Consider the following 57,671-nt stretch of genomic DNA (forward strand, 5'->3'; position numbering starts at 1 on the left):
TAAAACACCATAAACCACCCATGGTTGACGCCCTAATTCAGTGGTAAACCAGCCTGCCAATAAAGCGATGTAGCCCGTTGGTCCCATGATTAGAGCGAATTTATGAAACCATTTTTTCTCATAAATTTGATCTTTTCTACGTAGGATTAACCCGACAAGCGCCAATAAAACCATCAGTGTGCCGAGACCCACCATGATACGGAAACTCCAAAACACCAAGGTTGAGTTTGGTCGATCTTCAGGTGCAAACTCTTTTAAACCTTTGACTTCGCCATCGAGACTATGTGTAAGAATCAAGCTGCCCAAATAGGGGATACCCACTGCATATTTGGTGGTCTCTGCTTGCATATCAGGGATACCAAAAAGATAAAGCGGCATAGGTTCATTGACATTGGTTTCCCAGTGTCCTTCCATCGCAGCGAGTTTTGCAGGTTGATATTTCAAAGTATTTAAACCGTGATGATCACCAATCACCACTTGTGCTGGTGCAGCAAATAAGATCATCCACATCGCCATTGAAAACGATTTTTTGACCAATGCATCACGGCGACCGCGAAGTAAGTGCCAAGCAGCCGTAGCAGCCACAACTAATGCAGAAACAAGAAATGCAGCCACTGCCATGTGCGCAAAACGGTATGGGAATGATGGATTAAAGACAATCGCAAACCAATCTGTTGGAACGATGATGCCATTTTCAATCGCAAAGCCTTGCGGTGTTTGCATCCAGCTATTGGAGGATAATATCCAGAACATTGAGATACATGTACCGATGGCTACCATCAGCGTCGCAAAGAAATGCGCTTTTTCACTGACTCGCCCCCAGCCAAATAACATGATGCCGAGGAATCCAGCTTCGAGGAAAAAAGCCGAAAGCACTTCATAGGTCAGTAATGGCCCTGTGATACTTCCTGAAATACGGGAGAACTCACTCCAGTTGGTGCCGAACTGATAGCTCATCACCACACCTGAAACCACGCCCATACCAAAAGTGACGGCGAAGATTTTAAGCCAGTACTTATATAAATCTTTGTAAATTGGATCGTGGCTTTTTAACCATTTCCATTCTAAAACCGCCAGGAAACAAGCCAGTCCAATAGAGGTAGCAGGAAAAATAATATGAAATGAAACAGTAAAAGCGAACTGGATACGGGCCAGTTCTAATGCAGTTAAACCTAAGTCCATAGCGAATTCTCCAGTACAGAGGGAGTCTGTTGAATATCATCTAAACACTGTATTTTTTTAGCGATGTATATCGCTGGCTCTTGCTGAACGATAGCAAAAGAAACTCGATAAAGCATATATAACTCACTTTCTCAATAAATAATTTTAGACAAACTAAATCACTGAAAAAGCAAGTGGTGGAGCACGACCTTGGGGCGTAAGAAATAGTCGTTGTAAAGAAAAGAAGAAGCTGATGAACACTTGTTGTAGATGCAAATAACGCACCTGTAAGCGAACCAAAACTTCTTTAACACCTAACGTTGGAGGAACAACCAATTGTCCGTAGAAAAAACAGAATGGACATTGATGGTTAAAATCATGTTGATGTCCATGATTGGTTGAATTTGAAACGACCTGATCTGAGGCAATACTATGATGATGTTCAGCATGTGAGTGATGTGCATGCAGATCTTGCTGAGGTCTAAATTGGGATGACAAATGCAACACAGTCTCACATGCAGGAGAAATTTGATATTTCTCTGGCAATAGTGGCTGTAGAAAAACAGCAATCTGTAATGCAATTGTTGCAAATGCAAACAATATCCCAAATCGATGTATCAAAACACTTCTCTACATTGGTCAGTTCAGAACTGCGAGAATCTAATTTAGTGGAATGTTCACACTAATTGTAGATCATTCAGTTATCTCTGATCATACAACCAAACGATAAAAAAAGCTTTATTCCGCCGTAAATTAATTCTTATACATTCACTCGGATTTCGAAAAAGCAAGCATCTCTAAAGGGTCTGCACATTGAATAGAGAACCGACCCAACTAGAAAATAACATAGCGAGAATTCCCCACAGTGTAATGCGTAGGCTACTCTTGAGTATTGAGGTGTTGGCTATATATCCTGACATTGCACCCAATAACGCGAGAGATAAAATTCCAGTGAACATCACCGTCTGCGAAATATAGGTTTCAGCACTAAGCAATATCGCGAACATTGGAAGTGCTGCACCACAAGAAAAAGCGGCAGCAGAGGAGAGCGCTGCTTGAATCGGATTGGCTGCTGTATTTTCATGAATGCCGATTTCATCTCTAGCGTGCGCGCCCAGAGCATCATGCGCGGTCAATTGTGTTGCAACTTCTAGAGCCAATGCTGGTGCTAATCCTCGTGTGATATAAATCTGTGTTAACTCATTTAATTCGGCTTCAGGATTCCTTTTTAATTCCTTAGCTTCAAATTTTAAGTCAGCTTTTTCAATATCTTCTTGTGATTTTACTGACACATATTCACCTGCCGCCATTGAGGTTGCACCAGCAATCAGTCCAGCGATACAGGTGACTAACAGCGTCTGAGCGTGCGCGCCACTGGCTGCCATGCCCATGACCAAACTGGTGACAGATATAATCCCATCATTTGCGCCAAGCACTGCGGCACGAAGCCAGCCAGAACGTTGTATCGCATGAGGTTCAGCATGGTGTGAAAAAGTCATAATTTTCTCTATTTAATCTTCATTTAATTTTGTGTATAAAACAAAGCATCAGTTAATTTTTGAGTTATATAGATTGATTTTTATCAATGATTCATCAACTTAACTTGCTTATAAAATAACTTATTTTAACCATTTCATAATGATGATTTAGTTATAATATGTGAATAACATAATATTATAACTTGAGTTAAGTCTGTCTTTCCTAACATTTTAAATCGGTATTCTGAGTTGAGATCTGCGATGAAAAAATCAAAAAATAAGCTGCTGAGTCATACCTTGTTTATGTTGGGTCTTTTATTCCCAATACAGCAGGTGATGAGTGCCGAGTCTGATTTTGTCAAAGAGGGAGATGCAGCCTATAAGCCGGGCAATCCAATCTATGATCGTTGGGACAGTTTTTATAAAATTGAACAAAGTCAGCCTGAGCAGGCAGAAAAAATCTTACTGGAGCTTGCACAACTGACGCCACAAGATGTCAAAGTTTGGAAAAGTCTGACTTATTTACAAATTCGACTGAATAAGCAACCTGAAGCCTTACAAAGTGTTCGTCAGGCGTCACAGCTTGCGCCTCAGGACGATCAGCTTAAATTACAAGAAGCATATTTGTTAAATCAACAAAAGAGAGATAAAGAAGCTTTACCAATATTCAAAATGTTGACCCAGTCAAATGATGTAGAAATCGCGACCAAAGCACAACAAGCGGTGCAAAACTTAAGTGGTGGGGTAGTCAAACCTGTATTCAAAGATATTTATTTTGCACCTTCCTATGAGTCCCGTTATGACGACTTCATTTTTCCTCTAAAAATGCGTTATGGGCGTAACTTGGATAATGGTCGTGCACAAGTCTATGGTTTTGTGAATCTTAACCGTGACACAAAATCTAAAGGTGGTGTCCGTCCAGAAATCATTGATGAAAATGCAGCGACTGTTGGTATCGGTGCCAATTATCAGCCTTGGCTATCAGTACCTATTCGAGCTTATTTAGAAGTTGGTGGTAGTTATGATTTGATTGACCGCAATCGGGATAGGTTTCGTGAAAGTGTGGTGGGTGGTTTAACGGGTTATCAGGAATGGTATTTCGATCAAAGCCTAGCGCAACGCAGTATTTGGAATGATTATTTTACCGATCTGTATGGCAATGTCGCAAGTTACTCGCGTGAGGATTATAACGTGATCGCAGATTTGAGATTGCGTTCTGGTTTTAATGTTTATCGTGGTGATACTGGTACAGTACAAGCTTATGCCAAACTGCATGCATTAGCTGATTCTGAGGGTGAAAATTATAATAATTTATTTGAGTATGGTGCAGGTGTGGCTTGGCAGCCTTTCAATTATGTGCCAGTAAAATTACGAGTTGAACGGCTATATGGGCATTATCTCAAAGATGCCTTAGCCAATGGTCAAGATCGTTATAACAACACCCGTACCGAGCTTGTATTTTATAAGGATTTCTAATCATGAAAAAATTGATTTCAATTGTATTTGGTACTCGTCCTGAGTTGATCAAGCTTGCACCAGTCATCTTGCTGGCTCAACAAGATGAGCGTTTTCAAGTCGAAGTGATTTTTACAGGACAGCATGATGAATTGGTACGTGATGCGATTGAGTTCTTTCAAATCAGAATAGATCACCGATTAAAAATGATGAACGCAGGTCAAAGTCTAAACCAATTGTTGATTCAAGGTTTGAGTCAATTAGAAGGGATTTTTAATGATGGGCAACATCGTGATGCAATTGTGATTCAAGGCGATACCACTACAGTTTTATCGGCTGGATTGGTCGCATTTTCTATGAAAATACCTGTGGCACATGTGGAAGCTGGGTTACGTTCTTATGATTTGGATCATCCATTTCCTGAGGAAGGAAATCGCCAATTGGTCTCTAGAATCAGCAAATGGCATTTCGCGCCAACAGAACAGTCCAAACAGAATTTATTACAGGAACATATTTCAGCAGAGAGCATTACCGTAACAGGCAATACTGTTGTTGATGCAGTTTATCTAGGGCGCGCGCTGATTCATCAACAAGTCACGCAACACGATCATTTACAGCAGCATGGTTTGGTCTTTCCAGAAAATGCGAGGATTGTATTGATCACTGCACATCGCCGTGAAAATTTTGGCGAGGGCATTGAAAATATTTGTCATGCGGTTGAATATTTAGCGCAACATTACCCTGATGTTCATTTTGTTTGGCCAGTGCATTTAAATCCAGCCGTACATGATGTAGTCCATGGTAAATTTTCTCACCATGCACAGGTTCATCTCGTCAAACCATTGGATTATCCAAGTCTACTTGCGGTGATTGATCGTGCCGCGTTTATTTTGACAGATTCAGGTGGTTTACAAGAAGAAAGCCCGTCGTTTAATAAACCAGTACTTATTTTGCGAGAAACTACCGAGCGTCCTGAAGTGGTTCAAGTGGGGGCAGGCATTTTAGTCGGCACTGATCAAGCGAAAATCATCGCGGAAGCTGAAAGGTTGCTTTCAGATCAAGCACATTATGCAAGTATGGCGAATGTGCCGAATCCGTTTGGTGATGGAAAAGCATCGCAGCGAATTTTGGATCAAATCGCTCAAGATTAATGTGATTAATTCACTCTTGTATTTGAAGCATATTTGAGTTTATACCACAACGCTACGACATAGACACTCATGCGGTTCATATAATGTGGGCCGTCAAAAATATACACTTTTTGTCCTTCGTAGGCTTTCAGCTGCTCAATGATTTCCCACGGGTAGGCTGAACGAAACTTACCATTCTTAGTGGCTCGAAAAGCTTCTAACACAACAATAATATTTTCAGACCCAAACTCTTGTTGTAAGTCATCTAAGATTAATCTGGCTTGTTGAGGGGAGCGCGTACCGACGCCAACACCGTCTTGGAAGAAAACCTGAGTCTGCTTCGGTAGCCAACTTTTCAACCATACATCTAAGTGTTCAGGCATGGGTTCAGCGCTATAGATACTGACCCAAAGTGGTTTTGGGAGAGTACTCAAGGCTTGCCCTAAAATTCCCACACCGAGCCAAGTTGGGTCAGCTTCGACTGGAAAGTAATATCCTTTTAATGGGACGGATTGGGTTTTATCAATAATTTGTTGAGAGTTTTCTGCAAGTTGAACAACTTGAGAACGCGCTAGTTTTTCGTCATATTCTCCAGCTAAGCCCAATATAATGTTTTCTGCCCATGGGTTTTGATTGAGCTGTTTAAGGTTGATGTTTTTATCCCATTTGGTGAACCCAATATCATGATCAAACCAAGATTTGTTTTGCACAACAGACCATTGGGGGACAAAGGTTGAAACTCCTAATAAATCCCAGTTTCCTTTGGGTGGGGTTGTTTTTAAATCAGGTTGCCAAAACACACCTTCGATTTGTGGAGGCTGCATTTCTGATTGAAAAAAATGCATGCAACCTCCCAAAAATATGAGGACTGATACAGCTAAAGCAATGATACGTTTTAAATTATTCGGCCTTATTGTTCGCATTTGGTTTTTTTCGCCAGTACCAGAGCAAGATGATGAGAATCATAATAGCAGAGATAATAGAAACCAAAATAAAGAAAGAGGATTGTTGAACGAGAGGTACTTTCTGATTGCCTACAATAATTTTCTGTAAGGTAAACACTTGACCATTTTCAGTCACCAAGATTTTACTGGCATTGTTTGGAATATCTCGCTGAATTTTTTCCCAATGTTGAGTGAAATTCTGAGCGCCATTAATTGAATCAGTCAGGATATCAAAGCGCTGCTCATTGACAGTCACTAAGAACCCATGCGTTGCAGCAGGTGGATAAACCGTATCTTTATGCATAAGGACTTGTTGACGATAGATATTCGGATTGACGTGAACATTTATCAGTTCAGGTTTTGCTGGATCGAATTTAACAAAATTTAATGGAACTGGATCATTGGTCATCAGCATTTTTTTGGCTGCTTGGCTCACGATCAGTGCGATTTCCAAACTTCCTGGTCGACCATCAATTGCTATTGTAGGATGCGTTGCGAAAGTCATGGGCAGTGATGCAACCCCATTCTTCAATTTATGCGGTAATTTAACTGTCGATTTTTTTGTATCAATCCATAAAGATCCTTTTGCGGTCGGTAAACATTGCGAGTTTACAATCACAGAGTTTTCCAATTTCATGCTAAAGGTTGTGTCATTTGAGATCGTTTTTGCGAAATAGTTAAATTGTCGATTGACAGGATCTGAATCTAAGCCCGCTGTTTTAAGGCTTCCAGCCAGTCCACCATCAATCCATGTCGTAATATTTGATCCTTCCAACAAACCACTTTGGACTCGAAGCGCAATCTGGCCTTGCAAAATATCAGTGGGTTGCCACACAGCCGGGAACGTGAGGAAAAGATTTTTTTCAGCTTGATTTAAACGGAAATCACTAATGCCTAGATCTGCAAGGGTATTGATTTGTTTGATTTTCGCCCAAGCGGGTGCAGCAAGTTTATCGGGTAGGAAGGTTGCTGAGGTATTCAGTTGTTGTAAATAGTTAGGATTTAATAACCCATTAATCGCGGAGACCAACTTTTGAGGTTGATCATATTGGATATGTAAGATGGGAATATCATTCTGAGCACTCAGTTGTACTAAGGTCCCATTTGGCAAGGGGGTTGCTGATTTAGAAATCTCAATCAAGAAATCTGCATTTTCACCATCGGGTGGGTTTTGTTCATACCATTTGACTGGTGTAACAGAGCCCCATGCACTCATTAAACGCCCGAGCATTGAAGCTTCGTTTAGGTTAGCTGGGTTGTATTTAAGTACGCCAATAAAAGGCGTAGGACGTACCACTTGTGGGTTAAACAATGCATCGGGTAATTCTTTTAAATGATAAAGCGGGCGATGTCGGGTGTAAGCAATTTTCGAGTTGCTCAAATAGGTGACTTGGTCAACATCCTCACTACAAAAGGTGGTTCGATCTGCGGCTGGTGATGTACGAGGAGAGTATTGTTGTAAAATAAAATCTAAACGATGAAATCCACTTTGGGCGGCGGGAATATCAAAGCTGATTTCGCCAGATCCGTTTAGCATGGTGTTATAAATCAGCTTGTCGTCATATTTCACCAACAAAGTCGTGAAATGTTCCGTGGAATAGTCACTGCTAAAACGAATACTTTGCCATTCAGATCCCTTACCAACATAAAAGAAATGTGGCTCAATGGTGTATTTGTTTGAGGTATTGATATTGTCAAATGTCCACGTATTCCATGTGTCTGCAAAAGCAAATATAGGCAAAGAGAGGGTCGCACTTGCTAATAATGTTTTGAAAATGGGATGGTTTAATCGATTTTTTTTCATTTTATTTTCTCTCCTTACTACGTTCAGTTTTGTACCACTGTAGTGAATTTCCTTGTATCTTATTTTTCAGCATGTCATAAGCCGCTTTAAATACGATAAATAAAAATATTTGTGAATAGGTGACATAGGATAAAACTGAGAAGAAATATAGTTGAGGTTTCGCTCGTTCTAAAGATAAGGTGAACCACATTTGTGCCACATACAAACAAAAAGATAATCCCCATAACACGGTAAAGGGTCCAGGTAAAGTAATACCAGCAATACCAAGTAAGCCCAATGTAAGCGTAATATGGCTCCAAATCAGCGCGGGAACAAATAACACATAGCACATAATGTTGTTAAAAATTTCGATGCCAATCGGAAAAGGCTTTCTTAACGCGATCGGTAAATATTTACTGGTGACATAGAAGTTACCTTGAGTCCAGCGCGATCGTTGTTTGATGAAAACACTTAAGGAAGGCGGATCTTGTTGCCAACCCACAGCATAAGGCACCCATTTAATTCGTCTTTGACCGAGAAAGATTCGGAAACTCATCTCGGTATCATCAACCAGTGATTTTTCATCAAAGCCACCCAGTGTTTCTAAGGCATCACGCCAAATCACATAATTGGTTCCCATAAGCGTTGAAAGTTCAAATCGTTGCCAACGACCACCTTGGAAGATCCATTGAAAGAAAATAAATTCGATCGCGATAAAGCGAGTCAAAATACTATCTCGCCAGTTACGAGTACGCACTTTACCATTCACTGCAACCAGTTTTTTATCAGCAAGTAGGGTTTGTGCGAGTAGGCGCACACAGTCCGGTTCAGGCGTACTATCCGCATCATAAACAATGATAAGTTCACCTTTGGCATGAGGTAAACCATTATTGAGTGTACGTGATTTTCCTTTACCACCCATGCCTTTCGGCACATTGACAATTTTAATGCACGGATAAATCGCAGCCATACGTTCAGCAATTTCTAGCGTATCATCCTTGGAACCATCATTAATTAATAAAACTTCGTAGGCGTGAGCTGGATAGTCCTGCTGTGCAATGGCATGTAAGGTCTCTTCAATGACCACGCCTTCGTTATAAGCTGGAATAAGCACACTCAACATCGGCCATTCTGCAGGAATGGGTAAGTTTTCTAGTTCCTTGGCTGCATTTTTTGAATATTTCCACGCTTGGTAACTCAACCATGCCCAAAATGCCTGTGGAATCCAGATCCCGAGAAAGCCAAATAAGAACAGAATATCAATTGCGGGCATTTATTCTTCTCCTCCGAATGATTGCAATATTCAAGAGAAGCAGCAGGATTCCGCCGAGTAAAAGGGAAATCCAAGAGATCGAACTTCCAAAGCTACTGAGCAAACTTGGAAAGTGAAATGACAATAAATAGTCTAGTGGAATGACAATGGTACTTGTCGCAATCATGAAGTAACCAAAAATGTTGGTTTCGACACCTGCGGGTGTGCTGGTATATTTAATTTTATTAAAGTTCCATGATATGCCTAACTGCGGATATTCAATATTGGTTATAGGCATATCTGCCGGCGGATTAATAAGAATTTGATAGCCTGTGGTTTGGGATGTGTTGGTCGTCGCTTGATAGAAATAATGTTGGTGGTGCTGAACTTTACGTGCAGGAATAGACAAGTTATTGGGATCGTCTGATTGAATAATATAATTACCTGCAGGTTGAGCAATCAGGTTTTCATCCCATCCTGTCTCGATCAGTGCTGCCAAAGGTCTTAGCCCTAGTGCAGTTGAAAATGTTGCTTTTGATGCAAAATATTTTGGATGCTGCATCTGAAAGAGGGCAATCGGAATAGCACCTTCATTGACTGCTTTTTTAATTTTATAATATTCAACAATACTAAAATAATCATCTGGCAGAATGACACCAGGTTTGACGCCTTTATCAATTAATTGTTTGAAACTCTCAGACTGTAATTGATCTGCGGTAAAAACTGGCCACCAAGTTTCTGGGTGAGCAAACAGTTGTTTAACGGCTTCAGGGGATTGAACTTGTGAATTTAATCCAGTTTTTGCAGGTTGGATAGTGCAGTGGTAATACTCTTGATAAAACTGTTGCAAAGTCGTATCTGGAAAATGCTCTGTTGCCACCAGCAAACCACAAATATTAAGAAGTACGGACATCAGGGTACCTCTCTGGCCGGTTTGGATTGAGAGAGATACTCAGTGTGCTGTTCAATTTTAAGTTTTAAAACGGTGAGTTCTTGTAGTTGTTGAATAAAAAGCGGAGGAGAATTATCTATATTGTTTTCTTCATGGATAACAATACTTTTAATTTCGCTAAGTTCTTCATTAATAAAATGATAAATCACACTATCTCGCTCAGTCGATAATATCTCCATGATCTTATTTTGAGTTTCTTTCCAGATGTCCTCACCCAACATTTCTCGAATCAGTATGGTATTGCTAATCTTAATACTAACCACTTCATAGCGATCTTTATGGGTGAGTTGTAATAACTTTTTAAGTTGATCTTGAAAGTGTTTAAGGGCCGTGAGTGGTAAAATATCATGTTGATAATTTCGATCATAACTTTGGATCGCACGATAGCTTGCCAATGCATTTTGGATATTATGACGTATGGCACTAAAAAAAATAGGCGCGGTCGGAGCGACGAATAAAAGCAGCAGTTGACGTTCAATATAGGTTTGATTGGCTAAATCAAGAAAGAAATAGACCGCAATCGAAATGAACATGACCAAGCCCAATATCAGTGCTTTTCCAACACTTAAATATGCGCCCGCAATGACAAGAATGAGAAGGAAGATCCAACTGCCACGATAAGTTGCTGGTAACCACTCGTAAGCGACTATACCCATAAATACTTGAGCTGAGATAATCCACAAGACGAGTGCTGGAGCGGGATTTTTCTGCATAGTAAGTTTAGTTTTATTCAGTATGTTTTGTGATCAAATTAGCATTAATCTTTGATTATTACGATAGTTTTTTGTTATTAATATTATGAAATCGTTGTTATAAACAACAAGATACAATGGATTTTGTATATTGTTTGAACAATTCCAGAAATAAAAATAACGATCTATTTGGTCAGACTAAAGTTTATTGATTTTTCATATAATCTAGTGCAAATAAGCTTTGAATGTTTCGATTGCGCGGACACGACTGCTTTTTAGATCGACGATCGGCACTGGATAATTTAAGCTTTTAACTGAATTTTTAGCATAAGGTTCATGGATGGATTTGTCATCTAAATCAGCAAGCTCAGGCAGCCATTTGCGAATATAATCTCCTTGTGGATCAAATTTTTGCGATTGGCTGACTGGATTGAAGATACGAAAATAGGGCACCGCATCGGTACCTGTGGATGCACACCATTGCCATCCACCATTATTGGCAGCCAAATCTCCATCAATCAGATGTTGCATAAACCATTGTTCACCCTTACGCCAATCAATCAGTAAATTCTTACTTAAGAACATGGCACAAATCATGCGGACTCGATTGTGCATCCAACCTGTGGCGAGTAATTGACGCATACCCGCATCAACGATTGGAATGCCTGTTTGTCCTTGTTTCCATTTTTCAAGTCCAATTGGATCATCACGCCAGCCAATATTTTGGGTGGAGGATTTAAACGGCAAATGTTTCGAAACTTTGGGGAAATCAAACAGAATATGTTGATAAAACTCGCGCCATAACAACTCATCTAGCCATGTTTGTTGACCTTCTGATTGGATAATAAAATCACCTTGTTGTTGGCGAAATAAGGCCTGAATACATTGGCGAATTGAGATGATGCCGATATTCATATACGCCGAGAGTTGACTGGTTCCTGCTTGGGCAGGTAAGTCACGTTCATTTTTATAGTTGATCAATTTTTCATCTATAAATTGATCGAGTAAATGCAGTGCGTATGCTTCACCGATTTTCCAATTTTCTATGCATGGCTGAGGAAGTTTTGCCGCGTAGTGTTGTTGTAATGCTTCAATATCTGTTTCTTGCAGTGACGAAAAATCACAGCTAATTTGGGGTTGAGTCTCAGGCAACGGATAACATTGGGGTAACCCATGTTGTAAACGCTGATAGCAGGTTTTTTTGAATGCACCAAAGACTTGATAAGGTAAATTGGATTGATTACGTATCGAAGCGACAGGGAAAAGCGTGCGGTCATTGAGTAGAATAAGATCTTTTTTATGCCGATTTAACAAGGCTTGAGTGTCATGATCACGTTTTAACTCATTTACGCCGAGTTCAATATTTGCATATACATGTTGAAAATGAAGATGCTGAGATAAATTTTCGAAGAATTTAGGGATATCTTGCCAGTGTGGCACTGTAACTGTGATCAGTGGAATATTTAACGCAGTAAGCGCTTGTTTTAGCTGTTTGAGTTGGCGTAAGTAAAACTCAATTTTAATCGGGGCATCATCATGCAGTTGCCATTGTTCAGGTGACAAGATCACCAGAGCAATCGTAGGTCCTGTTTGTGTAGCATGCCAAAGGGCAGCATGATCATGAATTCTGAGATCTTGGCGAAACCAAATCAGTTGATAATCGCTTTGCATAAAGTAAGAACCACTCAATTTATTAGAAGAGGTAAGGTATTTTTCTTATTTTATAAAAGTGAATGTGAAAAAAAAGCAAAGCCGAGGCTTTGCTTTTTGTAGTGCTAATTCATAAATGAATTAGTGGTGGTGACCACCTGCACCGTGTACGTGACCGTGATCTAATTCTTCTTGAGAAGCATCACGGATTTCTACGATTTCAACTTCAAAAGTAAGGTCTTGACCTGCAAGCGGGAAGTTTGCATCAACAAGAATGTTATCACCTTCAATCGCTTTAACTGTTACGATCTGTACGCCGTCATCAGTTTGAGCTTGGAATTGCATACCCGGTTGGATGTTGTCCACACCTTGGAACATTTGAGCTGGAACTTCTTGCACGAGGTCAGGGTTGTATTCACCGTAACCTTCCGCAGCTGGAACGTTTACTGTGAATTTTTCGCCAACAGTTTTACCTGTAAGTGCATTTTCTAAACCAGGAATGATATTGCCTGCGCCGTGCAAATATGCAAGTGGTTCACCTTGAGATTTATCAAGTGTTTCACCCTCAGCGTTTGTTAAAGTGTAGTGGAATGAAACCACGTGGTTATTTGCAATAGCAGTCATGTTTTTAATCCATGTCATTAATTTAGGTATATATCATAAAGTGAAAAATCGTTTTTGTAGACCATTTTCCACTTTTTGAAACGATTTCGTTATAAATATGCACGAAATTAAAAATTTCAACTCAATATAGTTTAATTTTTGGACGGACACGTCTCGTGAGCAAATCTTTCATGGTGAGCATCCCTGCCTGGGTATAACCATGAATATTGGCTTGGTGTAGTCGATACAAAGAAACATACATGGTTTTGGCAATAAAACCTTGTACACTGACATCACCCAACAATTCTCCAACCGCTTGATTACGGCTTAAAGAAACCAGTGATCCTTTGTCATTAAAGATAAACATTGGTTGAGGCGAGCCTGATAACCGTGCTGCTAATGCATCGACCAAGAATGTTGCTTGTTGGCTTGCCACTTGTGCACGTGGTCCTAAAGGTGGTTGACGCGCATCTAACTGACAATGTGCACAATCACCAAATGCGAACACATTTGGATCAGAATACGTCTGTAAGGTCGCATAGACCATTAAACGGTTAATTTTGTCACGTTTAAAATCAGTAAATGACTCTAGAACTTTAGGTGCTTTCACACCAGCTGCCCATACCGTAATATCCGAATGCAAAACATGCCCATTACTAAAGTAGACATTAGACTGATCTACTTTTTGTACTTTGTGCTCCGTCAGAACCTCGATGCCCATTTTCTTGAGTTGCTTGGCGCTATGCGCTGCTGTTTTCTCATTGAGTGCAGGCAGAATGCGATCAGATGCTTCAATTAATGTGATTTTGACCTGCTTCGGATTAATTTTCTTTAATCCATAGCGATAAAAGTTCTTGGTGGTTTCAATCAGTTCTGCCGCCAACTCAACTCCAGTCGCGCCTGCACCAACGATTCCAATATTCAAAGCGCGGTCATTGGGTTGATTTTGCGCTTCGATATAAAGGTGGAATAAATCTTGTTGAAAAATGTCTGCTTGTTGACGACTGTCTAGGAAATGACAATATTCACGAACACCTTCAGTACCAAAATCATTGGAGACTGAACCTACAGCCAGCACCAAAGTGTCATAACTTAAGCTTTGAATTTGTGGGGTATGTTCTTTGGAAAGCTGAGGGGGAGCGAGGGTAATTTGTTTTTGATCTTTATTGACATCAATTAAAGTACCAAGCACAAATTCAAAGTGATGCTTTTCTGCGTGAGCAAAATAATTGGTTTGTTCTTCGTGAGGGTTGATTGAGCCAGCGGCGATTTCGTGAAGGAGCGGTTTCCAGATATGGGTAAGGTTCTGATCGACTAAAGTAATTTTAGCTTTGTTACGTCGACCAAAACGTTCACCGAGTTGTGTTGCAAGCTCTAAACCACCTGCGCCACCGCCCACAATCACGATATGATGTAAGGTTTTGCTCATGATTAACCTGATTATTTTTGTGAAAGGATGGGGGGATTATGCCATCCTTTTTTTATTTGTGTATGGTTAATCTTGATAAAATTAGTCGAGTTTCTATCCTTGATTTAAAGGATGAAGTTTGGCAGCTTGATTATCATTTGTTGAGAAAAACGAGAACAAGTTGGAAAACCAAGTCATGATTCTTTGAAAAAGATTGGCTTCTTCAATTTGCACATCATTTTCAATTTGTAAACTACGAAGTAACTGATTATTTTGATAAATTGAAACCGTGGCGAGGTTCATGGCTTGGGTCAATGGTGCAGTTAAATGTTGTTGATTAAGTTCAATATTGATATGCGTATTGGTCGTTTGTAGCGGCTCGACTGGAGTGATTTGTTGATTTGTATCAAGCACCTGAATCCGTTGAGTGGCTAAATCAAAAGTATTTAAATCAATCGGTGCGGGTTGAGCATATAAAGACGTAGTCACAATGGTTGGCTGTTGTGTTTCAACTTTAAACATTTTCAAAGTTGATTTAATCACTGGAAGTTCAGCAATCAGTCTATGCTTTGGAATGACCTCCTCATCACGCGTATAGGTATAAGCCAAGTTCATTAACTTGTGTGCTACCTCAGCGCGTTTTATGGCGTTTGGCGTGCCCAAAACAACCACAATCAAACGTCGGCTATCTACATGTGAATTAGAAGTAGGGCGCTCTGCTGTTAAAGCTAAATTGTAGCCCGCTGCTTTGGTATAACCCGTTTTTAAGCCGTCAGAGGTCGGATCCATTTTGAGAGCAAGGTTAGTTGCATGATGGAAACGTTGATTGTAGCTAAAACTTGGCATTTTTGAATAAATCAAATAGTCCGGTGTTTTGGTGACAATGGCTTGCGCTAACAAACTCAGATCGGCAGCAGTCGAATAATGATCGGTCATGGTAATGCCTGACGGATTACTAAAACGAGTATCTTTCATTCCTAAAGCTTGTGCTTCTTGATTCATGCGAACCAAAAATTGCGGCACGCTCCCTGAGATTTTTTCAGCCAAGGTTAAGGCGGCATCATTGGCAGACATGATGATCAGACCTGCTAACAATTGATCTACCGAAATTTGTTCGCCTGCTTTCAAATACATTTGCGACTCATCCCACATCACTGAATTGACAATAGGTGTGGCGGTAAGCACATCTTCTTTACGTAATTTGCCTGCTTCGATTTCTTTTAAAGCAATATAAGCCACCATCATTTTGGTCAACGATGCTGGCGCACGCTGCACATGACTATTGTGTTCAGCAATAATTTGTCCTGATTGTACATCGATGATCGACCACGCCTGAGCTTCGACTGTTTCGGGCATAATATTGAGTAAATTTGCATGTGTTAGCTGAGCCAAAAGCATGCTAAGAAATAAACAGAGGGAGAGATAAAATTTCACTTAAATACCTTTTACAGCCGATCCAGTGGCATGAACGCAAGAAAAGCATGCTATGACTTTTCTGCCATAGAATCCAGCAACTTTTGCAGACAATTTCGACAACTGCGCAAGACTTTGTAAAAAAATGATAAGCTGTGAGAAATCTTTCTATTTGCTATTTTGAACTATGCTGCACTATCAAATTGAGTTCGATGATTATCGCCAACACCTCATTCATGTCACGCTTCGTTTTCTTGCCAACCCAAATCAAGAACTTTGGTTGCCAACTTGGATTCCAGGGAGTTATCTGATTCGTGAATTTTCAAAACATATCGAGTCGGTTAAAGCATCGGATGAAGCAGGACGTTTACTCAGTATTAAGAAAACCGAGAAAAATCGCTGGCGGTTATTCAATACTGACCATGAACTGATTACGGTTGAATATGATGTCTATGCATACGATTTATCGGTGCGTGGTGCTTATGTGGATCAAACGCGTGTGTATGTCAATCCAGCCTGTGTTTGTTTGGGACTTCAGGATCAAGAACAATCACCATGTGAAGTGGAACTGTTCCTACCAAATGAATTGAAGCATTTTCAGATTGCTACAGGTTTGCCTGCGAAAAGTTTAGTCAAAGGACGTTTTACTTTAAAAGCTGAAAATTATGATCAGCTGATTGATAGCCCATTTGAACTCGCTGATCAAAGTCGTTTTAGTTTTGAAGCAAATGGTATTCCTCACGAGTTTGTGATTTCAGGTAAACACAGTGCCAATCTGCAACGTTTACAAGCTGATATCGAAAAAATATGTCGTACTGAAATCGATATGTTTGGCTCAGCACCATTTCAAAACTATAGCTTTATGACCATGGCGACAGGCAATAGTTATGGTGGTTTGGAACATTGCAATAGTACAAGTTTGATTACCCCGCGTGATGATCTACCGAAAGTAGATGAAGCAGAAGAGCCATCTAAGGATTATCAACGTTTCTTAGGTTTATGTAGTCATGAATATTTCCATTCATGGTTAGTAAAATTTATTCGCCCAGAAAACTTTGCCAATTATGATTTGCACAAAGAGGGCTATACCAGCTTACTTTGGATATTTGAAGGCTTTACATCTTATTATGACGATCTGATTTTGTTACGTAGTGGTGTCATTTCACAAGCATCGTATTTAGATTTATTAAAAGCGCAAATTGATCGTTATTTACAAAACCCTGGACGTTTTATTCAGTCTGTTTCTGAGTCGAGTTTTGATGCTTGGATTAAGTTCTATCGTCAGGATGAGAACTCTATTAACGCAGGCACAAGTTACTATAACAAAGGCAGCTTAGTGGCGCTTTGCCTAGATATGGGTTTGCGTCTAAGAGGTTCAAGTCTCGATGCTTTGATGCGTCGTTTATATGAAAATACGCAACAGGGAATTCAGGTCAATGATCGAACAATTTTTGAGTTGTGTCATGAACTGACGGGGGATGATTGGGTTGAGCAAATTAATCATTTGATCAATACCACTGACGAACTGCCATTGGACCAATTGTTGCCAGAATTTGGTTTAAATTATACGATCAAAAATGAAAAAGCACTTCCGTTTGGTTTGAAAACGGTAGATAAAGCTGAGGGCGTAGTGATACAGCAGGTTCGCCGTGACAGTACTGCGGCTCAGGCGGGATTATCTGCCAATGATGTGATTATTGCCATTGATGGTTTAAAAGCATCAGATAAATTGCTCGCCCAATATTCGAAGCAGCAAGCTTCATTTACTGTGTTTGCTTTCCGTCGAGATGAGCTCTTGCAATTTGAGCTTCAGGGCGGAGAAAATCCACTCACCACGGTTGAATTGAAAGTTGAAGATCAAAGCAAAGTAGATGCTTGGTTGAAAGTATAAGATATAAAGAGAGAGGGGCAACCCTCTCTTTTATTCAAATGCGGAGATTGATGATCGAATAAGATGATCAATCTAGTTTTATTGGTTGTAAATGATTAGTTTCCACGATAGGTCGAATAACCATAAGGACTGATTAAAAGGGGAATATGATAGTGTTCAAGTTTTCCATCGATCATAAAAATGACGGGTACTTCTGGAAAAAATGAATTCTGATTATTGTCTTTAAACCATTCGCCTGTCTTAAAAGTTACTTTATAAACTCCTTTTTTTAATGCTGTATTTTTGGGATAAAGTTCACTAATCCGACCTTGTTGATTGGTTACGCCAGAACTTATTTCCTTCCATTTGTTATTTTCTTGAGTTTCCAGAGTGACTTTTACGTTGGCAGAAGGAAGACCGTTTTCTAAATTGAGTACATGTACACTTAAAGGATTTTGTGCATAACACACAGAAGTAAAAACAATACCGATAAGTACGATAAAAGTTTTAATCATTTGATTGATCCAAAAATTTATAAAAGTTTCCAATTTTAATCATTTGTTAAAAAAAGTAGTTTAAAAAAGTGTAAATACAAGGTCGGAAAAACTGTGATGTCACAGGTTGATGTACAGTAAATGACCAAGGAATAGGGGTTTGTATCATAGACCTTAGTAGGTATTTCGTAGCGAAATGTCGTTATCACTAGATATTGCGTTGACTAGGATGCCCAGAGGACTGATACTCTCATGTTTTAATTAAGCTAACCGGTTCGCATGGGGCGAGTCTTAAACTTGCGCCTGTTATTTCTCAGCGAAATGTCGTTATTACAGGATATTGCGTTGACTGAGATATGAGCAGAACAGATATTCTCTAGTTTACTTACGTAAACCGGTTCGCAGGGGCTAGGCCAAAAGCTCGGCTCTAAAAAACTCAATCCAACACAAGGGGCTATATATGGCTAGTGGAAAGTCAACAATCATTTACACACTGACTGACGAGGCGCCGTTATTGGCGACCTACTCGCTGCTGCCGATCATTGAGACCTTTACTAAGCCAGCGGGCATCGAGATTGTCAAAAGTGATATCTCAGTAGCCTCACGCGTGCTCTCAGAATTCTCAGACTACTTAAGCGACGAGCAAAAGGTGACGAACAACCTTGCTGAGCTTGGTCGTCTCACGCAGAATCCAGATACGAATATTATCAAACTTCCGAATATCAGTGCTTCAGTTTCTCAGTTGGTGTCATGCATTAAAGAGCTACAATCGAAGGGCTATGCAATTCCTGACTATCCAGGAAATCCAACAACTGAGGAAGAAAATGCGATCAAGGCGCGTTATGGTAAGTGTCTCGGCTCTGCTGTGAACCCAGTATTGCGTGAAGGTAACTCTGACCGTCGTGCGCCTACTGCGGTGAAGAATTATGCTAAGAAGCATCCGCATTCAATGAGCGAGTGGAAACAATGGTCACAAACCCACGTTTCGCATATGGAACATGGTGATTTCTATCACGGCGAAAAATCGATGACACTTGATCGTGCTCGTAACGTGAAAATGGAACTGATTACTAAGAGCGGTAATAGTATTGTCCTCAAGCCAAAAGTGGCATTGCAGGATGGTGAGATCATTGATTCGATGTTCATGAGCAAGAAAGCGCTATGCGAATTCTATGAGCAAGAACTTGAAGATTGTCGTGAAGCGGGGATCTTATTCTCATTGCACGTTAAAGCGACCATGATGAAAGTTTCTCATCCAATCGTATTCGGTCACTGCGTCAAAATTTACTATAAAGATGCCTTTGAGAAACATGGCAAATTATTCGACGAGTTAGGTATCAACGTCAATAATGGTATGGCTGGACTTTACGAGAAGATCGAGACACTACCAACATCACTACGTGAAGAAATCATTGAAGATTTACATGCTTGTCAGGAACATCGTCCTGCGCTGGCAATGGTTGATTCAGCAAAAGGAATCACCAACTTCCATTCGCCAAACGACATCATTGTCGATGCGTCTATGCCTGCGATGATTCGTGGTGGCGGTAAAATGTGGGGTGCCGATGGCAAACAGTATGACTGTAAAGCAGTTATGCCAGAGTCTACATTTGCTCGTATCTATCAAGAAATGATCAATTTCTGTAAATGGAACGGTAACTTTGATCCAAGAACGATGGGGACTGTGCCAAACGTTGGTTTAATGGCGCAAAAGGCAGAAGAATACGGCTCGCACGACAAAACTTTCGAGATTACTGAAGCTGGTGTTGCCAACATCACTGATCTTGAAACTGGCGAAGTGTTGATGTCACAAAACGTTGAGGAAGGCGACATCTGGCGTATGTGTCAGGTGAAAGATGCGCCGATTCGTGATTGGGTGAAACTTGCGGTTACACGCGCACGTAATTCAGGCATGCCAGCAATCTTCTGGCTTGACCCGTACCGTCCGCATGAAAATGAATTGATCAAGAAAGTCGAAGAGTATCTAAAAGAGCACGATACAGATGGACTTGATATTCAAATCATGTCTCAAGTCCGTGCGATGCGTTATACACTTGAGCGTGTAGCACGTGGTTTAGATACCATTTCAGTGACAGGTAACATTTTACGTGATTACCTCACTGACTTGTTCCCGATTATGGAGTTGGGTACTTCTGCGAAAATGCTGTCGATCGTTCCGTTAATGGCGGGTGGCGGTATGTATGAAACTGGCGCAGGCGGTTCGGCACCGAAACACGTGCAGCAATTGGTCGAAGAGAACCACTTACGTTGGGACTCACTTGGTGAATTCCTTGCTTTAGCAGCGTCATTGGAAGAAATGGGGATTAAAGAAGACAATTCCCGTGCCAAGTTATTAGCTAAAACACTTGATCAAGCAACAGATAGATTACTGGACAGTGGCAAGTCTCCGTCGCGTCGTACTGGTGAGCTTGACAACCGTGGTAGCCATTTCTATCTATCGTTATATTGGGCAGAAGCGCTTGCTGCACAGGACGAAGATGCTGAGTTGAAAGCCACATTCGCTCCACTAGCGAAGAGCTTGGCTGAAAATGAGCAGAAAATTGGTGCTGAACTTGCTGAAGTTCAAGGTAAGCCTGCTGATATTGGTGGTTACTACTTAGTTGATTTGGATAAAATCAGTAAAGTGATGCGTCCAAGTGCCACTTTCAATGCAGTTCTTGCAGCCGTTTAATGTTATTGATGTGAGCTAAGATGAGATCGCTCGTCTTACTCGCAAAAAAAAACCAGCGCGTGTATGCGCTGGTTTTTTGTTTGTCACATTGAGGGAGCGAATCCTTTCTCAAAAAAAAGATGCGTTTCGCATCTTTTTTTAACTGAGAAAACTAACGTGGTCGTCGTCCACGTGGCGCTTTGGTGTTTGGACGTGTCGTACCATTGGTCTTACGACGTGGTTTTTCACTTTCATCCATTTGCCAAATACGTGTGGTACCGCCACTGGCTTTTTTCTTACCCTTAAACGGTGCTTCGCCTTTTTCTTCACGCGCTTTATCTTTTGAGCGAGAAAAATGTGGTTTATTGGTCGATTTTTTCGCGAAAGAACGGCCTTCATACGGTTTATCCGCTGGCACATCCTTAAAGTCAGAATAAAGCAACGGTTCGATTTCGACTTTTTCACCCGGTTTTAAACCAAGTTTAACCAAATTGATTGAGCCAATTTGAGTACGAATCAAACGTAAAGTTGGAAAACCAACCGCAGCAGTCATGCGGCGTACTTGGCGGTTACGCCCTTCACAGATTTGTAGCTCAATCCAAGTTGTTGGAATATTGGCACGATAGCGTACTGGTGGGGTACGTTCCCATAACCAATCTGGCTCATCAACTTTACTTGCTTTCGCAGGTAAGGTTAGACCATCCGCAAGTTCGATACCTTGACGTAGTTGCTCTAAGGCTTCTTCGGTGACATCACCATCGACTTGAGCAAGGTAGGTTTTATACTTCTTATTGCTTGGGTGGGTAATGAACTGATTTAAACCCCCATGATCGGTCAGAAACATCAGACCTTCAGAGTCTAAATCTAAACGACCTGCAATACGAAGCTCAGGATCGCTGATAAAATTTGAAACCGTTAAGTGTGCCGTATCTTCTCGGAACTGTGAAAGCACATCATAGGGTTTATTGAAGACCACTATTCTCATAAATAAATACTACTTCTAGATTATGGGGGTTGGTAAACTTATGCTTTTATTTATATGAGAAATGTTGTTATTTCTCATATAAATCTCAAAACAAACTAGATTGGATTAGACTATTTTACGCAAATAAAAAATTAAAGTATGCCAGAGAAGGCACATATTTACTCGCCAGCAACATGAGGGAGAGCCTATACAATGGGTTATCAGAAGATCGTGGTTCCTGCAGATGGTGACAAAATCACAGTGAATGCAGATCTGTCACTGAATGTTCCAAATCATCCAATCATTCCTTTTATTGAAGGCGATGGTATTGGTGTGGATATTACACCAGCAATGCAAGCAGTAGTAGATGCTGCGATTCAAAAAGCTTATTGCGGTAAGCGTTCGATTGAATGGATGGAAGTCTACTGCGGTGAAAAAGCAGACAAAATTTACGGCACATATATGCCAGAAGAAACTTTTGACGCTTTACGTGAATTCATTATATCAATTAAAGGACCTTTAACCACCCCTGTAGGTGGTGGTATTCGTTCTTTGAACGTGGCTTTGCGCCAAGAATTAGATTTATACGTGTGCGTACGACCAGTGCGTTGGTTTGAAGGTGTACCGTCGCCAGTGCAACATCCTGAATTAACCGACATGGTGATTTTCCGTGAAAACTCGGAAGATATCTATGCAGGGATTGAATGGAAAGCTGATTCTGAAGAAGCCAAGAAAGTCATTAAATTCTTAAAAGAAGAAATGGGTGTGACCAAAATCCGTTTCTCAGAAGGCTGTGGTATCGGGATTAAACCAGTATCAAAAGAAGGCACGCAGCGTTTAGTACGTAAAGCTATTCAATTTGCCATTGATAATGATAAACCCTCGGTGACATTGGTTCACAAAGGTAACATTATGAAGTACACCGAAGGCGCGTTCAAAGAGTGGGGCTATGAGCTTGCGATGGAACGCTTTGGTGGCGAACTGCTTGATGGGGGGCCTTGGGTCAAGATCAAAAACCCTAAAACAGGCAAAGACATCATCATTAAAGATGTGATTGCAGATGCGTTCTTGCAACAAATTTTAATGCGTCCAGCCGACTATTCAGTGATTGCGACCCTGAACTTAAATGGTGACTATATCTCTGATGCACTTGCTGCCGAAGTCGGTGGTATTGGGATCGCACCGGGTGCCAACATTGGCGGTGCGATCGCAGTGTATGAAGCGACACATGGAACAGCACCGAAGTATGCTGGTCAAGATAAAGTCAATCCCGGTTCGATCATTCTTTCTGCGGAAATGATGCTACGTGATATGGGCTGGACGGAAGCTGCGGATCTGATTATCAAAGGCGTTTCTGGTGCGATTGAAGCAAAAACTGTCACCTATGACTTTGAGCGTTTAATGCCAAATGCAACCTTGTTGCGTTGTTCGGAATTTGGTCAAGCGATTATTTCGCATATGGGCGATTAAAGTTATTTAATGATCTTCAAAGAGCGGCGATGACCGCTCTTTTTTTATATTACTTACATGAAAAAATGTGTGACCTATAGGTTCAGACAAATGCTATGGGAAGGTTCGTGATATAGATTTCAATATGTTAACTTATTTGAAATTCATTTAAATCAATTTCAAAATGGCTAATCTATTTAATACCGCAATTCAAAAACTCAAAAAAAATATACGTCCTCAAGGCAATTATGTACTCAACGCTTACAATGGATTGAAGAATATTCCCGGTGGATTAACTTTACTTTCAAAAATTGTGAGTCAAAAAGCACCTTATTTTCAAACGGTTGACCCAGTTATTAGTAAACTTGAACGCAATTATTGTGAAGCAAGTATGTCAAAAAACAAAACTGTCGAAAATCATATTGGTACAGTTCACGTGATTGCGATTTGCAATGGATTGGAATATGTCATGGGGGTTTTGGCAGAAGCTTCTGTGCCAGCTCATCTAAGGTGGTTGCCAAAAGGAATGCAGGTTGATTATTTGGCGAAAGCTGATTCTGATATTCGACTTACAGCCATCGTTGAACAAGATTGGAAAACGGGAGATTTGCAAGTCAAAGTGCAGGCTTCTAGGGCAGATGGCGTTGTCGTCGTTCAAGGAATCATTACCCTTTGGGTGACTGAAAAGAAATAAGCAGGCTTTCCTCTATTTGGTTTAAGTTTCACGTAAAATTCTTAGATATGGTTTGTATCGCAAATTTAGAAAAAACTGTATCTATGATTTATAAACCTTCGGTTCAAAATAACTGAAAAATATTGAGAGTTTCCAACGATGAAAATGTACCAAGTTGATGCTTTTACCCAAACATTATTTAAGGGTAATCCTGCGGCAGTCATTGTCTTAGATACGTGGTTAGATGACGATTTGATGCAGAATATCGCCATGGAAAATAACTTATCTGAGACGGCTTTTGTGAAAAAGTTAGATGATACTAACTATGAAATTCGTTGGTTTGCGCCTATAGACGAAGTGGATTTTTGTGGTCATGCCACATTAGCCAGTGCTTTTGTTTTATTCAAGGATTATACAGCTGCAAAAACAATTCAATTTCATGTGCGTAAACTCGGAATTTTTGTAGTCAATCAAGATGATGATGGCAAAATTAAAATGAATTTTCCGATTCGCAGAGCAGCATTGGTCTCCGAATATCCCCAAGAATTACGTGATGGTTTAACTAAACCATTTAAAGCGGTTTATCGCAACACGCAAGCATTTATTGTGGAGTACGAGACGGTACAGGATGTGTTGGATGAACAGCCTGATCTGGAAAAATTAAAACAATTGGGCAAAGTGCGTACTGCGATTACTGCATCGCAACCGGATGTAGCGATTACGGCGAGAGGTGAGGGGCAGTTTGATTGTGTATCACGTTATTTCGCCCCCGCAGTGGGCATTGGTGAAGATCCTGTTACAGGTTCAATTCATACTGGAATCGTGCCACTTTGGGCTGAGAAACTGAATCAAAAGCAGCTTGTTGCTTATCAAGCATCTGCACGTGGTGGCATTCTGGATTGTGTGATTGAATCTGAAGATCGGATTGAGATTTCTGGTTATGCAAGGTTATATATGCAAGCAGAACTTTTGATTAACTGAAACATAATAAAAGCAAAGAAAAAAGCTGTTTAAGTAAACAGCTTTTTTCAAAACATCACTATTAAAAACAACTATCGTTCACTAGTATAGGCTGTCATTTTTATTTAAATCACCAAAAATACTTGGATAATCTATGTTAATGCGGTTTAAGCAGCTTACTCTCTCGCTTTGTTTAATTGGATTGAGTGCGACGTCTTGGTCTCAGACAGTACTGGTAAAAACTGAAAAAAATATTGAAGAATATAAATTAGATAACGGTTTTAGAGTTATTCTTGCGCCAAACGATAAAGAAAATAAAGTTTATGTAAATACGGTTTATTTAACAGGGTCACTGAATGATCCAAAAGGTAAAGGCGGGCTAGCACATCTACTTGAACATTTGGCATTTAAAGGCACACAAAATGTAAAAGGCGATGAGTTCCAACGTCGCTTAGATCAATTCACTTTGATGACCAATGCCAGCACCGATTATTACGCGACTAAATATATTAATATTGTCCGTCCAGAAAAAAATGCCCTGAATGAGATTCTATACCTCGAATCTGAGCGTATGGATAAACTGGTACTCCAAGAAAAGTTTGTTCCATCAGAAATTGAGATCGTAAAACGTGAACGTGAGATTCGTATGGATCAGCCCTTTGCTGTTTTGATGGATCAAATGTTAAAAGCCGCTTATGGAAATCAATATTTAGGTCGTTTGCCGATTGGTGATCTACCTGAATTAAAATCCATCACCATGAATGAGTTAAATCAATTTTATCGGACATGGTATGCACCGAATAATGCCGTGATGGTGATTTCAGGCAAATTTGATAAAACTGAAGTTTTAAATAAAGTTGACCAATACTTCAGCCCAATTCCAGCCCGCACTGTGCCAGCCCCTGTAAAAGTACCCGTGTTAGATGCAAGCAAAATTTCCCAACGTCAGTTCACCGTACAAAAGGGCAGTGATCTTGCGAAGTTTCATATTTATATGAATGGTAAAAATACCAAGTTGCAACCGACTTTAGCACTTGCACCAGCCTTATATACCATGCAGCCAAGTGGCAGTTTATATAAAAATATGGTTGAAACTGGGATCAGTACCGCAGTGCAAGCGACCACATGGTTGGATCAAGACTTTAATGTGGTATTCATGGGCGCAATTTATGCACCGAATCATGATGTCAAAAAAGTGGATGAAGCATTAAAAATTGGCGTTGAAAATAGTCAACCCTTCACTGAGGCTGAATTACAGCGGATCAAAAATATTTCTCAAAATACGGCGGAAAGCATTGCCAATGATGCAGTGGCTTTAGGTTCACGCTTAAGTGATTATGCGGTTTCTTCACATGGTCAGTGGGATCAATATTTTAAGGACTTACAAGCGGTTCAAGACTTAAAATTGAAAGATATGAATCAAACGTTAAAAGACTTTTTGGTTCCATCGCATCGTATTTTAGGTGATATCTTACCGACGCCTGAAGATCAGAAAAAAGCGATGACGCTTAAAGCTGAAGAGAAACCAAAGACTCTAGACCAAATTGCTGAAAAGGCTGAGCCATTAAAAGATGCCAAAGTCTATCAACAAGAAGTGGCACAATTTGTCACGCAGTCTGCTCAGCAATTAAAGAAAAATGAGCAAAAGATCCAACGGGGTCAATTAAAAAACGGGATTCGCTATGCCTTGTTCCCGACTGCAACTCGTGATGATAAAACTTATGCCACGATCAGTTTAGATTTTGGTGATGAAAAATCTCTATTTGGTCAAGCAACCACATTGGATTTGACCAGTTATTTGATGTTGCGTGGTTCAGAGAAACATACCTTACAAGAAATCACGGATAAAGCCATTGCAGCCAGTGGCGGCGCATCGGTCAGTTCAAATGGCAATGGTTTGACGCTGGTTGTTCAGGCGAAAAAAGATAAGTTTGAAGAATTTTTAGGGTTTATTCTGGATGTCGTAAAGCAACCTAAGTTTGCACAATCTGAATTTGATTTAGCAAAAAATCAAAGTTTGTCGGTGTTGGATCGCCCATATACTGAGCCTGCTGTGGTGGCGTCCATGACTTTATCTAAAGTTTTGGAAATCTATCAACCGGGTGATTTGCGTTATCACTTTGAACCTGAGTTAGCCAAAAAACAGCTAAATGAAGCGACACGAGCACAGGTCAAGCAGTTTTATGATCAGTTCTTTGTGACCAATTACGCTCAGATCGCGATAACAGGTGATTTTGATCCGAAGAAGATGCAGAAGACCTTAAAGAAAACTTTTGCTTCTTGGAAGGCTAAGCAACCGTTTAAGAAAGTGACAGGACAATACACGGAATATAAAGCACAGAAAATTCATGCCTTATCCGAGCAGCGTGAGTTTGGTAGCTATCAAAGTGTTTTAGCGCTGCCAGTCGGTTCATATCACAAAGATGCGCCTGCCTTAATCGTACTGAGCCATATTTTAGGAAACTCGCAACTTTCATCACGTTTAGCACAAGAGTTACGTGAGAAGAATGCTTTGGTATATGGTTTTGGCAGTGGTTTGAGTTTAGACCCTGACGTTGATGATGGGACGTTAAGTATTACAGCAAATTATACAGCTGGGCGTTCAAACCAAGTGTCGCAGTCAGTACATAAAGTGTTGAATGAGCTTTTAAATAAAGGTGTGACTGCACAGGAGGTTGAAGCAGCTAAGGCCGATATTATGAAAAAGCGTGTCACGGCATTAGAAGATGAGCGCAGTATTCATGGGATGTTGACGGGACAATTGGAACGCAATAAAACTTTATTAGATCGAGCTGTTCGAGATCAAGAGTTTGCCCAACTGAGTAAAGATGATGTGGATGCCGTGATTAAAAAATACATTAAACTTGAGCATTTTGTTGAAGTCATGGCTGACCAGTATGGCCAAGCTCAGGACAATCGTTAATTTAGTATGTTTACATTTCAAGGTGATTGAAAAATAGTCTGTGCTGCCATTGTTGAACACTTTTTATGTTTAAAAATGCATGTTTGGACTATGCTTTTTTAATCAGCTCATAAAATAAATTGAAGGGTGTTTATGATGGATTTTGTGCAGGCAAACAAAAGGGGATCAGCATGATTTTGGCAGCACTCGCTGTACTGCTCGGCCTAATTTTACTGGTTTTGAGTGCCGATAAATTTGTAGATGGTGCTTCTGCCACAGCTCGATACTTAGGTATGCCGCCTTTGTTGGTGGGTATGGTTATCGTTGGTTTTGGTACATCCGCTCCTGAGATTGTAGTCTCTATTATGTCAGCGATCGATGGAAATCCAGGTATTGCGTTGGGAAATGCCTACGGATCGAATATTGCCAATATTGCGCTCATTCTCGGAGTTACTGCTTTAATCCATCCGATCATGGTGCATTCGGCTGTAGTTCGTAAAGAATTACCGTTGTTATTGCTGGTAACGGCGATTTGTATCCTGCAAATTTTTGATGGTGTGCTGAGCCGTGTTGATGCCATTTTGATGCTGTTTATGTTGCTTCTCTATATGGGATGGACCATCTGGTATGGAATGCGCAATCAAAGCGATGTATTGAGTCATGAATTTGATGTGGCGTTAAAAAAGCATGAAACCCCATTAAAAACATCAATTCTTCAGCTCATCTTCGGTTTGATTGTTTTAGTCATAAGTTCTCGTTTACTGGTCTGGGGTGCTGTTGAAATCGCCCAAGCCTTTGGTGTGAGTGAGTTGGTGATTGGCTTAACAGTTGTCGCGATCGGTACATCATTGCCTGAGTTGGCGTCTTCCATTGCGGCAGCTCGAAAGGGTGAACTTGATATTGCGATCGGCAATATCATCGGTTCGAATATGTTTAACACCTTAGCGGTTGTCGGGCTTGCAGGTGTCATTCATCCGACCATCGTGCCTCAGGAAGTGCTCCATCGAGATATGGTGGTTATGGGGGCGCTTACGCTGAGTCTATTGCTGTTTACGCTGAGTCGGAAAGGTCAAGGACGCATTGGGCGTGTCAAAGGGGGCGTTTGGTTATTTAGTTTTATTGCCTACACCAGTTATTTGGTTCACACCGCATTTTAGTAAATAGAAAAAGGCATTGAGTGATTCAATGCCTTTTTTCAATATAAAACCGTTTTTAGGTTCGCTTAATTATTTATCATCATGCTTATGTGTATGAAAATCTTCGTTTTTACGGAAACGGAGATAGTTTTCAAACTGCTCACAATATTCATCAAAATTATCTTCTAACATCATCTGAAACTGTTGCAACAAGTAAGACATCACTTGTTCTTTGGCTTCACGCATCTCATTGCCATCTTTAAAGTTATTGGCAGCGACCCACGTATTAAAACGGGCTGTTCCAAACAACATGGCAGCACTGACTTGGGCACGTAACTCTTCAGGCTTAGGTTGTTGGCCTTTTTGTGGACGGCAAAAATCATTGGCTAGTTTGATAAACTCGTCCGCACGCTCAAAAAAAACCGCATTTAAAGCTTCTTCTTCTGTTACATCAGTCGCATTAATTTTTTGAGACATGGTCTTTTCCAACAAAAACAAGATCAGCCATTATAGACAAAGCCTTGCATAAACAAAACCGTTGCCTTAATCTAAAATAGCCTAAGCAATTAGAATAATCATGATGCAAGACGCAATCGCTATTCAAAGCCTAAAAACAGATATTGCTTTACTCCGTCAACATATCTATCCACCACAATTTTTACAACAGGTGGAGGGCTTGCCGATTTACTATGGATTACAAGCAGAGGTTGACGAGTATTATCGTCAATGGCAACCGTTGATTGAAAGGGCGCAACAGCTTTGTCAGCCATTTATGCAGGATGAAATCGTAGACGCGATTCATTTACCGAGTCATTTAAATTTACCTTTATTTTTCTTTCATGTGGATCGTATTCGGATTAATAAAACCCGAGCGAAGGAATCAAAAACGTTTCGGGGCGTGGCAGCTTTAGTCGAAAAATGTGGGCAGTTTGATACAGACCAGATTTTTGCGATGCAAGAATGGCTTGAAAGTGATGACACGGCAGCGTTGGTCGCACACCGTGAATTTATTGATCTGCGGACTTATGTATTTCAGCATGGGCAGAGTGAATATACGCGAACCCGTTTTTATATGAATGGCATGATTTTAACTGTAGAGCCGCATTTTAAATTGGTCGATGCACGGGATAAGCCGCGCAAGCAACGCAATGATAGCTACAGTGATCCGATTGCAGATAATGGCACGTGGAAGATTTTTGGGAAGTATCGTTGAATGATCTAAGCTGCATAAAAATCTTGTTTGGGAATATGCTACTCGGGAGCGTCATCCACAACCTGCGTGATACTAAAAAGATAGGTGGTTTTGGACGAGTTAATGAAATTAGATTAATGAAAGCCGAGAACAGGTTTTGTGGATGACAAATGGTTTTGCCTACTTTTCTCGAAAGAAAAGTAGGTCGCCGAAGGCATATTCCGAGATTGAATGAGGGTCCGGTACGACTCCGTTATGATAATAATATAGAAGGCAAAAGAAACTTTTACTCCCAGAAAATATCTTTATGAGACAAGACTTGTAGCTTTTTATCTGCTTTTTTCATCACATGCGGTTGTTGTGCCTTGACCCAACCTAAAGCAAATAAAAATTGCGATTGCTTCGCTGTATGCTGCTGAAAAATTTGCTCAGCCACAAACAAGTCATTATAAAAACCTAAATACTCCTGAATCGGCTGTAACTTATCTAGGAATTGCTGAACCTTCTTTTCAGGATATAAGCCTGATACAAAGTCGATGCAGTAGCGTAATTGCTTCACGCGCTTACGGGTACGATGTTGCTGTTCGATAGGAAGATCAGAAAACTGAGATGCGTCTTTTAAGATTTTTTGATAAAGCTTCGTCAAACTTTTGGTCACTTGTTTTGTGAGTTTGGTTTTTGATTCATTTTCACTATAGCTAAAGCTTAACAGTGATAAAAACAGTTGCGTGGTTTTGGTGTTACTCAAAAGCTTAGTGACATTTGTCGCTGCTTGAGCGTTGAATGGAAAATCAAAATCACAAACTTCTTTGATCAACGGAATGACTGAATCTTGAATGGCATCATTATCTCGCGATTGCCCTAAAGCCCTGAAAATGTCAGCCAATTCACTTTCCCAAGTAGGATCGATCTGCGTCGACCAATGAGAAAAATGCTTGAATGCAGAACGTAAACGACGTAAACCGACACGTGCTTGATGAATATGTTCTGCTTCAGCAACACCATCAGCAATTGCAGCGGCATTGGGTAGAATCTGATTTAAACAATTTTCAATAATCAGTTTGAGGGCTTGTTCAGCCGAAAACTCTGGCTGCAGTTGTAATGTTTTGGCTTTGGTTGCGGGGGAGACTTTTTTACCCATTGCCAGTAAATTTCCACGCTCGGCTTTACTACGTACGTCTAACCACAGTTGATATTTTTCCACTAAATGATTAGAAAAAATAATCAGATCTCGAGCTGATCCCTGTTTCAACTCAAATTCGATCTCACAGATTTTGGCTTGATTAGTTGGTGTACGAATTTCGCCATCATCGAGGCAGACTTCAATCTGAGAACCTTGGAATTCAAAAACGTGAAATGTGCGCTCAACATCGGTTTGGAACTGCAAAAGTAAATCAGCAGGTGTATCGCCTAGCAGCTCGCGTAAAATGTCTTGAACAGTTTGGTTATGTTGATACAGGGATAAATCCAGCTCGGGTTCTTGTTCACATTGACCCAAATGAATATCTTCTTCAATCCGTTGTAAATGATTTTTACTTGCCGCCTTAAAGGTTTGAACCCAATGTTCACCTTCCTGACGCAGACGAATCGCAACATGGTTCTTTGCCAGTAGGCGATCAGCGGTATCATAGTATTTTGCTTGTAATCGAATTTTTTGCGCTTTTTGCTTATTTAATGCCAGTAGAACACTTTTTTTCTTAGATGCAGGAAGTTGAAATTTAAGTTCTATTTCCATGATGCCGTGACTCCTGATCTTTTAGAATGAAGAATTTAAAAATGAGTGTATTTTACTTGTGGATCGTTGTTTTTCATACTGTACTATCTTGCGCCAAAAAAGCCGATCTCGCAATGAGAGCTATAGTTCGTAAGGTGGCATATCAATAGAGTATCGCTTTGTTGTCATGCAATGACTTTATTTTGTACAAAAAATACAGTACCGTGTCATGAGCGTTATATAGGATTAGGACGATCAAAATGAATGCACCAGCGACATTGACCCAGCCAGTGGAATTCACTTTACCGATTAAAGATTACAATGAGTTTTATCGCTTTTATTTAACCGAGCATCGTAGTATTGCCAGCCGCCGTTTGCATGTAGCGGGAAGTTCAGTTGGCTTATATTTCTTTAGTAAAGCGATTCGTCAGCGCAAAGCCAAATATTTGGCTTATGGTTTATTGTCGGGTTATGCCTGTGCATGGGTTGGGCATTTCTTCTTTGAACATAATAAACCTGCAAGTTTTAAACAGCCGCTTTTTAGCTTTATTTCGGATTGGCGGATGTTGTCCGATGTTGCACGTGGACGTTTGAGTTTGGTGGATCGTCAATTTGATAAGATAGATTCCTAAGTTGAATCATCGCTAAAAAAATAATCAGAGTTAAAACGACATAATACGTCGCTAAGCTGCTTCGGCAGCTTTTTATTCGCTCTGATTTTCATCGTTTAAAAGTGACAACACACAACCTCTCTTTAAATTTCCGAATAGAAAATATAATCTGATGTGAATTTACTTATAGTGAAATTCTAATGCGCGGTGTTTACCTCATTACCAATGATGATCCTCTCCAATTATTACTAGAAAAATTAAATGCAGCATTGGGGACTGGGCATATTGCCATTTTGCAATATCGCCGTAAAAAAGTAGCGAAATTAGATCAACCAACCGAAGTCGAACAAATCAAAAGCCTTTGTGAAAAATACCAAGTTCCATTTGTGATTAATGATGATTTGGCAATGGCGGAAAAATTTGGTTTAGGAGTTCATCTTGGGCAGTCAGATGGTGAAATTACCGAAGCGACTCAACGTTTAGCGCAAGATGTCATTATTGGGCGTACTTGTCTCAACTCATTAGAGCTGGCTGACAAAGCAATCGCCGATGGGGCAAGCTATGTTGCCTTTGGTGCTGTATATGCAACGGCAACCAAGCCTGAAGCAGGAAATGTTGGCATAGAGGTTATTCAACAAGCCAAACAAAAATATCATGTACCGATTTGTGCAATTGGTGGTCTAACCGTCGAAAATTCTCAAGCGGTGATTGATGCTGGGGCGAGCCTTTGTGCGGTGATTAGTGATATATTAGGACGATCAACAGCCGAAATTCCTGCTCGTGTAGATGCATGGGCCAAGTTATTTGCATAATTTTTTCATTCGCCTTGTGGAACTGTAATCGTTCCTCATTTTCGATTTAGGTTGAGTCTTTTATGAGTTTATCTCCAAAGCAAGAACAGTTATTTAAACAAGCAAATAAACATATTCCGGGCGGTGTAAATTCGCCTGTACGTGCATTTAACGGTGTTGGTGGTACGCCTGTCTTTATTGAAAAGGCAAAAGGTGCGTACTTGTGGGATGTAGATGGCAAGCGTTATGTCGATTATGTTGGTTCATGGGGACCGATGATTTTAGGCCATGCGCATCCTGATATTATCCAAGCAGTCCAAACTGCGGCTGAAGATGGTCTGAGTTTTGGTGCGCCAACAGTTCACGAAACCACTTTAGCGGACACGATTTGCGATATCATGCCTTCAATTGAGATGGTCCGTATGACCAGTTCAGGTACAGAAGCAACCATGACCGCGATTCGTTTGGCTCGTGGCTATACAGGTCGTGACAAAATCGTGAAATTTGAAGGCTGCTATCACGGTCATTCAGATTCATTATTAGTTAAAGCAGGTTCTGGTTTACTGACTTTAGGTGAAGGCGAACCAACATCGAAAGGTGTGCCAGCCGATTTCGCTAAACATACCTTAACTTTACCGTATAACAATATTGAAGCTTTGAAGGAATGCTTTGCGAAGTTTGGTCATGAGATCGCAGGGGTAATCATTGAACCTGTTGCAGGTAATATGAATTTAGTTACGCCAATTGAAGGCTTCTTACAAGCGATTCGCGATGTCTGTGATGAATACAAATCTGTGTTTATTATTGATGAAGTGATGACTGGTTTCCGTGTTGCTTTAGGCGGCGCTCAGTCGGTTTATAACGTAAAACCTGATTTGACCACCTTAGGTAAAATTATTGGTGCAGGCTTACCAGTCGGCGCTTTCGGCGGTAAACGTGAAATCATGGAATGCATCGCACCTTTAGGCGGTGTCTATCAAGCAGGTACATTGTCGGGCAATCCATTAGCAATGCGTGCGGGTATTGCAATGTTTAAACACCTTCGTGAACCAGATTTTTATGACAAGTTAGCAGCACAGTTAGCAAAATTGCTTGCTGGTTTACAGACTGCGGCAGATGAAGCGGGTATTCCATTTAAGACCCAACAAGTCGGTGGTATGTTCGGTTTGTATTTCACCGATCAAGAGGACATTACCAGCTTTGATTCCATGTTGGCGTGTGATGTCGAAGCATTTAAGAAATTCTTCCATGGCATGTTAAAGCGTGGTGTTTACCTTGCGCCATCTGCATTTGAAGCAGGATTTATTTCGTCGATGCATTCTGATCAGGATATTGCCGATACTATTCAGGCAGCAAAAGAAACCTTTGCTGAAATGAAATAACGCTGTGATGCCTACATAAGCCCGATTTTTTCGGGCTTTTTTAATGGAATAGTTTTAGGTTGATCGGAATAAAAATAGACCTTAATCGATTTAAAATAATCAATAATCAGAATGCAATCTTACTGAGTTCCCAGTTATTTGTATGATAAACCATAACTAGGAACAGCAAAGTTAAATAATCTTTACTGTACCGCAAGATAAAATAATGCTTGAATAGTAAACTATATTTGCGCTTATCTTTAGCTGTCCCAAAGCCTTAACATTTTGGCTTGTGCAAGCTTTAGATGGCGCTTTTATGGATCATATTTTAAATAAGCTTTTGATAAAAAACTCATAGGAATGGAGTAATAATGAAAACTAAACATTATTTAACTGCGGCGGATGTGGAAATTCTGGTTGATGCAGCATTGCATTATGCGACCGAGCATGATTTTAATGTCAGCGTTGCCGTTGTCGATGACAGTGGAACATTGTTGATGATGAAGCGTATGGATGGTGCATCGGTATTATCGACACAGATTTGCCAAGAAAAAGCCCACTCTGCTGCGGTCAGTCGTAGGGCAACCAAAGTATCAGAAGATCTGATTCGCGATGGCAAAATCGGCTTTTTAACGGTAAATGCAGCAAAAGGCATGTTAGAAGGCGGTGAGCCGATTGTCTATCAAGGGCAGGTTGTCGGAGCTGTTGGTGTTTCAGGGGTGCAATCTTTTCAGGATGCAGAAATTGCCCAGTATGCGATTCAACAATTTTTAGAGCAACAGGCCTAAATTATCGTTTAAATTCGATTCTGGATGAAATATCGAGAGAAACACGAAAAAAATCAGTAAAAATACGTGTCATGCATTGTAATTCAGCGCTAAGCTTTTTATGATTGCCCGCTTGTTTTCATCCAGTCGTTGGAAAGCTACCTTGAATGATTTTCTAAGTGAACATTTGATTCATCGTGATGAAGATTTTATGGTCATCCATAAACCAGCAGGCTTACTCACAGTACCGGGTAAAACTGCTGATTTACAAGATTGTTTGATCAATCGTTTACTAGAATTAGAAGCAAAAACGTTGCTCATCCATCGTTTAGATCGAGATACTTCAGGTATCTTAGTGTTTGGCTTATCTAAGTTTGGTCAAAGCAACATTTCACGTCAATTTCAAGATCGTCAAACCTCAAAAATTTATCAAGCATTGGTGGCTGGACATTTACATGGTCAGGGCACGGTCGATATTCCTGTGATTTATGATCCAACTCGGCCACCACTTCATATCGTCGATGCCTCATATCACAAACCTGCATTAACCGAATGGCAAGCGATTGAGCATTTTGAAACTCAAGGGCAACCTGTTACACGTGTTAAACTGACGCCAATTACAGGGCGTTCACATCAGCTTCGCGTACATATGCAATATTTGGGTCATCCTATTCTTGGCGATACATTATATGCCACAGCACAACAGCAACAGCTTTATGCGCGTTTATGTTTACATGCAACGCAATTGAGCTTTGCTCACCCTAAAACAGGTGCGACACTCACTTTTGATTGTCCTGTGCCGTTTTAGCAGTAGATTTTTTGATTAAATAGGATGTAGAGCACGCCATTTGAGTTTGCTTTATGTCAAAATATTGGGGTTATTAGGTGGTTCAATCACACCATAATACCAAACTTAAAACTACATAAAATAGCTTAAACTTTCGTCGGTTTAACGCATACAATATGTAGGCTAACATGAGATAAAGGTGGAATAAATTGCAGCAGTTTGCTATTGGTCAACGTTGGTTATCAGATACAGAAACTGAACTTGGTTTAGGTGTTCTTATTGATGTAGATGAACGTTCTATCAGCATTTTATTTCCAAAGAGTGATGAGACCCGTGTTTATGCACGCAATAATGCACCTTTGTCTCGGATCATCTTTAATGTCAAAGATGAAGTTCAAGACCAAGAAGGCGTTAAATGGATTGTTGAGTCAATCGAAGATCGTCACGGTGTATTGCGTTATGATGTGATTCGCAGCTTAGAAAATGGCGAGCAAGAGCGTAAATCTCTGAATGAAACCCGTATTGGCGCGCAAATCCAGCTTTCAAAACCATTAGAACGTCTGTTAGCTAGTCAGGTCGATTACAAAGAATGGTACGACCTCCGCATTGAATCTATGCTGTTACAAGCGCAAATGCATACTAGCCCATTGCGTGGTTTCCTTGGTGCGCGTGTGGGACTGATTCCACATCAGCTTTATATTGCGCATGAAGTCGGTAAGCGTTTTGCACCACGTGTTTTATTGGCCGATGAAGTGGGGTTAGGTAAAACCATTGAAGCGGGTTTAATTATGCATCAACAACTAAAAACAGGGCGTTCAGAACGTATCCTGATTTTAGTGCCTGATTCATTGCAATATCAGTGGATGATTGAAATGCGTCGCCGTTTCAATTTGCAATTCTCTTTATTTGATTTGACCCGTACTGCTTCGATCAAAGAACATGATCCTGATCTCAATCCATTTTTAACTGAGCAATGCATTATTGCCAGCGTAGATCTGATGGTTGACCATGAAGATTTACGTGAACAAGCCATCGAAGCTGGTTTCGATTTACTCGTGGTTGATGAAGCACATCATTTAATGTGGAGTGAAGAAGAGGGCGGTAATGATCGTTATGATCTGGTCGAAGAGCTTGCAGAACAAACAGCGGGTGTATTATTGCTTACAGCAACACCTGAGCAGTTAGGCGTAGAAAGTCATTTTGCCCGTTTACGTTTGCTCGATCCGCAACGTTTTAGTAGCTTAGATCGTTTCCTCGATGAAGAAGAAAAATATCAACACACTGCAAAAATTGCGGAAGTGTTGATGTCAGATGATGCATTGACTGAAGAGCACCTTGCGGCACTGGAAAGCTTATTGGGTCATCGTATTGACGATCAGCCTGAACAGCGTATGCGCGCTATTCATGAATTATTAGACCGTCATGGCACAGGTCGTATTTTATTCCGCAACACCCGTGAAGCGATTCAAGGTTTCCCTGGACGTGATTGTCAGCCAGCACCATTGCCAGCGCCAGAAGGTTGGTCAATGGATGGTAAAATGCGTGAGCAGATGTGGCCAGAAGAAGGTCAACTTGATGGCGCATGGATGGAAAGTGATCCGCGTGTATCATGGTTGATGGAAGTGCTACGCAAAGATTTAAAACATAAGAAAGTGTTGTTGATTGCACGCAGTGGACCTGTGGTTGAAGCACTCGAAAATGTCTTACGTTTACACGCAGGTATTCGTACGGCGATGTTCCATGAAGGCATGAGCTTATTGGAACGTGACCAAGCGGCGGCATATTTTGCTGAAGACAGTTATGGTGCGCAAATTCTGTTGTGTTCTGAAATTGGTTCGGAAGGGCGTAATTTCCAATTTGCCAGTGATTTAGTTTTATTTGACTTGCCTTCAAACCCTGACGTGCTTGAACAGCGTATCGGACGTTTAGACCGTATTGGTCAAGAAAATCGTATTCAAATTCATGTGCCGTATTTGATTGGTACTGCGCAAGAGCGTATGTTCCGTTGGTACAACGAAGCGCTCAATATTTTCAGCAGTATTTCACCGACAGCACAAACACTGCAAGAAAACTTCATTATTGAGCTTAAAGACTGTTTGTTGGCGGATCAAGGTCAGACCTTTGAAGATCTACTTGAAGAAGTCAATGTTCAACGTCAAGCCCTAGAAGCTGAGTTACAAGCGGGTCGTGATCGTTTGTTAGAATACAATTCATGTCGCCCTGTGGTGGCACAAGGCATTGTACAAGCACTTGAAGACTATGATGACAATACGACATTGCCAATGTTTGTAAAACGTTTTATGTCATCGACCAATATTGATTTTGATGAGCAAAGCAATGGCACCGTGATCATTAAACCAACTGATCAGATGCAAGTCCAAGGTTTGACTTTAGACGAAGAAGGTATGACCGCAACCTTCTATCGTGATCAGGCACAGATCCGTGAAGACGCACAATACTTGACGCTGGAACATCCATTTATCGAAAGTATGATGGAAATGATCCGTACTCAATCCTTTGGTAGTACCAACGTTGCATTGCTCAAATCCAATGCTTTGAAACAAGGTTCGGTATTGCTTGAAGTTTGGTTTAAAGTGGAAGTGATAGCACCGAAAGCACTAAACTTGCCTTCAAGTTTGCCAAAGCAATTGATTCGCGTATTGCTCAGTGAAAATGGTCAAGATTTATCTGCCAAAATTGATCCAAGTATCTTACGTCCGTACTTACATCATTTAGATGGCAACAGCTGTCGCCAAGTGGTGAAAGCGCGCCGTGATGTCATTGAAGAGCGCTATGCGCAAGCTTTGGAAATTGCCAAGACATCTTTACCAGAGCTGACTCAACAAGCCAAAGAACACTACAGCAATAAATGGCAATATGAAATCGAACGTTTAACCTATCTTAAACAGTTCAATCCAAGTATTCGTCAAGATGAAATTGAGCGTTTACAAAAGTTCCAACAAGAGGGATTGGGTTTATTGGATGGTCTTTCTGTGACACCAGAAGCGATTCAGGTTTTGGTGGTGGTAAAGCCTTAAATTTATAGTTTTAATAAAAAAACGAGGGTATTGCCCTCGTTTTTTTATGCTGAGATAAAATTATTTTTGGTCGATATTGGCTTCCAAGAACCATAAATATTGATCTAAATCTTCCAAAGCAGCATGAATAATATCTTCAGAAATTGGATCTTCAATTTCATCAATGGTGTCACGCAAATGATTTGCCACCACGCCATAACGATCGGCAAGTTCTTTTAAGTGATCTTGTACAGCATGTATAGCGACGGGATAAGGTTTTAAATGTGAGCTTTCAGCAACGGTTTGTGTGGTTCCTAGTGCCGTTCCACCAATTTGGACTGCACGTTCTGCAACATTATCCAAATGCGTAATAAGCGAGGTACGGAACATATCTAACATTTCATGAACCGCGATAAAGTTACTTCCTCGCATATTCCAGTGTGCTTGTTTGGTCAGCAATGATAAATCAATAAGATTGGCAAGAATTTGATTGAGTATTTTAACGGTGGCTTCTTTGATCGAGTCGTCTAAATTATTACGTGTATAAACTTTTAAAGTTTTAGCTGCTGAAGAACTCATAGTTACCTCATTCAATTATAGTAGGGTGAAACAAAGTGAATAAAACCTTTATTTCAACTTAGCCTACGCCTAATGATGGGGGATTGAGTGTTTTAATTTTCTGTGCTTTTGTAATGCTTAGTCTATAAAAATAGGGTAAGTATATAATATTCAAATACTTACCCTATTGGAATTGTAATTTAGAGTTTTCGAGTGCCATTTATCTTAGACTGGCTTCATCCAAATGACGTGCGCCCTCTAAAATCATACGAATCATCACCATGGTTTGTTCTGCAACTTCTAGACGTTGTTCGGCAGGCAGATCAAGAACTTTTGCCCCCATATTGAAAACCAATTGGGTGATGGCTTTCGCTGCAATATCCGCATGGCTGATTTTGCTGTTATTCATTTGCTCCAAACGAATCAGATCTTCTTGTAATTCTTGTTGGAAAAAAATCAACTGGCGATCAACTGCGGCTTTATAAGAGGTCGAACCTGTATAACTCTCACGAAGTAATAAGCTGAGATTGCCTTCATCGGCATCGAGTTGCTGAATAAACACTTCAACTGAGCTGCGGATGATACTTTGCTGTAACACGGCTTTTAATCGCGCTTCACGAATAATTTTACGCAAAACTAAGCCCGCTCGATCAATTAAGGCAATGGCGAGTTCATCAATATCCTTAAAATGACGATAAAAACTATTGGGTGCAATTGCCGCTTCACGTGCAATTTCTCGAAGACTGAGTGATGAAATGCTTTTTTGTGGACCGATTAAATTTAAAGTTGCTTGAAATAATTCTTCTTTGGTAATCGTCGCTTTTCGCCCAACAGTACGGATGGGATGTTTAACTGGATTGACATCTTGTTGCGCTAATGTGTCATGAGTTGGTGCTGTCAAAGAAGAATGAACCATTGTTGTCAAAATATAAGTGAGCTAGTTCAGAGTATAGCGGTTGTCTGTGAACTTGTGAAATACAAATTATTATACACATGTATATATACAAATATATATACATGTGTATAATAATTAAAAAACAACCAGAGTAACTGCTCATGTATGCAACCGAAAAGAGAAATTCTCTATTCAATTCATTGGCTCAAAGCGTAATGAACAGCCATGACGCCAATTTTTGGTTACAGAAAATCAATCCATTATGGTCGATTAATCAACCTTTAGCCAAAGTCGTAAAAAAACAAATCGTGGCAAAAGATACCGTGAGTCTTATTTTGCAGTGCAATCGTCATGTAAAGCGTGGTGTAGCAGGTCAGCATCATCCGATTACTGTTGAGATCGCTGGTCGTCATTACGAACGTACTTATAGTTTGATGCAATTAGATGAAGATAATCTTTGTTTAACGGTTAAAAAGGTTGATCAAGGAATCGTGAGCTCTTGGTTGGTTGAACAAAGTAAAATCGGAGATATTCTGTATTTCGGTCAACCGTATGGTGAAATGCAACGCCATCATATTCAAACCCCTCATTTATTACTATTGGCGGCAGGTAGTGGCATTACCCCGATGTTGAGTTTGATTGAGGAAATGTGCCAATCAAAACAACTTGTGCGTATGCCTGTTCAACTGATGTATTGGGTGAAAACGCATGAAGATGCAGCTTATGCTGAATATTTAAAAGAAGTTGCAGAAAATTTTCCAAATTTTAGTTATCAAATTTTTTATACCCAAGAACAAGATCAACGTTTAAACCACAGCCATGTAGCGCAATTCACGACTTTAAGTGAAACGACAGTATATGCATGTGGGCCATCAGGATTTGTAGCGACAGCGGAAACATTGTTTGCAGATGCGGCCTCGATTCAGACAGAAGCATTTAGTTTGAGTCAATTTGATGTTGATGCAAATGATACGGGCTTTATTAATGTTCGGTTGACCCAGTCCAATAAGACTGTGGCAATTCCAAAAGGGCAATCGATCTTAGCGAGTTTGGAACAACAAGGCATTAAGCCAAATCACGGCTGTCGTATGGGAATCTGTAATAAATGCGCCTGTAGCAAAGTGCAAGGTGCAACCAAAAATCTTCTCAATGGCTCAGCCAACCATGAACCAGCTCAGCTATTAAAAATTTGTGTAAATTCGGCTCAATCAGATCTTGTGATCGACCTATAACAGAGAAATTAATTATGAATATGCCTGTTAAAATTGAATATTTTAAAAATCCTAAAAACCGTGATTTGACTGCCGCAGAGTTAGATGATTTTGCACGTGAGCTCGATCAAATCAAACAAGAGGTCTTGAATGATTTAGGTGAAAAAGATGCCAAATATATCCGTCGTGTCTATTCTTCTATTCGTTATAGCAGCATATTAGGGCGTGCTTTGTTATTCGCTGGTTGGTTTCCGCCGGCATGGTTGTTGGGTACAGGTTTATTGGGCTTTGCCAAAATCATGGAGAATATGGAGCTGGGCCATAATGTAATGCATGGCCAATATGACTGGATGAATGATCCAAAATTCAATGGTCAGACCTATGAGTGGGACACTGTAGGAACATCAGACAATTGGCGACAAACGCATAACTTTAAGCACCATACTTACACCAATGTGAAAGGGATGGATGATGATGTTGGCTATGGTGTGTTTCGTCTGTTTCCCGAACAACGTTGGTCGAAACTTACTTTGATTCAACCTTTGTACATCGCGCCATTTAGCTTGTTATTTCAATGGGGCGTTGCGATTCAAAACCTTGAACTAGGTAAAGTGATATACAAGCGTAAATCAATCGCGCAATTAAAGCGTGAATGGCAGCCAGCGCAAAAGAAAATCATGAAACAAATGTTTAAAGATTATGTGTTTTTCCCACTGATTGCAGGGCCTTCGGCAATTCCTGTTTTTGCAGGTAACTTGGTTGCCAATGGGATTCGTAATGTTTGGACATTCAGTATTATTTTTTGTGGTCACTTCACCAAAGATGTCGAAGTTTTTCCTAAAGCTATTTTACAAAATGAAAGCCGTGGACATTGGTATATGCGTCAGATTCGTGGCTCATCCAATTTAACGGGTTCAGAAGCTTTTCATATTTTGACAGGTCATTTGAGCCATCAGATTGAACATCATTTATTTCCAGATATTCCTGCACGTCGCTATCGTCAAATCGCACCGAAAGTTCAGGCTGTCTGCGAAAAATATGGCTTAAATTATAATAACGCGAGCTTTGTGAAACAGTTCGGTGAAGTGGTTGGGCGTATTTTTAAATATGCATTGCCGTTTAAGAAGTAAATTTTTGAACATAAAAAAGCCCTGAGTTTAATTGCTTCGGGGCTTTTTTATTTAGACTGTTTTGCAGGTCATCTTGTGATTATTTAAACTGAATTGCACCGTTGGCATTGACAATAATCTTAGATTCACCAGCTGCCATATCTTGAGCAGGTGCAGCTTCAGCCATCGCGAATTTAGCCATACCACCACGCATAATCGGCTGCGGGAAATAATTACTGGTATTTAGATTTAAACTTACAAGATTATATTGGGCTTTATTCCAAGCTTGGCTAATGGCTTGTGCGCGTTGCTGGAAGTTTTTAGATGCCTCAATCATCAATTCATTTTCAACTTTTTTACGTTGCTCATCTGAGACGGTAAAGTTGATGGATTGAGTTTGGAAGTTTTGTTGTAATTCACTGATCAGCTGACTAGCAGCTTTAAAGTCTTTACTTTCAAGTTGGATTTCAGCACGAGCTCGCCATTCTTTGAGTTTTCTGCTGTCATTGTCATAAACTGGATAAGTACTTTGTGCACCAGTCTCTACTTTTACTTGCGAGTATTTGCGAGAAATTGCTTGCGCTTGATTCATCAATTGATTGATTTGATTTGAAAGCTCAGCAGGCTGTTTGTGGCTTTTCTCAATATAGAGAACTGCACGCATTTCATCATTCGCCACTTGACGTGAGGCATCGGCTTGAATATTGACAATGTTATAATTTAGTTTTTCTGGCTCATGGGCAAAAAGAGTGGGGCTCAGTGTTGCTCCAAGCATCATAGTCATGAGAGTTAAAGTACGCATAAAAAATCCTTGGAATTTAGTATCAAAAATTTATTTTTACATGTTCGATATTAAAAAGAAGCAGTGGAAAATATCTGCACATTTTGTGGGGTATTTGTAATATCTGTGTAGTATCTTGCAAACGAGAAATAAAATATAAATCTTTTATAAATTAGTATCTTAATTGATCATATTTGACCATTTATCTAAAAATAATTTTCTGGTTAAAAAAAGCTTACTTTCTTTCGCTTGTCACATAGTATGATGATAATTCATCATACTTAATTGAAAGAACTTTTTTTTCAATAATATTAGATCAGTGTAAGGCATAAAAAGTATTTCTTTTCTCTAAAAATTAGGTATCATCTCGCTCCTAGTTGAAAGATATAAAACATTGTGTCTGCACTAGATTCTAACAAGCACCGAGTCCTACGACCGCAAGTCACCAGACTTATTTCTTTTCCCCATATCAGAGATGGTAATTCGATATGAGCGTTACTTCCGTAAATCCTGCCGCTAATGCAACCAACGAATATTATTTGACTCGCCAAAGTCAGATGGAATCAAATGTTCGTAGTTATCCTCGTAAACTACCGTTGGCAATAGCAAAAGCGCAAGGCTGCTGGGTTACTGATGTTGAAGGTACAGAGTACCTTGATTGTCTAGCTGGGGCAGGAACATTGGCTTTAGGTCATAATCATCCTGCGGTGATTCAAAGTATTCAAGATACATTGGCAAGTGGTTTGCCATTACATACTTTAGATTTAACGACTCCTTTAAAAGATGCGTTTACAGAAGCACTTTTGGCATATTTGCCAGGTGGTAAAGAAGAATATTGCTTACAGTTTTGTGGACCTACGGGCGCAGATGCGACCGAAGCAGCGATTAAACTAGCAAAAACTTATACTGGTCGTAGTTCTGTGATCAGCTTCTCTGGCGGTTATCATGGTATGACCCATGGTGCGTTATCGATGACGGGTAACTTGAGTGCAAAAAATGCAGTCAATGGTTTAATGCCAGGCGTACAATTCATGCCATATCCGCATGAATATCGCTGTCCACTCGGTTTGGGCGGTGAAGCTGGTGTTGATGCTTTAACTTACTTCTTTGAAAACTTCATCGAAGATGTTGAAAGCGGCGTAACTAAACCTGCTGCTGTGATCCTTGAAGCGATCCAAGGCGAAGGTGGTGTGGTGACTGCACCAATTAAATGGTTGCAAAAAATCCGTGAAGTGACTGAAAAGCACAACATCGTTTTAATTTTGGACGAAGTTCAAGCTGGTTTTGCACGTTCAGGTAAAATGTTTGCCTTTGAACATGCTGGTATCGAGCCTGATGTTGTGGTGATGTCAAAAGCTGTAGGTGGTAGCTTACCGCTTGCGGTATTGGGTATTAAACGTAAGTTTGATGCTTGGCAGCCAGGCACGCATTCGGGAACTTTCCGTGGTAATCAACTCGCAATGGGTACGGGATTAGCATCACTTGAAGTGATTAAGGAACAAAACCTTGCCCAAAATGCTCAACAACGTGGTGATTTCTTACAAGCAGAACTGAAGAAACTTGCGCAAGAGTTCCCATGTATTGGTAACGTGCGTGGTCGTGGTTTAATGATTGGTATCGAGATCGTTGACGAACGTAAAGCAGCAGATCATATGGGTTCTCTTCCTGCCGATGCTCAGTTAGCAGCAGCGATTCAAACTGCATGTTTCAACAATAAGTTATTGCTTGAGAAAGGTGGTCGCAATGGTACGGTTATTCGTTTACTTTGCCCATTGATCATCAATCAAGATGAATGTGTTGAAGTTATTGCGCGCTTCAAAAAAGCAATTGCTGAAGCATTAAAAGCAGTGCGAGGCTGATTCATGGTTGATTTTGCAGAACATCGTAAAGCGTTACTCTGCAATGATGCTCAATCCATTGCTGACTATCAGTCAGCAATGGGCGAAGCGGTCGAAGCCGTTTCAGCATGGTTGCAAAGCGATAAAATGTACACAGGCGGAAGCATTAAAGATTTGCGTGCCGCAATTTCTTTTAATCCATCAAAAGAAGGGTTAGGTGTACAACAATCATTACAACGTATGATTGAGCTTTTTCTGAATAAAAGCTTAAAAGTACATCATCCGCATTCATTAGCACACTTACACTGTCCAACTATGGTGACAAGCCAGATTGCGGAAGTGTTAATCAATGCGACCAACCAATCAATGGATTCATGGGATCAAAGCCCTGCGGGTTCATTGATGGAAGTGCAGTTGATTGACTGGCTTCGTCAAAAAGTTGGTTATGGTGCAGGTCAAGCAGGTGTGTTCACTTCTGGTGGTACACAGTCGAACTTGATGGGTGTCTTGCTTGCGCGCGACTGGTGCATTTCGAAAAACTGGAAAGACGAAAATGGCAAGCCATGGTCTGTTCAGCGTGATGGTATTCCAGCCGAGGCGATGAAAAACGTCAAAGTGATTTGTTCTGAAAATGCACATTTCTCTGTGCAAAAGAACATGGCGATGATGGGCATGGGCTTTCAGTCAGTTGTGACTGTTCCTGTCAATGAAAATGCGCAAATGGATGTCGATGCACTCGAAAAAACCATGGCGCATCTTCAGTCTGAAGGAAAAATCGTCGCTTGCGTTGTTGCAACAGCGGGTACGACAGATGCTGGTGCAATTGATCCACTCAAGAAAATCCGTGAAATTACCACAAAGTATGGTTCTTGGATGCATATTGATGCGGCTTGGGGCGGTGCACTGATTCTTTCAAACGACTATCGTTCGATGCTGGATGGGATTGAATTGTCTGATTCCATCACGCTTGACTTCCATAAGCATTATTTCCAAAGCATTAGTTGTGGCGCTTTCTTGTTGAAAGACGAAGCAAACTATCGCTTTATGCATTATGAAGCAGAATATTTAAACTCTGCTTATGACGAAGAGCACGGTGTACCTAACCTTGTTTCTAAATCATTGCAAACGACGCGTCGTTTTGATGCATTGAAATTGTGGATGACTGTTGAAGCATTAGGTGAAGAGCTTTATGGTTCGATGATTGATCATGGTGTGAAATTAACACGTGAAGTTGCTGATTATATTAAAGCAACTGCTGGTCTTGAATTGTTGATTGAACCACAGTTCGCTTCAGTTTTATTCCGTGTTGTACCTGCAGGTTATCCAACTGAATTTATCGATAGCTTAAACCAAAACGTCGCAGATGAATTATTTGCACGTGGTGAGGCGAATATTGGTGTGACGAAGGTCGGTCAAGTTCAATCATTGAAAATGACCACATTAAGCCCTGTTGCAACACTTGAAAACGTACAGAACTTGCTTGCACTTGTGCTTGCAGAGGCTGATCGTATTAAAGATGCGATCGTAGCGGGAACTTATGTTTCTGCTTTAGATTAATCGTTGAATCGGTTGAAAAAGGCACAGATATCTGTGCCTTTTTTATTTTTGGAGACGAAGGCTGATCGAGGTTGCAAAATTTAGGGTGCATTGCATTGTGCAAAAAAATAGCTAAACTAGAAAAAACTGCAAATAATTTACAACTAAAATTGATCATCATCAAAGCGTCATAAAGCTGTAACTTTATTGTCATATTATCTATTCAAAATGCAGTTAACCAAAGTGCAACACTTAAATCCAAAAAGAGTTGTAATTCAAATTGCATAAATGAGAGAGAAATAGAATGCGCTTAAATCCACGTCAAATCGCACTTGCTATAACATTTGCTGGGGTAGCTGTAGCATCCACTGCACATGCAGCTCGTGATACTATTCAGATCGCAGGTTCTTCAACTGTACTGCCATTTTCAAGTATTGTTGCTGAAGAGTTCGGTAATACTTTCCCACAATTCAAAACTCCTGTAGTGGGTTCAGGTGGTTCTTCAGGTGGTTTGAAACAATTCTGTCAAGGTGTTGGTGACAACACGATTGATATTGCAAACTCTTCACGCCCGATGCGTAGCAATGAAGTTCCAACTTGTGCAAAAGCAGGTGTAAACAAGATTCATGAAATCAAAATTGGTTATGACGGGATTGTTTTTGCATCAAATATTAAGAAAGCTGAGTTCAAATTAAAGCCATATCATATTTTTACTGCGATTGCAGCTGAGTTACCATCGAATGGCAAAATGGTTCCAAACCCATATACACATTGGAATCAAATCGATAAAACACTTCCTAATGAACCTATTACTTTGGTCATTCCTGGCTCTAACCATGGTACGCGTGAAGTGTTCCAAGAAAAAATGGTTGATGCAGGTTGTGAAGCATACGAATATATTAAAAACTTAGATAAAGATGCGCAAAAGAAAGCATGTACTAATTTCCGTCAAGGCGGACGTGTGATCGAAATCGCAGGTGATTATACTGAAACATTGGCTCGCTTAAAAACCTCTCCAAGTGCGGTTGGTGTTTTTGGTTTGAGCTTTTATGATCAAAACCGCGACAAATTACGTGTAGCTAAAGTAAACAATATCGTACCAACAGAAGCTGCGATTTTAAGTGGTAAATATCCTGTATCACGTCCTTTATTCTTCTATGTGAAAGGCGAACACCTACAATCAGTGAAAGGTTTACCACAGTTTGTTGAGTTTTTCTTAAACAAGAAGACTTCAGGTAAAGGTTCAAAATTAGAACGAGCGGGTTTAATTCCATTGTCTGATGCTGAGCGCGCAAAAATCCTTGCCGACTTTAAAGCTGGTAAAGTATTTAAGTAATATTGGTGTTAACAGAGGCTGATGGTGAGGGGGGATTTACCATCGGCCTTTTTGTCAAACTAGGTTTTTTCAAATGATTAGAATTGGAAAAACGGTGGAGATCGCATGAATCTGCTACTCATAGGTGTGTTATTAGCCCTTATGGCAATTGCATATCAAATCGGGCTGAGCAAAAGCCGTAACCTAGCAGGTAAGGGAAATAACTCAGTTACACTACATTCACGCCCTGGTTATTATGGTGCGTTGGTTGCTTTGTGGTGTGGTATTCCTGCTTTTTTAATTTTGATCACGTGGAACTTGATTGAACCCAGTATTTTACAACATATTATTCTCAATCATATTCCTGCATCTGTGAGTGCTTCTTTAGATCCCGCTAGTCAGGATGTATTGATTCGTCGTGTTCAGGCAATTGCATCAGGTTTTGGTGTGACTGGTGAGCCGGTTGCTTATGAAGTCGCAGCAGCACAGCAACTGGCTAGATTCGAAGCGATCGGTACTTTTGCAAAAATAGCAGTGGTGATTAGTGCGGCGCTAGGTGGTTTAATTTGGGCCAAAAAACATGTAAGTGAACAGTATCGCGCGCGTAATCAAGTAGAGCGTGCGATTAATGTCGCGCTGATCCTATGTTCGGGTGTTGCCATCTTGACCACTATCGGCATTGTGATGTCAATGTTTGGTGAAGCACTCAACTTCTTTAAATTCGTAAGCCCAGTTGATTTCTTCTTTGGTACAGTCTGGCAGCCAGGATTTAGCCAAGTTGGTCAAGTATCAGGGAGTTATGGACTATTACCATTATTGTGGGGAACATTAATGGTGAGTGCAATTGCATTGTCAGTTGCAGTACCTGTTGGCTTAATGATCGCTATTTATCTAGCTGAATATGCCTCACCACGTTTACGTTCTTGGGCAAAACCAACTATCGAAGTCTTAGCGGGTATTCCGACCATTGTGTACGGTGTATTTGCGATGATGATTATTGGTCCATTTATTAAGATGGCAGGCGCAAGCGTCGGTCTTAATATTAATGCCACCAGCGCACTGACAGCTGGTCTGGTCATGGGGATCATGATTATCCCATTTGTATCTTCTTTGTCAGATGACATTATTACTCAAGTGCCTCGTACCCTACGTGATGGTTCATTAGGTTTGGGAGCGACCAAATCAGAAACGATTCGTCGCGTGATTATTCCAGCAGCATTGCCGGGTATCATCGGTGCATTTCTATTAGCGGCTTCTCGTGCCATCGGCGAAACCATGATCGTGGTTCTGGCTGCAGGTAATAGCCCAGTTTTACATGCGAATCCATTTGAAGCAGTTTCTACGGTCACGATGACCATTGTTACTCAGTTGACAGGTGACTCAGATTTTTCTAGTCCGCAAGCTTTAGTGGCTTTTGCATTAGGCTTAACGTTGTTTGTTATTACTTTAGGTTTAAACATTGTCGCATTGTACATTGTGCGTAAATATCGTGAGCAATACGAATGAGTTCATCAAATACATCTTCTCCTGCGGATCAAAATGTATTTGATCCACAAGTAGCGCAAGAGTTACGTGCACAACGTAAAGAAAGAATTGAAAAGTCGCTGGGCAAACGCCATCGTAAAGAAAAAGCATTTCGTTTCTTTGGATTTTCTGCTGTTGTGCTTGGTTTAGCCTTTGTCGCACTTTTATTTACGAGTATTTTGGCAAAGGGTTTGCCTGCCTTTTGGCAAGCCAGTATGACAGTACCTGTTTATTTTGATCCTGCCATCATCGATGTAGGACCAAAACCAAAACAGATTGCTGGCGAAGCACCAGTCGATTATCAAGAGCGCTTTGTGGCATGGCAAACTGAAATGGGGATGGTTGACTGGGATGCATTGATTATCAATGGCCTGGTTGCAAAAGAACCATCTTTAGCAGATAAACAAGATGATTTGAGCCGATTATATACTAGCTCGGAGTCGTATCGTTTACGTGATATGGTTTTCGCAGATCCATCTTTGATTGGTAAAAAACAAGAAATTGAGTTTCTTGCTGATGCCAATATCGATGTGTGGCTTGCAGGTAATATTGATCGTTCTTTGCCAGATGAGCAACAACAATTGAGCGCAGAGGTTCGTCAGATTGCGGACGAACTGAAAGAAAAAGGCATTATTTCAAATACGTTTAACTTTAACCTGTTTACCAATCCAGATTCTCGCAGCTCTTTGGCATCAAGTGGTTTAGCGGGTGCTTTTATGGGCTCTCTGTTTATGATGTTGATTGTGATCTTTATTTCGATCCCAATTGGTGTTGCGAGTGCGATTTATCTGGAAGAGTTTGCGAAACAAAATTGGTTGACGGATATTATTGAAGTCAATATTAATAACTTGGCTGCCGTACCTTCAATTGTTTTTGGTTTGTTGGGTGCTTCGATTTTTATCGGTTGGCTGCATTTACCGATTTCAGCACCTTTGGTCGGTGGTTTAGTTCTGAGTTTGATGACATTACCTACGGTGATTATTACCACACGTGCATCATTAAAAGCAGTGCCACCTTCGATTCGTCAAGCGGCTTTGGGGTTGGGCGCATCTAGAGTCCAAACGGTATTTCACCATGTTTTACCATTAGCTTTACCTGGGATTTTAACCGGTGCAATTATTGGGGTTGCGCAAGCATTAGGCGAAACTGCACCATTATTGCTTATTGGTATGAGTGCTTTCGTAGCAAGTGTACCAGCGTCACCATTAGATCAATCTACGGCATTACCAGTACAAATTTTCTTATGGCAGGGTAATGAGTTGCGTAATTTCTTTGAAGGGCGAACTGCGGCAGCAATTATTGTATTGCTTGCATTAATGATCGGTTTAAACAGCCTTGCAATTTGGTTACGTAAGAAATTTGAAGTACGTTGGTAATCGGAGATAACATGATGAATACTATAGATACCACGAACTCCTTAGAAAAGGATAAATCAGTGAACCCACAGCAAACTCAATTTACATCATCTGAACAACCTGCACAGCAAAATACAGCTTTTGTCGCGCAATTTGAAACATCTGCCCATACGAAAAAACTGCAACATGGCGATGTGAAAATCAGTACGCAAGATGTTCATGTTTATTATGGTGAAACTGAAGCGATCAAAGGTATCGATCTTGATATTTACCAGAATGAAGTGATTGCTTTTATTGGGCCATCTGGTTGCGGTAAATCAACGTTTCTACGTACTTTAAACCGTATGAACGATACGATTGATATCTGTCGCGTAACTGGTAAGGTCACTTTAGATCAACAAGATATTTATGATCCTAATCTTGATGTGGTGTTGTTACGCGCACAAGTAGGGATGGTGTTCCAAAAGCCGAATCCTTTTCCAAAATCAATTTTTGAAAACGTTGCATATGGGCCAAAACTTCATGGCCTAGCACGCAATAAATATGATTTAGAAGAGATTGTAGAAAATAGTTTACGTAAAGCGGGTCTGTGGGACGAAGTAAAAGATCGTTTAACTCAACCAGGTACGGGGTTGTCAGGTGGTCAGCAACAACGTTTGTGTATTGCGCGTACGATTGCAGTGAGTCCTGAAGTGATCTTGATGGATGAGCCGTGTTCTGCACTTGATCCAATTGCAACTGCTAAAATTGAAGAATTGATTTCTGAACTTTCAGAACAATATACCATTGCCATCGTAACGCATTCGATGCAACAAGCTGCACGAGTTTCTGATCGCACAGCTTATTTCCATTTAGGCGATTTAATTGAAGTGAATTCAACTGAAAAAGTCTTTACTCAACCTGATCACCAATTGACAGAAGCTTATATTACGGGTCGTTTCGGTTAATTATTTATCCGCGTACAACCTACTTAAAAGCATCCTTCAGGTCAGACCTCGCGTCTGGCTAGTTGGATGTTTTTTTGTTATATCGATGAAAATGAATCTATTTTGCAAAATCACTATTGAATTTTTATTGAACAGACCACATCTTAGAGCAATAAAGCCGAACTAAAGAGCACTTATTTTATGTTATTCCATTTACCTAAATTTCCTGCTGAAATCCGTATCAGCCATTTAAATGCGCGTGTAAATGAACAAAGAAAAAAGATTACGCAAACCACCGCATCTCGTTTGGAATTATTACAGCTTGTTCAACAACTTGCTAAAGAAGCAAAAGTTCGTAAAAAGAATGACCGAAAAATTTATGTACTCGACTTTAAAGGGGATATTCAAGCATCGGCAGTTGATTCGATTCGTGAAGAAATTACCTTGATATTGGCCACAGCCAAAGCGGGACATGATCGTGTTGTGGTGCGACTAGAGAGTCCTGGTGGAATGGTACATGGCTATGGCTTGGCAGCTGCACAGTTGGTACGTTTACGTGATGCAGGCTTTCACGTCACCATCTGTGTTGATAAAGTCGCTGCAAGCGGTGGCTATATGATGGCATGTATTGCTAATGAAATTATCTCAGCGCCATTTGCGGTGGTGGGTTCAATTGGCGTGGTCGCACAGGTGCCAAATTTCAATCGTTTGCTGAAACATAATAATGTTGATTTTGAGCTATATACCGCTGGGCAGTACAAACGTACCGTTACTATGTTTGGTGAAAACACTGCTGAAGGCAAAGCCAAGTTTGAAGAAGAGTTGCAGCAAACGCATGTTCTATTTAAGCACTTTATTGAAAAATATCGTCCGCAGTTGGATGTGGAAAAAGTTGCAACAGGTGAACATTGGTATGGTGAAGATGCGCGTGAATTAAATTTGGTCGATAAATTACAGACTTCTGATGAATATTTGCTGAGCTTACTGCCACAGCATGACGTCTATGTGATCAACACGCGTAAACGTCCAACTTTGGGTGAAAAACTTGGTCTACAAGCTGCACAAATGGCAGAGAGTTTGATTCCGACTGTAATGAACAAAATTACTGATAGTTTAGTTAAAGCGAACAGTACCTTGGTTCAAATGCGTGATCCTAAATTCTAATTAAATTTGGATGAGCCTCTCTTAACATGAAACCAGTCAACCTGACTGGTTTTTTTTATTTTTAAATGACTATTTTTTAAATAAATTTAGCTGTGGATTTGAATACATGGTCAGTTAAACAAACATGACAAAACTTTTTATGGGCAATGATTGTTCTGATCGCAATCATTTGATATTTTAATTGCTAGATTAATAACTTAATTATTCATTAATCGACAAGTGTTTAAAAATATAATTGATCAGTGAGCATAATAATGACAAAGGTTGTCGTTTCTTCAAAGAAAAATTTAATGACTTTACAAGATGCGCAAATGCAAGATGTGATTCTTAATCAACCTTCTATTGTTCAGATTGGTGTAACTCAAGCAGATATTAAATCCATGATGAAACAAGGTGATGACCTTGTCATTACATTGAAGAATGGAGAAAAAATTGTCATTAGCGGTTTTTATAATGATGTAAATGTTACTGAACATACGCTGGCGCTCGTCAAACAAGATGGCACATATGAGATTGCACAATTTGATGATTCAGGGAAATTTATTCGTTATGTGCCCACTACTCAATTATCTCAATTTGCATATACCGAAGCACCAGCACAAGCCTCAATAGCACAGAGTGCAGCAGATGACTCGGGGATCAGCAAATCCCAATTGATGAAAGCGGGTCTAGTTGCTCTAGCTGCTGAAGGGATTTATTTATGGGCGGTTAAAGATGATGATGACAAGGATAAAAATAATAATAAATCACCAGATATCACCCCCCCAGCTACTCCAACCGCAACTTTATCCAGCGATACCCAAACCATCACAGGAAAAACAGAAGCAAAAGCCAAGATTTTAATTAGAGATCTCACTGGCAAAGTTATTGCTACGGGTCAGGCTGATGATCAGGGGAATTATACCATCAAGCTCGATCAACCTTTGGTCGATGGCAATAAGGTTAGCGTTGTTGCAGTAGATCGAGCAGGAAATGTTTCTCAAGGTACAGTTGTCACTGGAACAAAGGATACAATTGCCCCCGAAGCACCCACTGCACAATTAAATGCAGATGGAACAATTGTGACGGGAAAAACCGAAGCCAATGCCAAAGTGTCTATTTATGATGCTGATGGAAATCTTTTAGGTACGGTGAAAGCCAATAAAGAGGGGTTATATTCGATTCAAGTTTCACCACCATTAACCAGTGAAAACGGAGGAACGGTCGTCGCAGAGGATGCGGCTGGTAATAAGTCGGAACCTTCAAAGGTGGTTGCGGGCAAAGATACGGTTGCACCTGAGCAACCTTTGATTGAGGTGAATAAAGAAGGTACTTCTATCCATGGAAAAGCTGAGGTTAATGCTAAGGTCATTATTAAAGATGCGGCTGGGAATGTGATTGGCAGTGGTACGGTTGATGCACAAGGTAAATTTGAGGTGAATATTTCTCCTGCACTAGCTTCAGGCGAAAAAGGTTCAATTATTATTGAAGATGCGGCAGGAAACCAATCTAAGCCTGTCGAAATTAGCCCAGGAAAAGACACAATTGCACCCGATAAAGCCTCAGTACAAATCACCGCTGATGGAGACTCGATTTCTGGAACAGCTGAAGCCAATGCCAAAATAGAAATCAGAAGTGCGGATGGAAAAATTATCGGTACGGGTACAGTTGGAGCGGATGGGAAATTCACTATTGCTGTATCACCAGCTTTGACTGATAAAAATATCGGTAAGGTTTATGTGATTGATGCAGCAGGAAATCGTTCTGTTGAAACAAATGTTGTGGGAAATAAAGATACCATTGCGCCAACTAAGCCAATATTAGAAAAAGTTATAGATGATGTTGGAGATGTAAAAGGTGCAATTTCAGCAGGTGGCAGCACCGATGATGCTAGACCGACTTTATCTGGAAAAGGGGAAGCCAAAGCTGTTTTAACCATTTATGATAATGGTCAACCGATCGGGACAGCGACTGTCGGAAATGATGGAAAATGGTCTTTCGAGCTAAGTAAAGACCTCGCTTTGGGATCACATAAAATCACCCTCACACAGACTGATGCTGCCGGGAATACCAGTGAGATGAGCGATTCTTTTAGTTTTACTGTGGTTGCTCCAACAACGGCCAATACAGTTGCGCTCAGTGAGAATATAGAATCAGATCCAATTGAAATCTCTCTAGTAGAGTCCATTGATTTAGCGGCTTTGGAAAGCGATTCGGTAGCAATTGTTGTTGAACCGTTAGAGCTTGAAAACATGCTAATAGATGATCTACTGATCTCATCGGACCAGTCTGCTGATCAAGTTGATGATGTACTCAATCAGTTTGTAGGGACGGAATCAGCTGTTGCTGTCACGACTCAAGCAGCAAATTCAACACATGTTGAATATGCGCAAGTAATGAAATCTGATCCTCTTGAACAGTTAGAATTCTTGCAGCATTCAATCGTTTGATAAGCGAAATGATGTCAAGTCAAACTCTTATTTTCGAATAGGAGTTTTTTCTTTATACAGTTGAATTATCCCGATGAGAATTGCACCTACAGTGGCAAGAAACATATCTTTATGCGCATCCCACATATCACCTTGTTGACCATTATAGTTCTCAGCATCTTCTGGGGATAAACCTATTGAAAGCCCCCATTCTAGTAGTTCATAAATCATACTGGATGCCATTACAAATTGTATGACCAATAAGAAAAGCGTAAACGGCTTTGCTGTCGGCAACCAAACCTGAAAGCAGCGATAGAAAAAGGGGTAGAGCAATAGTCCATAAGCAAAATGAACCAGCCGATCATACATATTGCGTGACCAACCCATAGTTTGATTTAGATCGAAGTTAAATAGTTTTACGATCCATTCGTTATAAGGAACATGTGAATATAAATAATGCGCACCAATGATATGAATGAAAAGAAAGGATAAATATAAACAAAAACTGAGATAACTGATGCCAATTTTTTTAATGCTAATGAGTAGCGCAATCAGCATCAAAACTGTACCTGCCTGATGGAGCAGGTATGAGTCAAATTCAAGTGGTTGAAAACTGGCAACAAGTGCAGCCAGCAGAAGTATAGCGAGTGCGATGTAATGCTTTAAACTCAATTGTTTCTCGATCATGCCATTTCCAAAATGTAGTCAGACACATCACATTCTTTTTAATCAATAGATTCTAATGTGTTGGGGTACTTTGTGGAGATACTCCGCCAAGTGCCTGACAAGCTTGTTTATATAATTGATATTTTTGTTCTATAACCTCATCCAAAGGAATATTAAAAAGATTTTCACCATTTTTATATTGGTCGATGTAAGTTGACACTTTTTCTTTATTTACTGCAAGGGTTTGTTGGTGAAAGTTGCTGATAGATGAGGTAGGAAGTTGGTTGGTTTCAATATTGTTGCATTGAAAATTTTGCAAGAGTTTTTCGGCACGTTTTATTTCATTTGATTGTCCAAAGATACAACCAGTTAAGATTAAAGGGACAATAGACAATAAAAAAAGCTTCATGAGAGATAAGATGAAATTTAAGAGTTCGCATTATTGTATAAAAGATTGATTTTATATATGAATCTTTTATGTCTAACATGATAAAAATTATTTTAAGCGTTATGCTATGTTGCTCTATGATCAATAAGATTTTTATGTAAATGATGCAAGGTTTTCTGATTGCGCTGTTGTTATTTGTATCTTGTCACGCCAATGCTGAAGATTATAATTTTTTTGCTGAGATAAAAGATGATGCTGAACATATGTTTGATTCAGCTTATCCACAAACACAGGCTGATTACTCTGTTTTACATAATCAGTTTTTCCAAGATGAACGTTGGCGAGTGTATAATTACACCGCATACCAAACCAATCAGTTTAATCAAAAAATGTTAACAGGGGACACTACGAACCTGTCTTTGGACGATTTTTCAATTTCTTTAGGGTATGGCATCGTTTATCAACTCAATCAAAGCAATCGCATTGGTTATGAATACCTATCCAGTTTCCCTTATGATCGTGGACAGTTGATTCGATTCTTTTGGCTGCGTATTTTTTAAACTAATTTTTGATATAGTGCTGCTCTAACCATACCTGCTTTGGTTTCTTTAACTTTTTGCCATGAGGCTGGAAGTTTGAGTTGAGACAAATCTCGATCAGCTTCAACATAAATATAAGCTTTTACTGCAATCAATGGATCAGTCAATTCGGCCAGTT

At 40.3% G+C, this 57,671-nt stretch carries 49 protein-coding genes (2 of these 49 running past the window's edge); 27 read left to right on the forward strand and 22 right to left on the reverse strand.

All coding sequences use genetic code 11. The features are described from left to right. From EXE30_RS07020 to EXE30_RS07030, 3 genes are all read right to left on the reverse strand, one after another. Window positions 1-1,182: the 5' portion of a cytochrome ubiquinol oxidase subunit I gene (locus EXE30_RS07020; protein WP_005197855.1), read on the reverse strand. 252 nt of this gene lie to the left of the window's left edge; 1,182 of the gene's 1,434 nt are visible here — the first part of the coding sequence; the start codon lies at window positions 1,180-1,182; its stop codon lies beyond the left edge, outside the window. A 153-nt stretch (window positions 1,183-1,335) separates the two neighbouring features. Beyond that, window positions 1,336-1,782 (reverse strand): DUF2946 family protein, encoded by a 447-nt coding sequence (locus tag EXE30_RS07025; protein ID WP_171457337.1) that lies wholly within the window; start codon window positions 1,780-1,782, stop codon window positions 1,336-1,338. A 176-nt stretch (window positions 1,783-1,958) separates the two neighbouring features. Further along, complete coding sequence (locus EXE30_RS07030) at window positions 1,959-2,660, reverse strand: VIT1/CCC1 transporter family protein (RefSeq protein WP_130161788.1); 702 nt, start codon at window positions 2,658-2,660, stop codon at window positions 1,959-1,961. A 240-nt stretch (window positions 2,661-2,900) separates the two neighbouring features. Between EXE30_RS07030 and EXE30_RS07035 the strand changes: the two genes are divergently transcribed. Both EXE30_RS07035 and wecB read left to right on the forward strand, forming a co-directional pair. Next, window positions 2,901-4,115, forward strand: coding sequence for a tetratricopeptide repeat protein (locus EXE30_RS07035; RefSeq protein WP_130161789.1), 1,215 nt, complete (start codon window positions 2,901-2,903; stop codon window positions 4,113-4,115). A 2-nt stretch (window positions 4,116-4,117) separates the two neighbouring features. After that, entirely contained in the window at window positions 4,118-5,245 is a 1,128-nt protein-coding gene (wecB, locus tag EXE30_RS07040; RefSeq protein ID WP_130161790.1) for a non-hydrolyzing UDP-N-acetylglucosamine 2-epimerase, read from the forward strand. A gap of 5 nt (window positions 5,246-5,250) precedes the next feature. On the opposite strand, the gene EXE30_RS07045 is transcribed toward wecB, so the two are convergent. The 9 genes from EXE30_RS07045 to EXE30_RS07085 form a co-directional block, all read right to left on the reverse strand. Further along, window positions 5,251-6,069 (reverse strand): alpha-amylase family protein, encoded by an 819-nt coding sequence (locus tag EXE30_RS07045; protein WP_130161791.1) that lies wholly within the window; start codon window positions 6,067-6,069, stop codon window positions 5,251-5,253. 55 nt (window positions 6,070-6,124) lie between these two features. Continuing rightward, on the reverse strand, window positions 6,125-7,972 hold the full coding sequence (locus EXE30_RS07050) for a hypothetical protein (protein WP_130161792.1): 1,848 nt from the start codon (window positions 7,970-7,972) through the stop codon (window positions 6,125-6,127). Between the two features lies 1 nt (window position 7,973). Next, the gene (locus EXE30_RS07055; RefSeq protein WP_130161793.1) at window positions 7,974-9,224 is read right to left on the reverse strand and encodes a glycosyltransferase family 2 protein; all 1,251 of its coding nucleotides are present in this window, start codon (window positions 9,222-9,224) and stop codon (window positions 7,974-7,976) included. Then, entirely contained in the window at window positions 9,211-10,116 is a 906-nt protein-coding gene (locus tag EXE30_RS07060; RefSeq protein WP_130161794.1) for a hypothetical protein, read from the reverse strand. Before EXE30_RS07060 ends, EXE30_RS07055 begins: the two co-directional genes overlap by 14 nt. Beyond that, on the reverse strand, window positions 10,116-10,868 hold the full coding sequence (locus tag EXE30_RS07065; protein ID WP_130161795.1) for a hypothetical protein: 753 nt from the start codon (window positions 10,866-10,868) through the stop codon (window positions 10,116-10,118). Before EXE30_RS07065 ends, EXE30_RS07060 begins: the two co-directional genes overlap by 1 nt. 204 nt (window positions 10,869-11,072) lie before the next feature. Beyond that, window positions 11,073-12,518, reverse strand: coding sequence for a cryptochrome/photolyase family protein (locus EXE30_RS07070; protein ID WP_130161796.1), 1,446 nt, complete (start codon window positions 12,516-12,518; stop codon window positions 11,073-11,075). A 120-nt stretch (window positions 12,519-12,638) separates the two neighbouring features. Continuing rightward, entirely contained in the window at window positions 12,639-13,121 is a 483-nt protein-coding gene (locus EXE30_RS07075; protein ID WP_005197827.1) for an FKBP-type peptidyl-prolyl cis-trans isomerase, read from the reverse strand. 121 nt (window positions 13,122-13,242) lie between these two features. Then, window positions 13,243-14,529, reverse strand: a complete 1,287-nt coding sequence (locus EXE30_RS07080; RefSeq protein WP_130161797.1) for an NAD(P)/FAD-dependent oxidoreductase — start codon at window positions 14,527-14,529, stop codon at window positions 13,243-13,245. A gap of 93 nt (window positions 14,530-14,622) precedes the next feature. After that, window positions 14,623-15,942: a D-alanyl-D-alanine carboxypeptidase PBP6B gene (locus EXE30_RS07085; RefSeq protein WP_130161798.1), complete on the reverse strand. Its 1,320-nt coding sequence runs from the start codon at window positions 15,940-15,942 to the stop codon at window positions 14,623-14,625. A 166-nt stretch (window positions 15,943-16,108) separates the two neighbouring features. Between EXE30_RS07085 and EXE30_RS07090 the strand changes: the two genes are divergently transcribed. Then, a complete protein-coding gene (locus EXE30_RS07090; protein ID WP_130161799.1) occupies window positions 16,109-17,812 on the forward strand; it encodes a M61 family metallopeptidase in 1,704 nt (567 codons plus the stop codon). Between the two features lie 95 nt (window positions 17,813-17,907). On the opposite strand, the gene uraH is transcribed toward EXE30_RS07090, so the two are convergent. Then, a complete protein-coding gene (gene uraH, locus EXE30_RS07095; protein ID WP_130161800.1) occupies window positions 17,908-18,306 on the reverse strand; it encodes a hydroxyisourate hydrolase in 399 nt (132 codons plus the stop codon). 439 nt (window positions 18,307-18,745) lie between these two features. Between uraH and EXE30_RS07100 the strand changes: the two genes are divergently transcribed. Continuing rightward, a complete protein-coding gene (locus EXE30_RS07100) occupies window positions 18,746-20,977 on the forward strand; it encodes an NADP-dependent isocitrate dehydrogenase (RefSeq protein ID WP_130161801.1) in 2,232 nt (743 codons plus the stop codon). A gap of 151 nt (window positions 20,978-21,128) precedes the next feature. Here the strand turns inward: EXE30_RS07100 and EXE30_RS07105 are convergent, their stop codons facing one another. Further along, complete coding sequence (locus EXE30_RS07105) at window positions 21,129-21,941, reverse strand: rRNA large subunit pseudouridine synthase E (RefSeq protein WP_121929522.1); 813 nt, start codon at window positions 21,939-21,941, stop codon at window positions 21,129-21,131. 192 nt (window positions 21,942-22,133) lie between these two features. On the opposite strand from EXE30_RS07105, the gene icd reads away from it, so the two are divergent. From icd to EXE30_RS07130, 5 genes are all read left to right on the forward strand, one after another. Further along, window positions 22,134-23,390, forward strand: coding sequence for an NADP-dependent isocitrate dehydrogenase (gene icd, locus EXE30_RS07110; RefSeq protein ID WP_004670417.1), 1,257 nt, complete (start codon window positions 22,134-22,136; stop codon window positions 23,388-23,390). A 163-nt stretch (window positions 23,391-23,553) separates the two neighbouring features. After that, entirely contained in the window at window positions 23,554-24,063 is a 510-nt protein-coding gene (locus tag EXE30_RS07115; RefSeq protein WP_130161802.1) for a hotdog fold domain-containing protein, read from the forward strand. Between the two features lie 138 nt (window positions 24,064-24,201). Further along, window positions 24,202-25,023, forward strand: coding sequence for a PhzF family phenazine biosynthesis protein (locus tag EXE30_RS07120; RefSeq protein ID WP_130161803.1), 822 nt, complete (start codon window positions 24,202-24,204; stop codon window positions 25,021-25,023). Window positions 25,024-25,156: 133 nt separating this feature from the next. After that, the gene (locus EXE30_RS07125; protein WP_130161804.1) at window positions 25,157-27,925 is read left to right on the forward strand and encodes a M16 family metallopeptidase; all 2,769 of its coding nucleotides are present in this window, start codon (window positions 25,157-25,159) and stop codon (window positions 27,923-27,925) included. Between the two features lie 170 nt (window positions 27,926-28,095). After that, entirely contained in the window at window positions 28,096-29,061 is a 966-nt protein-coding gene (locus tag EXE30_RS07130; protein ID WP_130161805.1) for a calcium/sodium antiporter, read from the forward strand. A gap of 69 nt (window positions 29,062-29,130) precedes the next feature. Here EXE30_RS07130 and EXE30_RS07135 read toward each other — a convergent pair whose 3' ends face one another. After that, a complete protein-coding gene (locus tag EXE30_RS07135; RefSeq protein ID WP_121929526.1) occupies window positions 29,131-29,517 on the reverse strand; it encodes a DUF3144 domain-containing protein in 387 nt (128 codons plus the stop codon). A gap of 103 nt (window positions 29,518-29,620) precedes the next feature. On the opposite strand from EXE30_RS07135, the gene EXE30_RS07140 reads away from it, so the two are divergent. Beyond that, on the forward strand, window positions 29,621-30,253 hold the full coding sequence (locus EXE30_RS07140) for a hypothetical protein (RefSeq protein WP_130161834.1): 633 nt from the start codon (window positions 29,621-29,623) through the stop codon (window positions 30,251-30,253). A gap of 265 nt (window positions 30,254-30,518) precedes the next feature. On the opposite strand, the gene EXE30_RS07145 is transcribed toward EXE30_RS07140, so the two are convergent. Then, window positions 30,519-31,967 carry a CYTH and CHAD domain-containing protein gene (locus EXE30_RS07145; protein ID WP_130161806.1) on the reverse strand — a complete coding sequence of 483 codons (1,449 nt, stop codon included), beginning with the start codon at window positions 31,965-31,967 and terminating at the stop codon, window positions 30,519-30,521. 239 nt (window positions 31,968-32,206) lie between these two features. Between EXE30_RS07145 and EXE30_RS07150 the strand changes: the two genes are divergently transcribed. The 6 genes from EXE30_RS07150 to rapA all read left to right on the forward strand — a co-directional run bounded on the left by EXE30_RS07150 (window position 32,207) and on the right by rapA (window position 39,301). Next, entirely contained in the window at window positions 32,207-32,578 is a 372-nt protein-coding gene (locus EXE30_RS07150) for a DUF962 domain-containing protein (RefSeq protein ID WP_121929528.1), read from the forward strand. A 179-nt stretch (window positions 32,579-32,757) separates the two neighbouring features. Further along, the gene (gene thiE / locus EXE30_RS07155; protein WP_005197801.1) at window positions 32,758-33,369 is read left to right on the forward strand and encodes a thiamine phosphate synthase; all 612 of its coding nucleotides are present in this window, start codon (window positions 32,758-32,760) and stop codon (window positions 33,367-33,369) included. Between the two features lie 62 nt (window positions 33,370-33,431). Then, the gene (hemL, locus tag EXE30_RS07160; RefSeq protein WP_130161807.1) at window positions 33,432-34,730 is read left to right on the forward strand and encodes a glutamate-1-semialdehyde 2,1-aminomutase; all 1,299 of its coding nucleotides are present in this window, start codon (window positions 33,432-33,434) and stop codon (window positions 34,728-34,730) included. A 350-nt stretch (window positions 34,731-35,080) separates the two neighbouring features. Beyond that, window positions 35,081-35,497: a GlcG/HbpS family heme-binding protein gene (locus EXE30_RS07165; protein ID WP_130161808.1), complete on the forward strand. Its 417-nt coding sequence runs from the start codon at window positions 35,081-35,083 to the stop codon at window positions 35,495-35,497. A 142-nt stretch (window positions 35,498-35,639) separates the two neighbouring features. Then, window positions 35,640-36,284, forward strand: coding sequence for an RluA family pseudouridine synthase (locus tag EXE30_RS07170; RefSeq protein ID WP_171457338.1), 645 nt, complete (start codon window positions 35,640-35,642; stop codon window positions 36,282-36,284). 188 nt (window positions 36,285-36,472) lie between these two features. Continuing rightward, window positions 36,473-39,301, forward strand: a complete 2,829-nt coding sequence (gene rapA, locus EXE30_RS07175) for an RNA polymerase-associated protein RapA (RefSeq protein ID WP_130161810.1) — start codon at window positions 36,473-36,475, stop codon at window positions 39,299-39,301. A gap of 60 nt (window positions 39,302-39,361) precedes the next feature. Here the strand turns inward: rapA and dps are convergent, their stop codons facing one another. Then, on the reverse strand, window positions 39,362-39,859 hold the full coding sequence (gene dps, locus EXE30_RS07180; protein WP_005197794.1) for a DNA starvation/stationary phase protection protein Dps: 498 nt from the start codon (window positions 39,857-39,859) through the stop codon (window positions 39,362-39,364). Window positions 39,860-40,058: 199 nt separating this feature from the next. Further along, a complete protein-coding gene (fabR, locus tag EXE30_RS07185) occupies window positions 40,059-40,754 on the reverse strand; it encodes an HTH-type transcriptional repressor FabR (protein ID WP_130161811.1) in 696 nt (231 codons plus the stop codon). Window positions 40,755-40,894: 140 nt separating this feature from the next. On the opposite strand from fabR, the gene EXE30_RS07190 reads away from it, so the two are divergent. Together EXE30_RS07190 and EXE30_RS07195 are read left to right on the forward strand one after the other, a co-directional pair. After that, a complete protein-coding gene (locus EXE30_RS07190) occupies window positions 40,895-41,965 on the forward strand; it encodes a ferredoxin reductase (RefSeq protein ID WP_130161812.1) in 1,071 nt (356 codons plus the stop codon). Window positions 41,966-41,979: 14 nt separating this feature from the next. After that, window positions 41,980-43,074: a fatty acid desaturase family protein gene (locus EXE30_RS07195; RefSeq protein WP_130161813.1), complete on the forward strand. Its 1,095-nt coding sequence runs from the start codon at window positions 41,980-41,982 to the stop codon at window positions 43,072-43,074. 79 nt (window positions 43,075-43,153) lie between these two features. Here EXE30_RS07195 and EXE30_RS07200 read toward each other — a convergent pair whose 3' ends face one another. Next, window positions 43,154-43,855 (reverse strand): SIMPL domain-containing protein, encoded by a 702-nt coding sequence (locus EXE30_RS07200; protein WP_130161814.1) that lies wholly within the window; start codon window positions 43,853-43,855, stop codon window positions 43,154-43,156. Window positions 43,856-44,322: 467 nt separating this feature from the next. Between EXE30_RS07200 and EXE30_RS07205 the strand changes: the two genes are divergently transcribed. The 8 genes from EXE30_RS07205 to blp2 all read left to right on the forward strand — a co-directional run bounded on the left by EXE30_RS07205 (window position 44,323) and on the right by blp2 (window position 55,921). Then, window positions 44,323-45,693: a diaminobutyrate--2-oxoglutarate transaminase gene (locus tag EXE30_RS07205; protein WP_130161815.1), complete on the forward strand. Its 1,371-nt coding sequence runs from the start codon at window positions 44,323-44,325 to the stop codon at window positions 45,691-45,693. Window positions 45,694-45,696: 3 nt separating this feature from the next. After that, window positions 45,697-47,229, forward strand: coding sequence for a pyridoxal phosphate-dependent decarboxylase family protein (locus tag EXE30_RS07210; protein WP_130161816.1), 1,533 nt, complete (start codon window positions 45,697-45,699; stop codon window positions 47,227-47,229). 283 nt (window positions 47,230-47,512) lie between these two features. Further along, entirely contained in the window at window positions 47,513-48,544 is a 1,032-nt protein-coding gene (locus EXE30_RS07215; protein WP_130161817.1) for a substrate-binding domain-containing protein, read from the forward strand. Window positions 48,545-48,649: 105 nt separating this feature from the next. Further along, entirely contained in the window at window positions 48,650-50,029 is a 1,380-nt protein-coding gene (gene pstC / locus EXE30_RS07220) for a phosphate ABC transporter permease subunit PstC (RefSeq protein WP_130161818.1), read from the forward strand. After that, on the forward strand, window positions 50,026-51,423 hold the full coding sequence (gene pstA / locus EXE30_RS07225) for a phosphate ABC transporter permease PstA (RefSeq protein WP_130161819.1): 1,398 nt from the start codon (window positions 50,026-50,028) through the stop codon (window positions 51,421-51,423). Before pstC ends, pstA begins: the two co-directional genes overlap by 4 nt. A gap of 14 nt (window positions 51,424-51,437) precedes the next feature. Beyond that, entirely contained in the window at window positions 51,438-52,349 is a 912-nt protein-coding gene (gene pstB / locus EXE30_RS07230) for a phosphate ABC transporter ATP-binding protein PstB (protein WP_130161835.1), read from the forward strand. A 180-nt stretch (window positions 52,350-52,529) separates the two neighbouring features. Further along, entirely contained in the window at window positions 52,530-53,492 is a 963-nt protein-coding gene (gene sohB / locus EXE30_RS07235) for a protease SohB (protein WP_130161820.1), read from the forward strand. Between the two features lie 254 nt (window positions 53,493-53,746). Continuing rightward, complete coding sequence (gene blp2, locus EXE30_RS07240; protein WP_130161821.1) at window positions 53,747-55,921, forward strand: Ig-like repeat protein Blp2; 2,175 nt, start codon at window positions 53,747-53,749, stop codon at window positions 55,919-55,921. Window positions 55,922-55,948: 27 nt separating this feature from the next. Here blp2 and EXE30_RS07245 read toward each other — a convergent pair whose 3' ends face one another. Both EXE30_RS07245 and EXE30_RS07250 read right to left on the reverse strand, forming a co-directional pair. Continuing rightward, the gene (locus tag EXE30_RS07245; protein ID WP_130161822.1) at window positions 55,949-56,587 is read right to left on the reverse strand and encodes a DUF2238 domain-containing protein; all 639 of its coding nucleotides are present in this window, start codon (window positions 56,585-56,587) and stop codon (window positions 55,949-55,951) included. Window positions 56,588-56,639: 52 nt separating this feature from the next. Beyond that, the gene (locus EXE30_RS07250) at window positions 56,640-56,975 is read right to left on the reverse strand and encodes a hypothetical protein (RefSeq protein WP_130161823.1); all 336 of its coding nucleotides are present in this window, start codon (window positions 56,973-56,975) and stop codon (window positions 56,640-56,642) included. 143 nt (window positions 56,976-57,118) lie between these two features. On the opposite strand from EXE30_RS07250, the gene EXE30_RS07255 reads away from it, so the two are divergent. Further along, a complete protein-coding gene (locus tag EXE30_RS07255; protein WP_130161836.1) occupies window positions 57,119-57,514 on the forward strand; it encodes a hypothetical protein in 396 nt (131 codons plus the stop codon). Here EXE30_RS07255 and rsmD read toward each other — a convergent pair. Continuing rightward, a protein-coding gene (gene rsmD, locus EXE30_RS07260) for a 16S rRNA (guanine(966)-N(2))-methyltransferase RsmD (protein ID WP_130161824.1) crosses the window boundary here: on the reverse strand, window positions 57,511-57,671 show its 3' portion. 391 nt of this gene lie beyond the right edge of the window; 161 of the gene's 552 nt are visible here — the last part of the coding sequence; its start codon lies beyond the right edge, outside the window; the stop codon is at window positions 57,511-57,513. The genes EXE30_RS07255 and rsmD overlap by 4 nt on opposite strands.

The organism is Acinetobacter halotolerans (assembly GCF_004208515.1).
In the GTDB taxonomy this organism is placed as follows: domain Bacteria; phylum Pseudomonadota; class Gammaproteobacteria; order Pseudomonadales; family Moraxellaceae; genus Acinetobacter; species Acinetobacter halotolerans.

Coding starts and splice junctions, on each gene's coding strand:
- sohB (WP_130161820.1), top strand. CDS start 52,530: ATGTTATTCCATTTACCTAAATTTCCTGCTGAAATCCGTATCAGCCAT.
- dps (WP_005197794.1), bottom strand. CDS start 39,859: ATGAGTTCTTCAGCAGCTAAAACTTTAAAAGTTTATACACGTAATAAT.
- EXE30_RS07165 (WP_130161808.1), top strand. CDS start 35,081: ATGAAAACTAAACATTATTTAACTGCGGCGGATGTGGAAATTCTGGTT.
- EXE30_RS07055 (WP_130161793.1), bottom strand. CDS start 9,224: ATGCCCGCAATTGATATTCTGTTCTTATTTGGCTTTCTCGGGATCTGG.
- EXE30_RS07245 (WP_130161822.1), bottom strand. CDS start 56,587: ATGATCGAGAAACAATTGAGTTTAAAGCATTACATCGCACTCGCTATA.
- EXE30_RS07250 (WP_130161823.1), bottom strand. CDS start 56,975: ATGAAGCTTTTTTTATTGTCTATTGTCCCTTTAATCTTAACTGGTTGT.
- EXE30_RS07215 (WP_130161817.1), top strand. CDS start 47,513: ATGCGCTTAAATCCACGTCAAATCGCACTTGCTATAACATTTGCTGGG.
- EXE30_RS07200 (WP_130161814.1), bottom strand. CDS start 43,855: ATGCGTACTTTAACTCTCATGACTATGATGCTTGGAGCAACACTGAGC.
- EXE30_RS07090 (WP_130161799.1), top strand. CDS start 16,109: ATGCTGCACTATCAAATTGAGTTCGATGATTATCGCCAACACCTCATT.
- uraH (WP_130161800.1), bottom strand. CDS start 18,306: ATGATTAAAACTTTTATCGTACTTATCGGTATTGTTTTTACTTCTGTG.
- EXE30_RS07135 (WP_121929526.1), bottom strand. CDS start 29,517: ATGTCTCAAAAAATTAATGCGACTGATGTAACAGAAGAAGAAGCTTTA.
- EXE30_RS07105 (WP_121929522.1), bottom strand. CDS start 21,941: ATGAGAATAGTGGTCTTCAATAAACCCTATGATGTGCTTTCACAGTTC.
- EXE30_RS07030 (WP_130161788.1), bottom strand. CDS start 2,660: ATGACTTTTTCACACCATGCTGAACCTCATGCGATACAACGTTCTGGC.
- EXE30_RS07205 (WP_130161815.1), top strand. CDS start 44,323: ATGAGCGTTACTTCCGTAAATCCTGCCGCTAATGCAACCAACGAATAT.
- EXE30_RS07255 (WP_130161836.1), top strand. CDS start 57,119: ATGCAAGGTTTTCTGATTGCGCTGTTGTTATTTGTATCTTGTCACGCC.
- EXE30_RS07065 (WP_130161795.1), bottom strand. CDS start 10,868: ATGCAGAAAAATCCCGCTCCAGCACTCGTCTTGTGGATTATCTCAGCT.
- fabR (WP_130161811.1), bottom strand. CDS start 40,754: ATGGTTCATTCTTCTTTGACAGCACCAACTCATGACACATTAGCGCAA.
- EXE30_RS07150 (WP_121929528.1), top strand. CDS start 32,207: ATGAATGCACCAGCGACATTGACCCAGCCAGTGGAATTCACTTTACCG.
- EXE30_RS07035 (WP_130161789.1), top strand. CDS start 2,901: ATGAAAAAATCAAAAAATAAGCTGCTGAGTCATACCTTGTTTATGTTG.
- EXE30_RS07080 (WP_130161797.1), bottom strand. CDS start 14,529: ATGAGCAAAACCTTACATCATATCGTGATTGTGGGCGGTGGCGCAGGT.
- EXE30_RS07145 (WP_130161806.1), bottom strand. CDS start 31,967: ATGGAAATAGAACTTAAATTTCAACTTCCTGCATCTAAGAAAAAAAGT.
- pstC (WP_130161818.1), top strand. CDS start 48,650: ATGAATCTGCTACTCATAGGTGTGTTATTAGCCCTTATGGCAATTGCA.
- hemL (WP_130161807.1), top strand. CDS start 33,432: ATGAGTTTATCTCCAAAGCAAGAACAGTTATTTAAACAAGCAAATAAA.
- EXE30_RS07070 (WP_130161796.1), bottom strand. CDS start 12,518: ATGCAAAGCGATTATCAACTGATTTGGTTTCGCCAAGATCTCAGAATT.
- EXE30_RS07190 (WP_130161812.1), top strand. CDS start 40,895: ATGTATGCAACCGAAAAGAGAAATTCTCTATTCAATTCATTGGCTCAA.
- EXE30_RS07140 (WP_130161834.1), top strand. CDS start 29,621: ATGCAAGACGCAATCGCTATTCAAAGCCTAAAAACAGATATTGCTTTA.
- EXE30_RS07045 (WP_130161791.1), bottom strand. CDS start 6,069: ATGCATTTTTTTCAATCAGAAATGCAGCCTCCACAAATCGAAGGTGTG.
- EXE30_RS07060 (WP_130161794.1), bottom strand. CDS start 10,116: ATGTCCGTACTTCTTAATATTTGTGGTTTGCTGGTGGCAACAGAGCAT.
- pstA (WP_130161819.1), top strand. CDS start 50,026: ATGAGTTCATCAAATACATCTTCTCCTGCGGATCAAAATGTATTTGAT.
- EXE30_RS07075 (WP_005197827.1), bottom strand. CDS start 13,121: ATGACTGCTATTGCAAATAACCACGTGGTTTCATTCCACTACACTTTA.
- icd (WP_004670417.1), top strand. CDS start 22,134: ATGGGTTATCAGAAGATCGTGGTTCCTGCAGATGGTGACAAAATCACA.
- wecB (WP_130161790.1), top strand. CDS start 4,118: ATGAAAAAATTGATTTCAATTGTATTTGGTACTCGTCCTGAGTTGATC.
- EXE30_RS07050 (WP_130161792.1), bottom strand. CDS start 7,972: ATGAAAAAAAATCGATTAAACCATCCCATTTTCAAAACATTATTAGCA.
- EXE30_RS07210 (WP_130161816.1), top strand. CDS start 45,697: ATGGTTGATTTTGCAGAACATCGTAAAGCGTTACTCTGCAATGATGCT.
- pstB (WP_130161835.1), top strand. CDS start 51,438: ATGAATACTATAGATACCACGAACTCCTTAGAAAAGGATAAATCAGTG.
- EXE30_RS07120 (WP_130161803.1), top strand. CDS start 24,202: ATGAAAATGTACCAAGTTGATGCTTTTACCCAAACATTATTTAAGGGT.
- EXE30_RS07115 (WP_130161802.1), top strand. CDS start 23,554: ATGGCTAATCTATTTAATACCGCAATTCAAAAACTCAAAAAAAATATA.
- thiE (WP_005197801.1), top strand. CDS start 32,758: ATGCGCGGTGTTTACCTCATTACCAATGATGATCCTCTCCAATTATTA.
- EXE30_RS07125 (WP_130161804.1), top strand. CDS start 25,157: ATGTTAATGCGGTTTAAGCAGCTTACTCTCTCGCTTTGTTTAATTGGA.
- EXE30_RS07130 (WP_130161805.1), top strand. CDS start 28,096: ATGATTTTGGCAGCACTCGCTGTACTGCTCGGCCTAATTTTACTGGTT.
- EXE30_RS07195 (WP_130161813.1), top strand. CDS start 41,980: ATGAATATGCCTGTTAAAATTGAATATTTTAAAAATCCTAAAAACCGT.
- blp2 (WP_130161821.1), top strand. CDS start 53,747: ATGACAAAGGTTGTCGTTTCTTCAAAGAAAAATTTAATGACTTTACAA.
- EXE30_RS07100 (WP_130161801.1), top strand. CDS start 18,746: ATGGCTAGTGGAAAGTCAACAATCATTTACACACTGACTGACGAGGCG.